Below are 57,096 nucleotides of genomic sequence, written 5' to 3'. Positions count from 1 at the left end.
CGAGGTCGTCGTGCTCGAGGTCCATGTCCTTCTTGAGGCCGTGGGCCACGTCGACGCGGAAGCCGTCCACGCCTCGGTCGGACCAGAAGCGGAGCGTGGTGAGGAAGTCCTCGTGGATCTCGGGGTTGTCCCAGTTGAGGTCCGGCTGCTCCTTGGCGAAGAGGTGGAAGTACCACTGGCCCGGCGTCCCGTCCGGTTCCGTGATGCGCTCCCACGCGCCGCCGCCGAAGATCGAGGTCCAGTTGTTGGGCGGGAGCTCGCCGTCCTCCCCGCGGCCGTCGCGGAAGATGTACCGCTCGCGGGCCGCCGAGCCCTTCGGCGAGGCGAGGGCCTCGAGGAACCACTCGTGCCGGTCCGAGGTGTGGTTCGGGACGATGTCCACGATCACCCGGATGCCCTCGGCGTGCAGGGCCGCGACCATCTCGTCGAAGTCCTCGAGCGTGCCCAGACGCGGATCCACGTTGCGGTAGTCGTCCACGTCGTAGCCGCCGTCGGCGAGCGCGGAGGGGTAGAAGGGGCTCAGCCAGACGGCGTCGATCCCGAGCTTGGCGAGGTACGGGACGCGGGAGGTGATGCCGCGGATGTCGCCGAGGCCGTCGCTGTTCGCGTCCGCGAAGGAGCGCGGGTAGATCTGGTAGACGGCCGCCTGGCGCCACCAGTCGGCGTCGGTGTGGGCGGGGTTGCTGGCGGTGGTGGACACCTGTCCTCCTCAGACGGGGGTGGGGGCTGGCTGGAGGGCCGTAGCCGATGCAGGCCAACTAATTTAGAATCTAAATTTAGTCGTCTGAGCCATTATGTTTTCCGCCGCGCAGGGAGGTCAAGGGGATGCAGGACGCGCCTGCCGCAGGGCCCCATGTGGTCCGCTGGGCCAACGCGAGGGCGGTGCTCGACGTCCTCCGCCGCGCCGAGTCCGCCCTCACCGTCTCTGAGCTCATCGAGCACACCGGGCTCACGCGCGCCACCGTGATCGCCGTGGGCGAGGACCTCGTGCGCCGCGGCTGGGCCGCCGAGCCGCCCCTCCCGCGCGGGGCCGGACCGCAGAAGGGGCGCCCGGCGCGCCGCTTCGCCTTCCGGGCGGACGCCGGGATCGTCCTCGGGATCGACCTCGGTGCCGCGAAGACCACCGTCCTCGTCGCCGACCTCCTCGGCACGCCGCTCGCGAGCGCCTCGAGCCCCATGCCAGGCGCCGTGTCCGCCCGCGGCGACGACCCGGCGTCGGACGCAGTGCCGCCCCCAGCCCCCGCGGAGGACGGTGCGGACGGCGGCGGCACAGCCAACGGCACCGCCGCCGGCGGCACTGCCGGCAGCCACGAGCAGCGCATCGCGACGGTGGCCGAGACGGCGCTGACGGCCCTCGCCCGGGCGGGACGCTCCCCCGCGGACGTGCTCGCCGCCGGCGCCGGCCTCGCCGCGCCCGTGGACCGGGCCGGCCGCGTGGTGGGCGGCCAGGCGTTCTGGCGCCAGTTCGACCTCGGTCTCGCCGAGGCCTTCGCACAGCGCTTCGGGTGGCAGGTGCTCCTCGAGAACGACGCGAACCTCGCCGTCCTCGCCGAGCGGTGGCGCGGGGCGGCGCAGGGCGTGGAGGACGTCGCGGTGCTCCTGGCGGGCGAGCGCGTGGGTGCCGGCGTGCTCGAATCCGGGCGGCTCCTGCGCGGACACGGGGGCGGGTTCGGCGAACTCGCGTTCCTCACGATGGTCGACGGCGTGGGGCGGCCCGCGGGCATCGCCCAGCTCGCGCGCGAGTGGGGCGCCGACGCCGTCGCAGCCGGCCGGCTCGCGCCCTCCGACGGCGCGGGGACCCAGGCCGTCTTCTCGGCCGCTGCCGCCGGCGACCAGACCGCGCAGGAGATCCTCGAGCGGATCGCGGCCGCGATGGCGCGGATCATCGCGATCCTCTCCACGCTGGTCAATCCCGAGCTCGTGGTGGTGGGCGGGGCGGTCGCGTCCGCGGCCAGGCGCCTGCTCCCGTCAATCCGCGCGCACCTAGACGGGCTCACCGTCACGCCAGCGCGCGTCGAGGTCTCGCCGCTCGGCGCGGACGCGGTGACGCTCGGGGCCGTCCGCAGGGCGCTCGACGACGTTGCCGCCCGCGCGCTCGAGATCACCCTTAAGGAACGCGGCGATCCCTTGCCGCAGTGAACAGGGCGTACCACTCGGGACGGGTCATGGCCGCCGCGACGGCCTCGCCCTCGGCGCAAGCGCGGATGCGCTCCGGGGTGGCCGAGCCGATCACCGGGGCGATCCGCGCGGGGTGCCGCATGAGCCACCCGAGGACCACGGCCTCGCGCGTCACGCCCTTCCCGTCCGCGAGGCGGGCCACGAGCTCGGCGGCGGTGGCGCCCGGGGCGACCAGACCGGCGTCGTCCGCGGCCGGCCCCGTTCGGGAGAAGCGCCCGCCAGCGAGCGGCGACCACGCCTGGACCTCCGCGCCGGTGCGGGCGCAGTGCTCGAGGGTGCCGTGCGGGAAGGACGTCCCCACCCCCTCGGGGTGGTTGACGAGGACGCCGCTGTCCACGAAGTCGTGGCGGGCGAGGCTGAGCTCGAGCTGGTTGGCCGCGAGCGGGACGGGAAGGTGGTCCTGGAGCGCGGCCATCTGCGCGGCAGAGAAGTTGGAGACGCCCACGGCGCGGATGGTGCCCTCCTCGAGCAGGCGCACGACGGCGCGCCCCACCTCTGCGGGATCGGCGAGCGGATCGGGGCGGTGCAGGAGGAGCTGGTCGAGGTAGTCGGTGCGCAGGCGCTTGAGGATGCCGCGGACCCGGTCGAGGATGGCGGCCTCGCTGAGGTCGTAGTAGGCGTCGAGGCCCGCCTCGCCGAGGCGGATGCCGACCTTGCTCTGGATCCACAGGGTTTCGCGCAGGCCCTCGCTGCGGGCGAGGACCTCTCCGAAGACCGACTCGCTCGTGCCGCCACGGTAGATGTCGGCGTGGTCGAACCGGTCGATGCCGATCCCCTGCGCCGCCTCGATGGCGGCCGCGGCCCTGTCCAGGTCCTCAGCGCTGTACTCGCTCGAGCCCCACGCCCCGCCCAGGCCCATGCAGCCGTAGATGAGGCGGGACCGCGGCGAAGAGGGCTGCGTGGCGGTCGGGTGCTGCGCGGACGCTGGCATGCGGGAGCCTCCAGGGAGAGTGGCGGGGAAACGACGAAGGGACCCGCCTCCGGCAGGTCCCTTGATCGTAGCGGTGCCGGGACTCGATCCCGGGACCTCACGATTATGAGTCGTGCGCTCTAACCAGCTGAGCTACACCGCCACACACAAGGAAAAAGGCCGTGCCATCCGGCCAACGACCGGTTGACACGGACCCTCCTTGCGAGAGCCCCCCACGGGAATCGATCCCGTGACCTCCATCTTACCAAGATGGCGCTCTACCACTGAGCTAGGGGGGCAACAGACAGATACTCTACCGGACGGTGGGCCGCGGGGACAAATCGGGCACGGGCCCTTCCCCGCCCCGGAGCGCGCCGGGCGGCCGGGTGCGCAGAGGGCCCGGACCGCTGCCGGTCCGGGCCCTCTGTCACGCGTGCCTCACCGCGCCCGGGCGCCCGTCAGAGGCGCCAGGTGCGGCACGGCGTCGTGCGCTGCTCGCGTTCTACCACTTGCGGCCGCGGCCGCCGTCCTTGCCGTGGCGCGGCTTGCGGTCGCCGCCGCCGAACCCGCCGCGGCCACCGCGGTCGCCGCCGAATCCGCCACGGTCGCGGTCGCCATACCCGCCACGGTCGCCACGGTCCCCGCCGAAGCCACCACGGTCACGATCGCCATACCCGCCACGGTCGCCACGGTCCCCGCCGAAGCCACCACGGTCACGATCGCCATACCCGCCACGGTCGCCACGGTCCCCGCCGAAGCCACCACGGTCACGATCGCCGTAGCCACCGCGCCCGCCACGGTCGCCGCCACGGCCGTAGCCACCGCGGTCCCCGCGGTCGCCGCCGCGGCTGTAGCCACCGCGGTCCCCACGGTCGGCGTAGCCGCCGCGGTCGCCGCCGTCACGGTCGCGGCTGGGGCGGCGGCCCGAGTCGAGCTCGAGCTTGATGAGCTCGCCGCCGATCCGGGTCTTGGACAGCGCCTGCCACTGCTCGGGCGAGAGGTCCGCGGGCAGCTCCACGAGGGAGTGGTCGGCGCGGATGTCGATCCCGCCGATCTGGCCCGAGGAGAAGCCGCCCTCGTTCGCGAGAGCGCCCACGATCGACCCCGGCATGACCCGCTGGCGGCGTCCCACCGCGATGCGGTAGGTCGCGTTGCCCTCGGTCACGGAGCGGGACGGGCCGCGCGAGCCGAAGCCGTCCTTGTTCCGGTCCCGCTTCTGGAACTCCGGCGTGGCCGGGAGGTCCTTGACGAAGAACGGCTGCTCGCCCTGGACCATGAGCGCGAGGGCGGCGGCGATCTCCGCGGCCGGCACCTTGTGCTCCTCCTCGTAGGAGGCAATGAGGTCGCGGAACATCGAGACGTCCTCGGACTCGAGGGTCTCGGTGATCTGCTCAGCGAACTTGCTCATGCGCAGCGTGTTGACGGTCTCCGCGGTGGGCAGGTGCATCTGCTCCACCGACTGGCGGGTCGCCTTCTCGATGGCCCGCAGGAGGTACTTCTCGCGCGGGGTCATGAACAGGATCGCGTCGCCGCTGCGGCCGGCGCGGCCCGTGCGGCCGATCCGGTGGACGTAGCTCTCGGTGTCCGTGGGGATGTCGTAGTTGACCACGTGGCTGATCCGCTCGACGTCGAGGCCGCGGGCCGCGACGTCCGTGGCCACGAGGATGTCGATCTTGCCGGCGCGCAGCGCCTCGACCGTGCGCTCGCGCTGGGCCTGGGCGATGTCACCGTTGATGGCAGCCGCCTGGAAGCCGCGCGCCTTGAGCTTGTCCGCGAGGTCCTCGGTGGCCATCTTGGTGCGCACGAAGGCGATGACGCCGTCGAACTCCTCGACCTCGAGGATGCGGGTGAGGGCATCCAGCTTGTGCGGGCCCATGACCTGCACGTACCGCTGGCGGATGTTCGCCGAGGTGGTGGTCTTGGACTTGACCGTCACCTCTTCCGGGTTGTTCAGGTACTGCTTGGACATGCGGCGGATCTGCGAGGGCATCGTCGCGGAGAAGAGGGCCACCTGGCGGCCCTCCGGGGTCTCCTGGAAGATCCGCTCAACGTCCTCGGCGAAGCCCATGCGGAGCATCTCGTCCGCCTCGTCCAGCACGAGGTACTGGAGCTCGGACAGGTCGAGCGAGCCCTTCGTGATGTGGTCGATCACGCGGCCGGGGGTGCCGACGACCACCTGGGCGCCGCGGCGCAGGCCGGCCAGCTGGGGACCGTAGGCCGAACCGCCGTAGACCGGGAGGACCGTGAAGTCCTCGAGGTGCTTGGCATAGGACGTGAACGCCTCCGCGACCTGCAGCGCAAGTTCGCGAGTCGGTGCGAGCACCAGCGCCTGCGTGGCGCGGGAGGGCCCGTTCAGGTCATGCAGTTCGGCCAGGCGGGAGAGCGCGGGGACGGCGAACGCCGCCGTCTTCCCGGTGCCGGTCTGGGCGAGGCCGACGACGTCGCGCCCCTCGAGCAGCAGCGGGATGGTCGCCGCCTGGATCGGCGAGGGCTTCTCGTACCCGACATCGGAGAGGGCCGCGAGCACGCGGGCGTCGATGCCGAGGTCGGTGAAGCGGACGCCCTCCTCGCCGTCGTCGTCGGACGACTTCGGAGCCGGAGCGTCAGCAGGCTCGGCAGCGGCGGGCTCCGCAGGGGCAGCAGCGGCTTCGACGGCGGGCGTCTCGGCAGCGGCAGCCTCGGGGGCGGCGGTCTCGACGGCGGGCGTCTCGGCAGCGGCAGCCTCGGGGGCGGCGGTCTCGACGATCTCGGCCTCGGTGATGCCGGCGTCCGTGGACTCGGCGGGCTGGTGGGTGGATTCAGACATGGGTGTGTCCTCCGGATCGGGGAGCCCTCAGGGCTCGGCGGTAAGGGACGAAGCCCAGCGCTCTCTCAATCCCTGGGCAGGGCTTCCTCGCTGCGTCCGGCACCACATGCACCCGTACAGCGTTTCCTTCAGCCGGGACTCCCCTATGAAATTGCCCGCTCCGCGGGCCCCAACACGCACCAGTCCTGCCTCAATCATTGGGCAGGAAAAGGGAATTCCGGAAAGTGGGGGATGCATCCAGTCTACGGCATCACGCCCACGGGCCCCGAATCGCGGGCCGTGAGATCCCGCACAGGCCTCATCTGACGGATCGGCCGGGCGGCTCAGGCGAGCGGGTCGGCCCGTCTCGCCGCGGCCTCGACGTAGGCGCGCAGCGCCGGTGCGATCCGGATCCCGCCCTCCGCGTCCGCGTCCAGCAGCGCCTCGGCCCGCTCCCGCGTCGGCCCGCGGAACCACTCCCCCACGGTCACCCCGTGCGCGGGGGTGTGCACGACGGCGATCCCGTCCCCCGCGGCGACCTCGCCGGTGTCCACCACGCGCAGGTACGCGCCCGGACGGCCCTCCTGCGTGAAGCGGCGCGCCCAGCGCTCCTCGCCGAGCCACCGCCCGAACGTCGCGCACGGGATGCGGGGCATGGTCACTTCGAGCACCACCCCGCCGCTCGTGCGCCAGCGCTCGCCGATCACCGCTTCGCCCGTCTCGAGCCCGGCGATCCGCAGGTTCTCCCCGAAGCAGCCCGGCGGGAGCGGGCGGCCGAGCTCCTCGGCCCACCACTCGGCGTCGGACGCCGAGTACGCGTACACCGCCTTGTCCTCGCCGCCGTGGTTGGCGCGGTCCGCCTGCACATCCCCGTGCAGGCCGAGCCGGCGCACGCGCACGGAGCCCTCCACGGGGCGCTTGTCGATCGCCGTCACGCCCACCGTGCCGGCGTCGGGGACGAGCTGGTGGACGCGGCACACGGCCTGGATCACGGCGGGCTTCATGGACTCAGGCTAGCCGAGCGGCCGGGTGCCCGGGCGGCCGGCAGCCCGCTGCGGCCGGGCCGTCACGGGTCGAAGCGGTAGCCCATGCCCGCCTCGGTGTGCAGGTGGCGCGGATGCGCGGGGTCCTCCTCGAGCTTGCGCCGCAGCTGGGCCAGGTACACGCGCAGGTACTGCGTCTCCTTCGCGTAGGCGGGCCCCCACACCTGCGTGAGGACCTCCCGCTGGGTCACGAGCTCGCCCTGGCGGCGCACGAGGAGGGCGAGGATGCTCCACTCGGTCGGGGTCAGGCGGACCTCCTGGCCGCTCCGCGTCACCCGCCGCGCGGCGAGGTCCACGCTCAGCTCGCCGGTCTCGACCCGCGGCGCCTCCTCGGTGCGCGGCACGCGGCGCGCCGCCGCGCGCAGCCGGGCGAGGAGTTCCTCGAGGCCGAACGGCTTGGTCACGTAGTCGTCGGCGCCGGCATCCAGGGCCTCGACCTTGTCCTCGGAGCCGTGCCGGGCGGACAGGACGATGATGGGCACGTCCGTCCACTCGCGCAGGCGCCGGATCACGTCCACCCCGTCCATGCCGGGCAGGCCCAGGTCCAGGATAACGATGTCCATGCGCCGCTCCGCCGCGACCGCGAGCGCAGCCTCCCCGCTCGGCGCGGTCACCGCCTCGTACCCGTGCACGCGCAGGTTGATCTGGAGGGCGCGGGCGATCTGCGGCTCGTCCTCGACCACGAGCACCGCCGCCGCCGCGGGGCGCTCACCCGGCCGGCTCACGCCTGATTCCCTTCCGAGAGCGGCAGCGAGACGAGCATGGTGAGCCCGCCGCCAGGCGTCTCCTCCGCCTCGATCCGCCCGCCCATCGCCTCGATGAAACCCTTGGCCACCGCAAGGCCGAGGCCGATCCCGCCGTGGGCCGGGGCGTCGTCGAGCCGCTGGAACGGGCGGAACATCGCGAGGATGTCCTCCGGCGGGACGCCCGCGCCGTGGTCCACGACGAGCAGCTGCCCCGTCGGCGTCCCGTCCGGGCCGGGCACCCCGCTGCGGGCGGTCAGCTCCACGAGCTCGCCGGGGGCATAGCGGAGGGCGTTCTCGACGAGGTTCGCCACGACCCGCTCGAGCAGCACGGGGTCCGCGCGCACGGGCGGCGCGTTGGCCGGGATGAGGTCCACGAGGCGGTCCGGCGCGGTCACGGCGGCGGGGATCACGTCCCGCCACGCCACCGGCCGCAGGAGGGGGCGCACCGTGTCCGCCGTGATGCGGGACATGTCCAGGAGGTTGTCCACGAGGAGGGCGAGGCGGTCCGTGTAGTCCTCGATCGTGGCGAGCAGCTCGGTCTCCTCCTCCGGCGCGAACGCGATCCCCGGCTGGCGCAGGCTGCTGACACTGAGCTTGATGCCCGCCAGCGGGGTCCGCAGGTCGTGCGATACGGCGCGCAGGATCGAGGTGCGGATACGGTTGCCCTCCTCGAGCCGGCGGTTGTCCTCGCGGCTGAGGGCGAGCTGGCCGCGCTGGCGCATCGCCACGAGGTACGCGCCGAACGCCTGCATCATGCGCCGCTCCCCCGCGTCCAGCCGACGGCCCGCCGCGAGGAGGGTGTACCAGCCGTCCGGGGCGACGGCGTCGTCCGCCGCAGCGTGCGTCACCGGCGGGGCATCGCCCGCGGTCGCGAGCACCGTCCATCCCGAAGCCTCCCGGCCACGGCGCGCCGGTGGGCCAGCGGACGACGGCGTGTGCCCGGCGTCGTCCGCCGCCCTCGCCAGGAGCGAGACGGCGCGCAGGCCGAGGGTGGTGCGGACCCGCTCGAGGAACTCCTCCGTGTCCGCGGTGGAGCCGAGGATGCCGAGGGCGAGCTCGCTCATCGCGTCCGCCTCCGCCGCGGCGCGGATCGCCTGCTCGTAGCGGCGCACCGACGCGCCCACGGCGAGCCCCACCGCGACCGAGATGGCGAGGAACACGGCGAGTTCGGCGACCGCCTGCGGGTCGGCGATCGAGAAGCTGCCCACCGGATGGGTGGAGAACCAGTTGAGCGCGAGCGTGGCCGTCACCGCTGCCGCGACGGCCGGCCACAGTCCGCCCACGAGCGCCACGACCACGGCGCCCGCGAGCTGGGCGAGCATGACGAGCGAGAAGTTGGCGTGGGCGGTGCGGGTCGCCACGACCTCGATGGCCGCCGGGATCAGGACGGCGAGGACGAAGCCCACGACCGTGCGGCGGCGGTCGAGCACCCCCAGCTCGCCGAGCCGGAGGCGGTGCTCCCGCGCCGGGAAGAAGGGCGTGCGCTCGCTCACGGGCCCATTGTGCCAGCCGCGCCCGTTCGGGACGGGCGCGGCTGGCGGGTGGGCGTGCGCGTGCGAGCGGCGGGCCCTTCGGGCCGAGTGCCGGGTGGTGCTACGGGCGGGCTTCGAAGACGTACAGCTCGGTGCCGGCCGGCTCCTCGCCGTCGTCCGGGGCTGCGAACATGCGCAGCACGTCTCCGTCCGCCTCGAGGGCCACGGGGTTGCGCGTGATCGAGTGGCCCGCCGTGGAGAACAGCTGCGTGGGGACCTCGTGGACGATCTCGTTCGTGGACAGGTCCGTGAGGGCGATCCCGCCGAGCTCGAAGTTCGTGCCCTGGGCGGTCTTGAGCCCGGTCACGCCCGTGCAGAGCTGGTGGCCGGCGCCCGCGTACTCGCAGTCCTGGTAGTCCAGGAGGTGGCTCGGGTTCTGCTCCGTGCCGAGCAGGCGGCCCTGGCCGTTCCACGTGAAGAGCCTGCGCGAGCCCCAGCTCACGCCGTTCACGCGCTGGGCCTTGCGGTCGAACACGACGCCGCCCACGTGGTCCTTCTCGCGGAAGCGCTCGGTCACCTCGAAGGTCTCCGGGTCGATCGTGTAGACGATGGAGGCGCTGTTCGGGCGGTACTCGGCGACCGGGACCCAGACGTCCTCGCCGTCGAAGTCGATGCCGCCGGGGTGGTAGATGCTTCCCTCGCCGACAACGATGTCCTTGATGAGCTCGCCCTCGCGGGTCAGGACGAACACGTGCCCGCGGCCCTTGCCGGTGGAGCGGTCGTAGCCGTTCTCATCCGGCTGTGCGTAGCGGACGGTGGGCTCGATGATCTCGACGCTCGAGAGGAAGATCCTGTCCCCCACGAGCGACATGCCCTGTGGGTGGAACGTCTCGAAGTCCAGCTTGAGCTTCTGCACCTCGGTCCAGGCGGTGCTGCGGGTGACGCGCTCGAACGCCTGCGCCTCCGCGGTGAGGCCGTTCGGGCCGGACTGCTGGGCGACGGCGGCGGTGCCGCCGCCGAGGGTCAGTGCGGCGATGGCCGCGATGGTCAGGACACGCTTGAGTTCCATGCACCGCAGGCTAGGGGGCCTGGGTTTCCCCCGCGCGAACTGGACCCTACCGGCGGGTTAACCGGCTCTGGATCTCCTAGTTCCGGGTCACGGTGCCCATGAGCGAGGCGACCGGGCGGAGGAACAGCGGGCGGGCGAGGAACCACAGGCCCACGATGACGAGCACCGCGGCGGCGAACAGGCCGAACCCGAGCCAGTCGTCGCCGTCGTGCGCGGCGAACATGTGGTTGAGGTTCCGCAGCGCGCCCGTGGTGAGCACGAGCGTGACGTGCACGATCACGAACACGACGAAGAACGCCATGACCGGGAAGTGCACGGCGCGGGCCCACTCCATGGGGTAGGCCTTGTTGAGTCTGGGGGCCTTCGCGTTGGTGGGCCACGCGTTGGACATGCGCAGGCCCGTGACGATCGCGAGGGGTGCGGCGAGGAAGACGACCGCGAAGTAGGTCAGCTGCTGGAGGGCGTTGTAGTTCACCCAGCCGTTCTCGAGCGGCCAGTCCAGGGACGCGTACTGGATGGCCGTGGAGAGCGCGTGCGGGAACACCTCCCACGTGGTCGGCACGAGCCGGACCCAGTGGCCCGTGGCGAAGACCAGCACCACGAAGATGAGCCCGTTGAGGACCCAGAGCGCGTCAAGGCACAGGTGGAACCACAGGTTCAGGGTGATCTTCTTGGGCTGGCCCTTGGTCTTGACCAGGCCCTTGTTGTTCCGCTTCCAGAAGCCCTCCGGCCGGGTGCCGTACCTCACCTGCAGGCCCGTGCGCACGATGAGGACCAGGAAGAGCATGTTGAGGAAGTGCTGCCAGTTCAGCCATGCCGGAAGGCCCACAGGCGCGCCCTCGGGCAGCGGCGCGTGCCCCGGGTACGTGGCGATGAAGTCCGCGACCGGGCCCGTGCTGCGCAGCCACTTCGCCACGAGCACGAGCAGCGCCAGCGCCACGAGGGCGCCGGCGGCCACGGCCACCGGCTTGAACCAGGGCGCCTTGGTGAACGCGGGCGCGGATGAGGGGGTCGGCATCGCTGAGGGTCCTCCCAGAGTCGTGGAACTAGACCGAGTGACGGGCTAGAGCCGGCTGATCGCCTGATCGAGGTCCGCGATGAGATCGTCCGCGTCCTCGATCCCCACGGACAGGCGCACCAGGTTCTCCGGCACCGCCAGTTCAGTCCCCTTCACGGAGGCGTGGGTCATCTCCGAGGGGTAGTTCATGAGCGACTCGATCCCGCCGAGGGACTCCGCGAGCGTGAACAGCTCCGTGGACTCCGCGACCTTCCGGGCCGCAGCCTCGCCGCCCGTGAACTGGACCGAGATCATGCCGCCGAAGCGGCGCATCTGCTTCGCCGCGACCTCGTGGCCCGGGTGCTCGGGCAGGCCCGGGTAGAGGACCTTCTCCACGCCCGGGCGGCCCACGAGCCACTCCGCGATCCGCTGGGCGTTGTCCGAGTGGCGCTCCATGCGCACCCCGAGGGTCTTGAGGCCGCGCGTGGTGAGGAAGGCATCCATAGGCCCGGAGACCGCGCCGACGGCGAACTGGACGAACCCGACCTTGTCGGCGAGCTCGGCGTCGTCGAGCACCACCGCTCCGCCCACAACGTCGGAGTGCCCGCCGATGTACTTCGTGGTGGAGTGGACGACGACGTCCGCGCCCAGGGCGAGCGGGTTCTGCAGGTACGGGGACGCGAAGGTGTTGTCGACGACGAGGAGGGCCCCGGCGTCGTGCGCGATCTCCGCGAGCGCCGCGATGTCCGTGACCTTCATCATCGGGTTGGACGGCGTCTCGACCCACACGAGGCGGGCACCGGCGGAGACCGTGGCCCGCACCCCGTCGAGGTCCGCCATGTCCACGGGCGCGTTCTGGATGCCCCACGGGCCCAGCACGCGGGAGATGAGGCGGTAGGTGCCGCCGTAGGCGTCGTTGCCGAGCACGATCCGGTCCCCGGGCGAGCACAGGGCGCGGATGAGCCCGTCCTCGGCCGCGAGGCCGGAGCCGAACGAGAACGCGTGGCTGCCGCCCTCGAGCGCGGCGAGCTGCTCCTGGAGCGCATCGCGCGTCGGGTTGCCGCCGCGGCCGTACTCGTAGCCCTCGCGGAGGCCGCCGATCCCGTCTTGGGCGTACGTCGAGGAGAAGTGCAGCGGGGGCACGACCGCGCCTGTGCGGGGCTCGAAGGCCTGGCCCGCGTGGACGGCGCGCGTGTTGAAGCCGGTGGTGCGCTGGGACTCGGTCATGGCTGCGTCCTTCACTTGTTGAGGCTGGCGAGGAGGTCGTGGCGGGTTAGGATCCCGACGGGGGCGCCGACGAACGTGACCATGACGGCGTCCTCCTCGCTCAGGAGGGACTGGAGGGCGCCCTGGCCCTCGAGCGATCCGATGACGGGGAGGCGCTCCCCCATGTGCTCGGCGATCGTGTCGGTGAGCTTCGCCTCGCCGCGGAAGAGCTTGGCGGACAGGCTGCGCTCGTCCACCGCGCCGAGGACCTCGCCCATGACGACGGGCGGCTCGGCGGAGAGGACGGGCAGGTGGCTCACGCCGTACTCGTTCATGATGTCGATGACCTCGCGCACCGTCTCCGTGGGGTGCGTGTGGACGAGGTCGGGAATGCCGCCCTCCTTGCCCTCGAGGAGCTCGCCCACCGTCTTCTCGCCCTCGCCGGGGAGGAAGCCGTAGGAGCGCATCCACTCGTCGTTGAAGATCTTCGCGAGGTAGCCGCGGCCGGAGTCGGGGAGCATGACGACGACGACCGCGTCCTCGGGCAGGTCCTTCGCCGCGCGCAGGGCCGCGACGACGGCCATGCCGCTCGACCCGCCCACGAGGAGGCCCTCCTCGCGCGCGAGGCGGCGCGTCATCGCGAACGACTCGGCGTCCGAGACCGCCAGGACCTCGTCCGGCACGGCCTTGTCGTAGTTGTCCGGCCACATGTCCTCGCCGACGCCCTCGACGAAGTACGGCCGGCCCGTGCCGCCGGAGTAGACCGAGCCCTCGGGGTCCGCGCCGATGACCTTGACGCGGCCGCCCTCGGCCTCGGGGCGGTCCTCCGAGACCTCCTTGAGGTATCGGCCGGTGCCCGTGATGGTCCCGCCGGTGCCGGCGCCGATGACGACGTGGGTGACCTTCCCGTCCGTGTCCGCCCAGATCTCGGGGCCGGTGGTCTCGTAGTGGCTCCCGGGGGCGCCGGGGTTGGAGAACTGGTCCGGCTTGTACGCTCCGGGGATCTCCTTAACGAGACGGTCCGAGACGCCGTAGTAGGACTGCGGCGAGTCGGGGGCCACCGCGGTGGGGGTCACGACGACCTCCGCACCGTAGGCCTGGAGCACGGCGCGCTTCTCCTCGCCGACCTTGTCCGGGACCACGAAGATGCACTTGTAGCCCTTCTGCTGCCCGACGAGGGCGAGGCCCACGCCGGTGTTCCCGCTCGTGGGCTCCACGATCGTCCCGCCCGGGAGGAGCTTCCCCTCCTCTTCCGCCCGCTCGATCATCTTCAGCGCGATCCGGTCCTTGATGGACCCTCCCGGGTTGAGGTATTCGAGCTTGACGAGCACTGTGGCACGGATCCCCTCGGTGACCTTGTTCAGCTTGACGAGGGGCGTGTGGCCGATGAGCTCGACGACGGAATTGGCGTACTTCACGCGCACCACTCTAACTGCTGGCACGGACACTCCTCGGGGCCCGGCCGCCGGGTTGACTTAATCGAACACACTTTCGAATATGGAGGTATGTCCCTCCCAGCACTCGCAGCCCATCCGGCGTCCCCAGCGGCGCAGGATGCCGCGCGTGCGCACCGGGCCCCGCTCGGGGTGGTGGGCGAGCTCCAGGAGAGGATCCACGCCCTCCAGGGCACGCGCGGGCAGGGCGCCTCCTGGCCCGTGCTGCCCGCGCTGCGGCCGCTCCTCCCCCGCGGGCTGCGGGCAGGGGCCGTGTACTCCCTGGACGCGCCGCTCTCCGTGGCGATGGCGCTGCTCGCGGGGCCGTCCGCGGACGGCCAGTGGTGCGCCGTGGCGGGCCTTCCGGCCTTCGGCACCGAGGCCGCGGCCGCCCTGGGCGTGGGGCTCGAGAGGCTCGTCCTCGTCCCGGACCTCGGCGAGCACTGGTTCCCGGCCGTCGCCGCGCTCGTGGACGTCATCCCCCTCGTGCTCGCTCCCGCGCCCCCGCGGCTGGCCCCAAGCGAGGCGGCCCGGCTCGGCTCCCGGCTCCGCGAGCGCAGCGCCACGCTGCTCGTCCTCGGCCCCTGGCCGCAGTGCGAGGCGAGGCTCCAGGCGCGGGGTGCCCGGTGGGACGGGCTCGGCGCGGGCCATGGGCACCTGCGCCGCCACAGGATCGAGCTCGAGCTCCTCCAGCACGGCCGAGTCCGCACTTCCGCACTCGAACTCGGCGCGCAGGCTCCAGCGCTCGGGAGGCCAGCGTGAACGGCGCCTCGGCGGCGGCGCCCCGCACCCTCGTCGTCTGGATCCCCGACTGGCCGCTCCTCGCGGCCCAGCTGGCCGGCGAGGTGCCCGAGGGCCTCCCGGCGGCGCTCCTGGCGAAGGGCCGGATCACGGCGTGCTCCGCCGAGGCGAGGGCCGCCGGAGTGGTGCGAGGCCTCAGGCTCCGGGACGCCCAGGCCCGCTGCCCGGGCCTCGCCGCGCTGCCCGCGGACCCCGAGCGGGATGCCCGCGAGTTCGAGCCCGTGGTGGCCGCGCTCGAGGAGGCCTTCCCCGGGGTGCACGTCCTGCGCCCGGGGCTCGTGGCGGTCCGCGCCCGCGGTGCGGTGCGGTTCTACGGGAGCGAGCCGGAGGCCGGCGGTGCCGCGCTCGAGGCCGCCTCGCGGCTAGGGCTCGAGGTGCGGGCGGGCATCGCGGACTCGGTCTTCGCCGCGGAGCAGGCGGCACGGACGACGACGGAGCTCGCCCCGGTGCGCATCGTCGCCTCGGGCACAGCGCGTGCGTTCCTCGCGCCGCTGCCCGTCGCCGTGCTCGGGGACCCCCAGCTCGCGTCCCTCCTGTCCCGGCTCGGGCTGGGCACGCTCGGCGCGTTCGCGGCGCTGCCGGCCCCGGAGGTGCGCTCGCGATTCGGCGCCGGCGGGCTCGAGGCGCATGCCCGGGCCCGCGGCGAGGACCCGCGTACCGCCGCGCCCCGTGTCCCTCCCGTGGCCCACGAGCAGAGCGCGGAGTTCGAGCCCGGGCTGGCGCGCGTGGACCAGATCGCCTTCGCGGTGCGGCCCACCGCCGAGGCCTTCGTGGAGGCGCTGCGCCGCGACGGCCTCGCGTGCACCGAGCTGCGGGTCCAGATCACGGACGAGTCGGGCTCGCGCTCCGAGCGCTGTTGGGGCCACCCCCACCACTTCGGCGCGGGCGAGGTGGTGGACCGGGTGCGCTGGCAGCTCCAGGCCGGGGCGCCCTCGGCGCAGCAGAAGGAGCAGGCCAGGCAGGACGGCCGAACCCGGCAGGATGACCAGACCCCGCACGACGCCCAGCGCCCGGATGACAGCCAACACCCGGATGACAGTCAGCGCACGCCGTGGCGGCCGGCGGGCTCCCAGCTCGAGGCTCCGGTGGTGCGGGTGCGGCTCTCGCCGGAGCGCACCGACCGGATCGGGCGGCGCGGGCAGTCGCTGTTCGGCGGGATGGACGAGAGGCTCGACCACGGGCTGCGCCGGCTCCAGACGATGCTCGGCCACGGGTCCGTGGTCCAGCCGCGGCCCCGGGGCGGCCGGCTCCTGGCGGAGCGGAACCTCCTCGTCCCCTGGGGCGAGGCCGTCCCCGAAGGGACCGCGGCCCGCGCCGGGCAGCCGTGGCCGGGCAGCGTGCCCGAGCCGGCCCCGGCCACCGTGTTCACCGAGCCCGTCCCCGTCCGGCTGCTCACCGCCGAGGGGCAGGAGCTCACGGCTGACGCGCGCGGCCGGCTCGCCGGGGCGCCCGCCTGGTTCTGCCCCACGCCGGCGGCGGCCAGGCGCAGCGTGCTCCACTGGGCGGGCCCCTGGCCGCTGCGCGAACGCTGGTGGGACGCCGCGAAGGCCCGCCGCGCGGAGCGCCTCCAGATCGTCGACTCCGAGGGCGAGGCCTGGCTCCTGCTCGGCGAATCCGGCTCGTGGCGGGCCGAGGCGAGGTACGACTGATGGACTGGCACGGCTGATGGGCTGGGACGACTGATGGGCTGGAACAATCCCGCCATCCCCTGGCAGGAGCTCCACGACCTCCTCGAGGGCAAGGGGGTGAGTGCGGAGAGGCTGCAGAATCCGAAAGGCTCCCGTGGCGCCGGCGCACCCAAGACCGATGCGCCCCCCGCAGGCCTCGCCCTGCCCGGCCCACGGCCCGCCGGGCCCGTGCCGGGCAGGGCGCCGATCGAGCATGACGGCGGCGACAGCCCGGCGTGGTCCCGCAAGCGCGGGCCCTACCTCCCGGTGCCCGGGCTGCAGTCGGCGTCAGCACGGGGCGAGGACGCTGCACACGGCGAGGGAACAGCGGGAGGCGAGTCCCCGGCGTCGTGCGGCGAAGGCCCCGCACACACCCAGGCGAGCCTGGGAAGCCCGGCGGTCCCGTATGCCGAGCTGCACGTCCACTCCCACTACAGCTTCCTCGACGGCGCCTCCTCGCCGGAGGAGCTCGTGGAGGAGGCCGTGCGGCTGGGCCTGAGCGCCCTCGCGGTCACCGACCATGACGGCTTCTACGGGGCCGTGCGGCTCGCGGAGGCCGCCGAGGCGTACGGCCTGGCCACCGTCTTCGGGGCCGAGCTCTCCCTCGGGCTGTCCGGGCCGCAGAACGGGGCGCCGGATCCGGAGGGCGAGCACCTGCTCGTGCTCGCACGCGGCGAAGAGGGCTACCACCGGCTCGCCGGCGCCATCACGGCAGCCCAGCTCGCCGAGGGCGCAGAGAAGGGGCGGCCCGTGTACCGGCTCGAGGAGCTGGCCCAGCGGCTGCGCGGGCACTGCATGGTGCTCACCGGGTGCCGCAAAGGCGCCGTGCGGCGTGCCCTCGCCGCGCACGGGGAGGCCGGGGCGGAGCGGGCCATCGCCGGGCTCGTGGACCTCTTCGGCGCGGGCGGCGTGGCCGTGGAGCTGTTCGACCACGGCAGCCCCCGCGACTCCGCGGACAACGACGCGCTCGCGGCCCTCGCCGCGCGCGCCGGCCTGCCCTGCGTTGCCACGAACGCCGTCCACCACGCCCAGCCCGAGGGCCACCGGCTCGCCTCCGCCATGGCCGCCGTCCGGGCGCGGCGCAGCCTCGACGAGCTGGACGGGTGGCTACCCGCGAGCGACGGCGCCCACCTGCGCAGCGGCGCCGAGATGGCGGAGAGGTTCGGGCGGTACCCGGGGGCGGTCGAGAACACGGTGCGGATCGCGCAGTCCCTCGCGTTCCGGCTCCGCTCGGCCCGCCCGCGCCTGCCCACCCTCGACGTTCCCGCCGGGCACACCACCATGACGTGGCTGCGGGAGCTCGTGGAGCAGGGCCTGGTGGAGAGGTACGGGACGCCCGGCCCCGCATGGCACGGCCCCGTCCCGCCCGAGGAGGTGCGGGCCAGGATCGAGCAGGAGCTGGCCGTGATCGAGGCCAAGGACTTCCCCGGCTACTTCCTCATAGTCCACGGGATCGTCCAGTTCGCCCGTGGGCGCGGCATCCTGTGCCAGGGCCGGGGCTCGGCGGCGAACTCCGCCGTGTGCTACTTCCTCGGCATCACCGCCGTGGACAGCATCTACTACCGGCTGCCGTTCGAGCGGTTCCTCTCGAGCCTGCGCGAGGAGGAGCCGGACATCGACGTGGACTTCGACTCCGACCGGCGCGAGGAGGTCATCCAGCACGTCTACGCCACGTACGGGCGCGCGAACGCCGCACAGGTGGCCAACGTCATCAGCTACCGGCCCAAGAACGCCGTGCGGGACGCGGCCAAGGCCCTCGGCTACAGCCAGGGGCAGCAGGACGCGTGGTCCAAGCGGATCGAGCGGTGGGACGCGCTGAGCGCGGCGGCCGGCCAGGAGGGCACGGAGGCGGGCGACGCCGGGATCCCGGCGCACGTCGTCGAGCTCGCCGAGGCGCTGCTCGGCGCCCCGCGGCACCTCGGCATCCACTCCGGCGGCATGGTCCTCACCCAGCGCCCCGTGGGCGAGGTGGTGCCGATCGAGCACGCCCGCATGGAGGGGCGCACGGTGCTGCAGTGGGACAAGGACGACTGCGAGTGGATGGGACTGGTCAAGTTCGACCTCCTCGGGCTCGGCATGCTCGCCGCCCTCCAGTACTGCTTCGACCTCATCCGGGACCACCTCGGCGAGGAGTGGGAGATCGCCACCCTCCCCCGCGAGGAGCCGGCCGTGTACGACATGCTGTGCCGGGCCGACTCCGTGGGCGTGTTCCAGGTGGAGTCCCGGGCCCAGATGAGCACCCTGCCCCGGCTGCAGCCCCGGAGGTACTACGACCTCGTCGTGGAGATCGCCCTCATCCGGCCCGGCCCCATCCAGGGCGGCGCCGTGCACCCCTACATCCGCCGGCGCGCGGGCGAGGAGCCGGTCACCTACCCGCACCCGCTGCTCGAGCCGGTCCTCGAGCGCACCCTGGGCGTGCCGCTGTTCCAGGAGCAGCTCATGCAGATGGCCATGGCGGTGGGCGGCTGCACGGCAGAGGACGCGGACCTCCTGCGGCGGGCCATGGGGTCCAAGCGCGGGGTCGAGCGGATCGGGAGCCTCAGGGAGAAGCTCTTCGAGGGCATGGCCGCCAACGGGCTCTCGCCCGAGGAGTCCCGGGCCATCTACGCCCAGATCGCCGCGTTCGCGGACTTCGGGTTCGCCGAGTCCCACTCGCTGAGCTTCGCCGTGCTCGTGTACGCGAGCTCGTGGCTCAAGCTCCACTACCCGGCGGCGTTCCTCGCCGCGCTCCTGAGAGCCCAGCCCATGGGGTTCTACTCGCCCCAGTCCCTCGTCGCGGACGCGCGCCGGCACGGCGTCACGGTGCGGCGGCCGTGCATCCTGCGCTCGCGGGCCGAGCCGACCCTCGAGCCGCTGGACGGGGACGCCGCCGGGCAGGCGTCGCCGGGCGGGACGCCAGTTCCTCCGGGGAACGGGCCCGATCCGCAGAGATCCGGCCCGCGGGCCACGGGCATGGACTCGTGCCTCGAGAGCCGGCACCTGGCCGAGGGAGAGGAGCCCGAGCGGTTCGACCCGGACGCACCGGACGAGAGCGACGCGCACCGCCGCGACGCCGGCCATGCGGTGCGGCTCGGACTCGCTGCCGTCGCGGGGATCGGTGCTGAAGCGGCCGAGCGGGTCGTGGCCGAGCGGGAGGCGAACGGCCCCTACACGACCCTGTCCGGGCTGGCCCGGCGCACCGGGCTCACAGCAGCCCAGCTCGAGGCCCTCGCCACGGCCGGCGCGTTCGAGTCGCTCGGCCTGTCCCGGCGCGAGGCGCTGTGGCAGGCAGGGGCCGCCGCGCTCGAGCGGCCCGGCCAGCTCCCCGGGACCCAGCCATGGGTGCAGCCTCCGCTACTGCCCGAGCTCGGGGCCGAGGAGGCGCTCGCCGGGGAACTCTGGGCCACCGGCGTGGCCACCGAGGACCACCCCCTGCGCCACGCCCGCAGGGTCCTCGAGGCACGCGGCGTGCTCGCGATCGACTGCCTCGGGGCTCCCGAGTCCGGGACCCGGGTGGAGGCGGCCGGGCTCGTGACCCACCGGCAGCGGCCCTCGACCGCCCAGGGCGTCACGTTCCTGAGCCTCGAGGATGAGACCGGCCTGCTCAACGTGGTGTGCAGCGTGGGAGTGTGGGCGCGGTACCGGCGGGTGGCCCAGTCCGCGAACGCCATGGTGGTGCGGGGCATCCTCGAGCGCACCAAGGAGGGGGTGGTGAACCTGGTCGCGGACCGGCTCGAGGTCCTTCCCCTCAGGGCGAAGACCGCGAGCCGGGACTTCCGGTGAGGAGGGGCCAGATGCCAGCGGCCGGCCTCCATCTGCCAGGGCCGCTCACAGGAGTGTCGGCGGACCGTGGCACCATGGACCGGTGACACTCGCCGCCCCCTCGCCCTCCCCCACGGCACCCGCCGCCGGGATCGCGGGCACACAGGCCGCGGCGGCGCAGGCTGCGATGGCACCGGCTGCGGCAGGACGGACAGTGCCCGACGCCGAGGGCGAGTGGCCGGCCCCTGCGCACTACTCCCTGGCCCGCACGTGGTTCCCGCTCCAGCGCGGCGACGGGGACCCCTGCTTCGCCCAGCACCCCGGCGGGATGTGGGCCGCGTTCGGCACGCCCGACGGCGCGGCGTCGCTCCTCGTCACCCACGAGCCGGCCCGCGCGGTGCTGCGCGCGCGGTCGTGGGGCGAGGGCGCTGCGTCGGCCGTCGCCTCCGCGCCCGCGATGCTGGGCCTCGACGACGACTGGTCCGCGTTCGACGACGAGGCGTTCCTCGGAACCCTCCCCCGCCTCGTGCGCGAGACGCGCCGGCGCAACCCCGCGCTGCGGCTTCCGGCGACCGGCCGCGTGGTCGAGGCGCTCGTGCCGTCCATCCTCGAGCAGAAGGTCACCGTCCTCGAGGCGCGCCGCGCCTACCGGTACCTCGTGCGCCGCCACGGCACCCCCGCGCCGGGCGCGGGCCGGGTTGCGCCAGCCGGTCTCATGGTCGCCCCGGACGCCGCGGCATGGCTGCGCGTGCCCTCGTGGGAGTGGCACCGTGCCGGCGTGGGACCACAGCGCTCGGCGACGGTCATGCGCGCGCTGCGGTCGGCATCGGGCCTCGAGCGCCTCGCCGCCCACACCGCCCCCGAGGCCGCTGCCGCGCTCCAGTGCATCCCCGGGATCGGGGTGTGGACCGCCGCCGAGGTCACGCAGCGCACCCACGCGGACCCGGACTCGATCTCGGTGGGCGACTACCACCTCGCCAAGTTCGTGGGGTACGCCCTCACCGGCGAGCGCACCGACGACGCCGGGATGCTGCGGCTGCTCGAACCCTGGCGCGGGCACCGGCAGCGCGTGGTCCGCCTCCTGGGCCTCTCGGGCGTGCGGGCTCCGCGCTACGGCGCGAAGATGACTGTCCAGGACCACCGCGGCCACTGAGCCGGACCACTGGGCCGGATCACTGGGCCAAGCCGACATTGCCCCGGGGCCAGCCGCGGCAGTCCGGCGACCCCGGGTCCGCCCTCAGAGCCCCAGCCGCTCCACGGCCTCCTGCCGCATCTCGACCTTGCGGACCTTGCCGGAGACCGTCATGGGGAACGACTCGCGGATGTCCACGTACTTGGGGACCTTGTAGTGCGCGAGCCTGCCGCGGCAGTACTCGGCCACGCCGGCAGCGTCCAGCGGCTCGGCGCCGGGGGCGAGGATGATGCACGCCATGAGCTCCTCGCCGTACTTCGCATCCGGCACCCCGATCACCTGGACGTCCTGCACGGACGGGTGCCGGTACAGGAACTCCTCGATCTCGCGCGGGTAGATGTTCTCCCCGCCCCGGATCACCATGTCCTTGATCCGCCCCTCGATCACCACGTACCCGTCCTCGTCCATGCGCGCGAGGTCGCCGGTGTGCATCCAGCCCTCGGCGTCGATGGCCTCGGCCGTCTTCTCCGGCTGGTCCCAGTAGCCGGCCATGACCGCGTAGCCGCGCGTGCACAGCTCGCCGATCCGCCCGCGCTCCACGGTCTCCCCGGTCGCGGGGTCCGCGATCTTGGACTCGAGGTGGGGCATGGTGCGCCCCACGGTCCCGGTGCGCTGCTCGAGGGAGTCGCCGGCGCGGGTCATGGTGGACACGGGCGAGGTCTCGGTCATGCCGTAGCAGATCGCGACATCCCGCATGTGCATGTCAGCAATGACGCGGCGCATCACCTCTATGGGGCACAGCGATCCGGCCATGACGCCCGTGCGCAGGGTGGAGAGGCGATAGTCGGCGAAGTCCGGCAGCGCGAGCTCGGCGATGAACATGGTGGGCACGCCGTAGAGGGACGTCCCGCCGAAGTCCTCCACGGCCTGGAGGGTGGCGGCCGGGCTGAACCCGCGCCCCGGCAGGATCGTGGCACACCCGTGCGAGAACGCGGCCAGGTTCCCGATCACCATGCCGAAGCAGTGGTAGAAGGGCACCGGGATCACCACGCGGTCCTCCTCGGTGTAGCCGAGCAGCTCCCCGATGGAGAAGCCGTTGTTGAGGATGTTGCGGTGCGTGAGGGTCGCGCCCTTGGGGAAGCCCGTGGTCCCGGAGGTGTACTGGATGTTGACGGGGTCGTCCGGCGCGAGCGTCGCCGCGCGCTCGGCGACGGCCGACGCCGGGACCTCGCCCGCGCGCGCGATGAGGCCGTCCCATGTGGTCTCCTCGGGCGAGGACGGCGCGCCCGCCTCGAAGGAGGCGCCCTCGGCCGGCGCGTGCGGGGCCGGGAGGAAGACGAGCTCGCGCAGGTCGGGGCATTCGGCGAGCGCGGCGCGCGCCATGCCCACGTAGTCGCTCGTCCGGTCGCTGGGCGCCACGACGAGCATCCGCATGCCGTTCTGCTTCACGACGAACTGCAGCTCGTGGCTGCGGTAGGCGGGGTTGACGTTGACGAGGACCGCGCCGATGGCCGCGGTCGCGTATTGGAGGATCGTCCACTCAGCACAGTTGGGGCTCCAGATGCCCACCCTCTCGCCGGGGACGACTCCCGCGGCGAGGAGCCCACGGGCGGCGGCGTCGACGTCGTGCGCGAGCTGGGCGTACGTCCAGCGGCGCGCCGCCCCGGCCCCGCCGGACCCTGCCGCCTCGATGAGCGCGTCCCGCTCTGCGAACCGCGCGGCGGCGCGCGCGAAGTTCTCCCCGATGGTCTCGTTCAGCAGGGGGAGGTCCGTCTCCCCTGCGGTGCTGGACAGCATGCTCGCTCCTGACGATCGACGTTGACCGCTGCGGTCCCGGGATCTCCGGGCCGCCACGGCAGCACGCTACCAACTGGCTAAGCTGATGCCCATGAGCGAACCCGTGCGCCTGACGGCCACCTTCATCCCCAACGACGGCGAGTACTTCCGCGTGAAGCTGGCCCTGGACATCGCGGTCGAGGAGGTCCAGCGCGAGCCCGGCTGCCTCCAGTACGAGATCACCGAGGAGTCCGAGGAGCGGATCGTGCTGTCCGAGCTGTGGGCCTCCGAGGAGGATCTGGACCGGCACTCGAAGGGCATCGCCGTGCAGGACCTCAACGAGTCCCTCAGCGCCCTGCTCGCCGAGCCGGTGAAGGTCGAGCGCGTCTAGGGTCACCGCTGCCCCGCGCACGCTGCCCGGACGCACGCCGGCCGGACGCACGACGGCGCCGCTCCCCACTGCGGGGAGCGGCGCCGTCACGCGTCACGGCCGTCCGGAACGCTCAGGCCCGGCCGGGCCTCACCTCTGCGGGCAGGCTCAGTTCTGCGGGCCCTTGGCCTGCGCCTCGGCGACCTTCTGGTGGACATCCTCCATGTCCAGGTCCTTCACCGCGGTGATGACCTGCTCGAGGGCTGCCGGCGGGAGGGCGCCGGGCTGGGAGAAGACGAGGACCTTCTCGCGGAACGCCATGAGCGTGGGGATCGAGGTGATGTTGGCCTGGGCGGCGAGGAGCTGCTCGGCCTCGGTGTCCACCTTTGCGAAGACCACGTCCGGGTGCTTCTCGGAGGCGGCCTCGTACGTGGGGGCGAACTGGCGGCAGGGGCCGCACCAGGACGCCCAGAAGTCGACGAGGACGATGTCGTTGTTCTCGATGGTCTCGGCGAAATCTGCGCCGGTGATGTTCTTGGTTGTCATGCCGCGCTCCTCACTGTCTGTGCGGTCCAACCCTCTCAACGATACCCATGGGGGTTTTATTCCGGGGTCCGATCCCCCCTCTCTTTCCCAAGCGGGGCCGACCCAAACAGGCCCGTGGCCCACACAGACGGCCGCAGGGACCGCCTCACCCCGCGAGCGCGGCCCGTTCGCGCAGCGCCGCGGCGGCCAGGTTGCGGTCACGGGACCTACACGGCAGGCCCGCGGCTGCACAGCAGGCCCTGAGCCACACAACAGGCCCGCGCGCGCAGCGGTCATGCCGCTCAGGGCCCTGCCGTGCGGGGCAGGACCTGCCGTGCGGCCCGGCCCACCCCCCGGGACAGACAAGAACACCCCCGGTCTCAGACCGAGGGTGTTCTCTCGTTTTGTGGCAGATGAGGGATTCGAACCCCCGTAGGCAATGCCAGCTGATTTACAGTCAGCCCCCTTTGGCCGCTCGGGTAATCTGCCAGAGCGAAGCCCCGCCGGCGCGGATCCTCAGATCCCCGTCCTGCGGTGCGAGCAGAGACAACCTTACAGAACATTCGCGCACCAGTCGAATCGGCTGCCCGGCCGCTCCAACCCGCGAGATGACGGGGCGGTTCAGGCCTCGGAGCCGCCCTCCTCGAGGATGGCCCGCGCGATCTGCGCCTCGAGGAACGCCGCCTGCTCGTCCGTGATCTGGTTCAGGGCGACCGCCCGCTGGAGGTCGGCCTGCACGCCCCCAAGGCGGACGGTCGGCGCCGGCGTCGGCGACATGGCGACTCCGGTCGCGAGGGTCGCGGCCGCGACCATCCCGCCGACCTTGCCGCCTGCAGCCGCCACCGCTCTGCCGATCTGCCCCTGAGCCACGTCGCCCTCCCGTTCCGTTCCTGGTCTCGTGATCCGGCCGCACCGACATTGCCTGTGCCGCCCATTGCGGGCCCGTCCCTCGGACCGGCCCGGCAGAGATGATCCCCCGGTTCCGGCCCAGCCAAACCCACTGGTTCAACGGTCTCGCAGCGCGATGGGCTCCCGCTGGGCTTCGGCTGAGAGTGAACTGTGCCCTCCGGGCCCCGGCGCGCCGGTCCCCGGCGCGTGCCAGCGGCTAGTCTGGTGGGCAGCATTGGCAAGAACTTCCAAGAACACTGACCCGGAGGCACGCATGGCAGATTCGACGTTCGACGTTGTCAGCAAGGTGGACAAGCAGGAGGTCGCGAACGCCCTCAACCAGGCGCAGAAGGAGATCGCGCAGCGCTACGACTTCAAGGGCGTCGGCGCCGAGATCGACTTCAGCGGCGAGAAGGTCCTCATGAAGGCCAACTCGGAGGAGCGGGTCAAGGCCGTCCTGGACGTCTTCGAGTCCAAGCTCATCAAGCGCGGCATCTCGCTCAAGTCCCTCAACGCCGGGGAGCCGTTCGCCTCGGGCAAGGAGTACCGCATCGAGGCCTCCATCCAGGAGGGCATCTCGCAGGAGCACGCCAAGAAGATCTCCAAGCTCATCCGGGACGAGGCGCCCAAGAGCGTCAAGGCCCAGATCCAGGGCGACGAGCTGCGCGTCTCCTCGAAGTCCCGCGACGACCTCCAGTCCACGATCGCCCTGCTCAAGGGCTACGAGGACGTGGACCTGCAGTTCGTCAACTTCCGCTGACATGACCGATTCTGCCGCGTGATTGCTGGGGTCACTCCCCCGCAGTCCGCGCAGAGTCCGCAGGATCGCCGAGGACCGCAGCCATCAACCCGGATGCTGCGGTCCTCGTCTTGTCTTCGGCGGACGGCCACGGGTGCGAGTAGACGTTGAGGGTGATGCTCGGAGTGGAATGCCCCAGGGAGCGCTGGACCGTGACAACGTCGCAGCCGGCTGCGATGAGGCCGAGGCGTAGAAGTGCCTGAGGTCGTGCAGCGTGAACTCCTCGAGCCCCGCCGCCTCGCGCACGTTCCGCCACTGGTTGCCGGCCGCCCGAGGACCCGTCCAGCATCCCGGCGCAGCTCGGTACCGGGTCGGCGCTGCATCGCGATTCCCCGGCGGCGTGGGCGGAGCAGCGACGGGCCTTCATGCGCGAGGTCGGCCGAGTTGGGTTGCTCTAGGCTGGCACGAGTCCCGTTGCCTGGATCATCGAGACGAACGACGGCAGGAGCAGGCAGTGGAAGTGATTCGGACCGCTGGAGATCGGCGTGGCTTTCCCGGCCAGCATCTCCAATGAGGGGATCTGGCTGCTAGCATGACGCGACGACGGAAGCAGAAATCAGGGGGCAGGGATGCAGCAGGATACGCAGGAGTCCATCCAGGAGTTGTTCGACAGGCTTCAGCTAACGGCGCACGCGGACCGTGCGATGTTCCAGTGGGCCCAGCCGGAGCCGAAGCAGGTCTTTGAGGTCGTCATCTCGACGACGTCGAATCCATTCGCTGAGTAATGCCTAGCTGGACCAGCATCCGCACCGAGACTTCGGCTGCGGGGAGCACGCATGACGTCATTCGTCGCCAGTACATCAAGCGGCTGGCCGACTACACGGGCCGGAATGTCATCGTCTACTACTCGGGGTGGCTTGAGAAGGCCACGCTGCAAGCTCAGGGTCTGCAGGGGTTCGAGGTTAACGACAGCGACAAGAACGGGTTCATGGCGACCATCCACGAGATGGACCGGGACAAGGGCCTTGACCTCCTCTTGCACACTCCAGGTGGCAACGTCGCGGCGACAGAATCCCTTGTGGACTACCTCAAGGCGATGTTCCAGAACGTGCGAGTGATCGTGCCGCAGCTCGCAATGTCGGCGGGCACCATGATCGCACTCTCGGCGTCGTCGATTGTCATGGGCAAACATTCCAGCCTCGGCCCGATCGACCCGCAGATCGGTGGAGTCGCTGCTCACGGAATCGTCGAGGAGTTCCAGAGGGCTCATCGGGAGGTCCGAGAAGACCCTGGGACCATTCCGATCTGGCAACCGATCATCGCCAAGTACAGCCCCACCCTGATCGGCGAATGCGAGAAGGCAATCAGCTGGGCGAACGAAATGGTCAAGAGGTGGCTGATGGAGGGGATGTTCTCAGGTGAAGACGATCCCGGACAGGCTGCGGACCGCGTGATCAGTGAGCTTGCTAGCCATGCCCTCACCCTGTCCCACGACCGTCACATATCCCTCGCCAATGCCCAGCGGCTGGGGCTGAACGTGGAGGAGCTGGAAGGCGATCCGGAGCTTCAGGACTGCGTGCTGAGCGTGCATCACAGTTGCATCCAGACTCTCGCCGAGACGCCGGCATTCAAGATCATCGAGAATCAGAACGGTATCGCGTCCATCATGGCCGTGAACCTCAGGCCGGCGTAGACCTCGGATCGCGCTCGGGCATACGCTGGGCCTCGCCGGTCCGGGGGAGCATCAGGCACTCCGGGAGGCGCGAGCCGTAGGGGGGCACATGCACTACACCGATTCCGAGCGCCAGCAGTACTCGAGGAGCTGCCCAGAGTGCGGATCGCCGATCCAGGTCCGGTGGGTCCGCGATGACAGGCTGACCTCTCCGACGAAGCACTGGACGCCGACGCGGCCCACATGCACGAACGACCAGTGCAGGTACTCCGCGCCGCTCCTATCGGGCATCCCGGGGCTGGAGCTCTAGATGCCGCGCGGGTTCAAGGTCGTTCCGAAGCGGAACATGGCGGAAGGCGGCATCCATCTGGACCTGCTCGAGGGCGACACCGTGGACACCGTCGCCGAACGCCTGATGGCCGAGCTCCGACGTCTCGGAATCAGGCCCGACCGAACCGCGGGCCGCGATCGGGCCAAGGCGATCCTCGAGGCGAATCAGGCCGCACGGGAGGACAGTTCGAGCTGAGCCCCCTCAGAAGCCCCCCACGACGTCGGGGCGCCCGTCTTTCTTCTTCCCAGCCCCCGGCGGGGCGCAGCGAAGCCCCCCACGACGAGCTCAAGGATAGGGCCCGACCACCCGGCCGGGAGTCAGAAAGGGCGGGGAAGCCTGGAGGCGGATACGCCCACTACCCCGTATCGAGCCCAGTCCGCACAGAGTCCGCAAGAGGTCCGGCTAAGGCCCATTCAGGCCATCGGCGGCCAACGCCGGCAACCCCGGAATCATGCGGTTGTCAATGATTCCCAGCAATGCCCAGCCCCGAGCGAGAAGAACGTCAACTTCCGCTGACACGAGCCCGGGCGCTCCTCGCCCCGCTACGGCACGGGACGCCGGGCGTCGTAGCGGGCGAAGCCGGGCTGCGCGGCATGGAGGACGCCGACGAGCGCGATGCAGAGCGTGCCGCCGAGAACGATCGCCCAGCCCTCGCCCAGCCACCCCGCTGCGGTGCCGGCGAAGACGTCCCCGATCCTGGGTCCGCCGCCCACCACCACGGTGAAGACGCCCTGGAGCCGACCCCGCATCGCGTCCGGTGTCGCGGCCTGGAGGATGGTCGACCGCAGGGCCGCGCTCACGGCGTCGGCCGCACCGGCAGCCACCATGCACGCGAACGCGGGGACCACCCACCACGTCGCCGCCCCGGGCGAGCCGCGGCCGGCGGCGAGGACCACGAGGCCGAACGCGAGGATGCACGCACCCCACGCCACGACCGAGGCCTCCACGCCGCGGCCCTGCCAGCGGATGCGTGCCACCGGCCCGGAGAAGAGGCCGCCGAGGAACGTGCCCACCGCGATCCCGGCGAGGAGCGCGCCCGCGGTCGCGGCGCCGCCGCCCAGCGCGAGGGCGGCCACGGCGGGCAGCACCGCCCGCGGCATGGCGAACACCATCGCGGCGAGGTCCACGAGGAAGGTCATGCGGATGTTCGGCCGCGTCGAGAGGAACGTGAAGCCCTCGGCGACGGAGCGCAGGCCTACGCGGCGCACCTGGCCTTCGGGCGGGATGGGCGGGAGCCGGAAGAGCGCCCACATGGCCACGGTGAAGGTGACGACGTCGATCGTGTACGTCCATCCGTAGCCCACCGTCGCGACGAGCGCGCCCGCGAGCAGCGGGCCGGCCGCGCCGCCGAGCCCGAACGTGATCATGTTCAGCGCGTTCGCGGCGGTGAGCAGCTCGGGGCGGATGATGCGCGGGATGATGCTGCTGCGCGCTGGCATGTTGATGCCCGTGCCGAGGGCCTGGAGTGCCACGAGGACATAGATGAGCAGTACGCTGTCCAGCCGCAGCCACGCCTGGAGGGCGATGAGGGCGCTCGTGCCCCACAGCAGCGCGGAGGAGGCGATGGCGACCGTCCGCCGGTCGTGCGCGTCCGCGATCGCGCCGCCGTACAGGCCCGCGGCCACGAACGGGACGAGCGCGACGAAGCCCAGCAGGCCGACGTGGAAGCTGGACTGGGTGAGGTCGTAGACCTGGAGGCTCACGGCGGTGACCGTGAGCTGGGAGCCGAGGATGCTCAGGAGCTGGCCGGTCCACAGGCGCCGGAAGTCCCGGCTCTCCGTGAGCGGTGTGGTGTCGGCCAGGAATCGTCGCACCCGCTCAGCCTAGTGTCGCGCGGACACGGCCGGGCTCCGGGCGGCGCCGAGCAGGGAACGGGGCCGGCTCAGCCCAGCTGCCGGCCCGCCATCCGCTCGAGCCGGACGATCCTGTCCGCCATGGGCGGGTGGGTCGCGAAGAGCCTCACGAGCCCCGCCCCGCGGCGGAACGGGTTGGCGATCATGAGGTGGGACGTGTTGACGAGCTTCTGCTCCGCGGGGAGCGGAGCGCGGCCCACGCCGGCCTCGATCTTGCGAAGGGCGGAGGCGAGCGCGAGCGGATCGCCCGTGAGCTGGGATCCGTCCTCGTCCGCGTCGTACTCCCGGGTGCGGGAGATGGCCAGCTGGATGAGGGACGCGGCGAAGGGCGCGAGCAGGCTCAGGGCGAGCAGCGCGATCGGGTTGGCGCCCCGGTCGCGGCCGCCCCCGCCGAAGAACATGGCGAACTGTGCCACGGACGTGATGACGCCGGCCACGGCCGCCGCGATCGAGGACGTGAGGATGTCCCGGTTGTAGACGTGCATGAGCTCGTGCCCGAGCACACCGCGCAGCTCCCGGGGTTCCAGGAGCTGGAGGATTCCCTCGGTGCAGCACACGGCGGCGTTCTGGGGGTTGCGGCCCGTGGCGAACGCGTTGGGCGAGGCGGTGGGCGAGACGTAGATGCGCGGCATGGGCTGGTCGGCGCGCTGCGAGAGCTCGCGGACGATCTGGTACAGCCCCGGCGCCTCCGCCTCGGCCACGGGGTACGCCTGCATGGAGCGGAGCGCGATCTTGTCGCTGTTCCAGTAGCTGTAGAACGTCATGGCCACGCCAAGGCCGGCGAAGATCCAGATGGGCGTGCCGCTGCGCGACCACGCCCCGACCAGGCCGCCGATCCCGAGCAGCACGGCCCACAGCACCCCGAACAGCGCCGCGGTCTTGAGTCCGTTGTGATGTCTGTGCACGTGCTTCCTCCTGCTGTCCCGACGCACTCTCAACGAATCAGCCCCGGGCTGCGTTTCCGCTCCCAGTCTCCCCCTCCGGCGCCCCCAGCGGGGGGAACCGATGGGTGTCGAGGACCTCGGCGAGCCGGGCGAGGAACAGCGGGTGGCCGAGGATCCGGAAGTGCCCCACCACGGGCACGGTCAGGTTGCGCGCCCCCGCGAGGCGCATGCCGCGCATCGCGACCGGGTCCACCTCGGCGCTGACCGTCACGATCCGCGCGTTGACCTCGAGCTCCGCCGCGAGCGAGAGGATCACCGGATGGCGGGTGTGGAAGCCGCGCAGGGCCTCGGTGGGTCCGAGGCGGGAGAAGCGGTGCCCCTCGAAGGGGGTGTTGACTGCGATCATCCCGGCGGCCAGCCCGGGCGGCCCCGAGACCATGAGCTGTTTGCCGATCAGTCCGCCCTTGGAGTGCGCGAGCAGCACGGCGCCGCGGATCCCGAGCTCCTCGAGCCGCTGCACGACCAGCTCCGCGGAGGCCGGCACGGTGTGCAGGTTCCAGCCCAGCGCCGGGACCTCCACCACGCGGTGCCCCCGCTCGTGGAGCCACTCGCGCAGCGGCGAGAGGAACGCGGCGGGCTCGTAGATGCCGGGGACCAGCACGATGGCGGGAAGCCCTCCGCCGGGGGTGCCCGGCGTCGTGCGCACGACGGCGAGGTCCCCGCTGCGGGGGCCCGTGGGCGGGGCGGGGGACGGGGCTGAGTCGCGGCGTCCGCCGGCGGAGGCGCCCGGCGGCGGAGCGTGCGCGCCCGGATCGGGGGCGAGGGCCGGGCGTGCGGCCAGGGCCGAGATCTGGGCGCGGCCGGCGTAGAGCCAGTCGAGCGCGCTGCCCGCCGCGATCCACGCCGCGCGCCTCACGAGCCGCGCGGCCTCCCTGCCTGCCCCGGCCCAGCTCATCGCCCGCCCGCCGGGCTCATGGCGTCCCCGCTCCCGAGGGCGCCTCGGCGAGGAGCTCCGCGGCCACGGACCGGGCACCGCGGTACATCATGACGTGCGCCTCGCGGGGCACGATCACGAGGCGGGCCCTGCTGGACAGCGAGGCGAGGCGGCGCAGCCACGGGATCGGGCAGATGGGGTCCCGCCGGCCGCCCACGATCAGCACGCTGGCCTCCACGAGCGGGAGGCGCTCCTCGATCCGGTGGCGCATCATCTCGCGCAGGGTCGCGACCCACCACGAGACCCCGCAGCGTGCGTAGTCCCAGAGGACGATCGGCTTGACGCCGGGCGGCTCGAGCGCCGCGTCCTGCGCGAGGCGCAGGGCCTGGAGCGGAACCGTGCGCTCTGCTGCGTTCACGGTGGGCGCGAGCAGGGCGATGGACCGAGTCCCGGGCCTCTGGATGGCCATCTCCACCACCACCTGGGCGCCCATCGAGTGGCCGATGAGGAGGGGCTCCCGGACCCCGAGCGCGTCCAGGGCGGACCAGGCCGCCTCGGCGAACTCCTCCATGGTGAGGGGCCGTCTCGGCTCACGGGCCTTGCCGAACCCGGGGAGCTCGACGAGGTGGACGCGGCCGTGGACCGCGAGCGCCCCGGCCAGCCGGCGGTAGTAGACAGCGGACACGCCGATGCCGTGGACGAGCGCGAACTCGCGGGGTCCGTCCCCTCCCGAGTACACCCACAGCTCCGTGGCCCCTTCGGCTACCCGGCGTTCGCCGAACCGGCGCGGCATGGTCCCTCCTCCTGCACGGCAGGGCACCAGCCTAGCCGCAAGGTAAGGCAGTCCTTATTGTGAGCTTCTCAAAATAAGTGCTTCAATGGGTGCATGGAACCGAGCACGGAGCACGCACACTGGGCCGAGTCCCTGCGCGCCCACGGGCGCCGGGTGACCAAGCAGCGGATCGCAGTGCTCGACGCCGTGGAGCGCCACCCGCATTCGTCCGCGGACTCGATCCTGGCCACCACGCGCGAGGCGCTGCCGGACATGACCGCGCAGTCCGTGTACGTGGTGCTGGGCGACCTGACCGAGCTCGGCCTCCTGCGCCGGTTCGAGCCCCCGCACTCCCCTGCCCTCTACGAGACGCGGGTGGGGGACAACCACCACCATGCGGTCTGCTCCCAGTGCGGCCGGGTCGAGGACGTGGACTGCGCCGTGGGCCACGCGCCCTGCCTGACCCCGAGCGACAACCACGGGATGACGATCATGATCGCGGACGTCACCTACGTGGGCGTCTGCACTGAATGCGCCGCCCGCGCGTCCTGAAGCGCGCCCCCAGATCCATTCCAGCCAGACCCATTCCAGCCAGACCCACCCAGAACCAGCGCGCCGGCGCGCGGAAAGAAGGAGAGACATGACGGTCCACCACTCGACCACCCAGTCAGGGGCACCGGTCACCTCGGATGCCCACTCGCAGTCCGTCGGCGCTGACGGTGCGATCATCCTGACCGACCACTACCTGGTGGAGAAGCTCGCCCAGTTCAACCGCGAGCGGGTCCCGGAGCGGGTGGTGCACGCCAAGGGCGGCGGCGCCTTCGGCACCTTCGTGGCCACGGGGGACGTCTCGGCGTACACCAAGGCCGCGTTCCTGCAGCCGGGTGTGGAGACCGAGATGCTCATCCGCTTCTCCTCCGTGGCCGGCGAGAACGGCTCCCCGGACACGTGGCGCGACCCGCGCGGGTTCGCCGTGAAGTTCTACACCTCCGAGGGCAACTACGACCTCGTGGGCAACAACACCCCGGTGTTCTTCATCCGCGACGGCATCAAGTTCCCGGACTTCATCCACTCGCAGAAGCGCCTCCCGGGCAGCCACCTGCGCGACGCGGACATGCAGTGGGACTTCTGGACCCTCTCCCCCGAGTCGGCCCACCAGGTCACGTGGCTCATGGGCGACCGCGGCCTTCCGAAGACGTGGCGGCACATGCAGGGCTACGGCTCGCACACCTACCAGTGGATCAACGCGGCGGGCGAGCGCTTCTGGGTCAAGTACCACTTCCACACCCGCCAGGGCGTGGAGAACCTCACCTCCGAGGAAGCCGAGCGGATTGCCGGCGAGAACGCGGACTACTACATCCAGGACCTCTACGAGAGCATCGCCGAGGGCAGCTTCCCGAGCTGGGACCTCTTCGTCCAGGTCATGCCCTACGAGGAGGCCAAGACCTACCGCTACAACCCGTTCGACCTGACGAAGGTGTGGTCGAAGAAGGACTACCCGCTGATCCCGGTGGGCACCATGACCCTCAACCGCAACCCGGAGAACTACTTCGCGCAGATCGAGCAGGCCGCGTTCGCGCCGTCGAACTTCGTCCCGGGCATCGCGGCCTCGCCGGACAAGATGCTCCAGGCGCGCATCTTCTCCTACGCAGACGCGCACCGCTACCGCGTGGGCACCAACCACGCGCAGCTGCCGGTCAATGCCCCGAAGTCCGAGGTGCGCAACTACAGCCAGGACGGCGCGTCCCGCTTCCACTTCAACTCCCCGCAGACCCCGGTCTACGCGCCGAACTCGGTGGGCGGCCCCGCCGCGGTCGAGCCGCAGATCCCGGGCGGCCGCTGGGAGAACGACGGCGAGCTCACCCTCGCCGCGCACTCCCTCCACCCGGAGGACGGCGACTTCGTCCAGGCCGGCATCCTCTACCGCGAGGTGTTCGACGACGCCGCCCGCGGGCGCTTCCTGCAGACGGTCGCGGGTGCGGTGAGCGGCGTGAAGCGCGCCGACATCAAGGAGCGTGCGATCCAGTACTGGACGAACGTGGACGCCGGGCTCGGCGCCAAGCTCCGCGCGGAGCTCGGCCACCAGAGCCAGTCCCAGGCCGAGGCCGCCAACAAGATCGGCTGACGCCTCACGGTGGGGCTCCCGGAGGCGGGACCCCCGGACACGCATGAGGGGCCCGGTGCAGTGCACCGGGCCCCTCATGCGTCCCCTGCGGCGGCGGGAAGGGACCGTCAGCCGGCCGAGCCAGCCGGTCTGGCGCCGGCGTCGGCCTCCGCGGAGGCTGCCTGCTCGAGCTGGGCCGGGAGCGTTGCCATCACCACGTCATAGGAGGCGAGGGCAGCGTCCCTGTCCCCGGTGAGGACGTAGTCGTAGAGGACGCCCATGATGGCGTTCACGTAGGTCCGTCCGAGCACGGCGGCTCGGTCCTCGGGGACCCCCTGCCTCGCGAGCCACTCGGCGGCGAGGCGGTGCCACTTCTGGTACGCCTCGAGGCCCAGGCGCCGCGGCTCCTCGGCGACCACGTCCTGCACCGCGGCCTCGAACTCGAGGCGCTGCAGGTGGCGGCCGCGGTGGTCGAGGGCGAGCGCGAACGCGGCCCTCGCCCACTGGATCAGGGCTGCCGTGCCGGTCTTGGGGGCGTCGTTTCCCGGCGCGTCGAAGAAGAGGCCGTCGAACCGCGCCACGATGCCCCGGATGATCTCCCCGACCAGTTGCTCGCGGTTGCCGAAGTGGTACACGAGCACGTAGCTGCTGATGCCGAGCCCATCGGCCAGGCTGCGGAATGTCAGGTCCGCGAGGGTCGAGTCGAGCAGGTAGTCGAGGATCTGCTCGAGCAGTTCCGTCTTGCGCTCTGGACGTGGGGGCCTGGCCATGACCCCCATGCTAGTCCCTGCCCCCGGCGGGGACGGGAATGCGGCCGGGGACCGGACTCCGGGCCGGGGCAAGCAGCGCGGGCCGGAGGCGGGCAGCACGGGCCGGGGCAGGAACCGCCCCGGCCCGGCCGGATCAGCGCTGCTCGGCCTCCACGGACTCGCGGGCCTCGGCGAAGCGCTCATTGAGGAGCGAGTGCCGGCGGCCGTAGAGGAAGTAGATCGCCGCGCCGAGGGCGAGCCACACGGCGAAGTAGATCCACGTCTCCACCGCGAGGTTGAGCATGAGGTAGAAGCACGCGAGCGCGGACAGGATCGGCACAGCCTTGCCCCCGGGCACGCGGAACGCGGGCTTGAGGTCCGGGCGCTTCTTCCGGAGCACGAGGATGCCGAGGCTCACCACGACGAACGCCGAGAGGGTCCCGATGTTGATCATCTCCTCGAGGACGTCCACGTTGGTCAGGCCGGCCACGAGGGCCACAGCGATGCCGCAGATGACCTGCAGTCGGGCTGGGGTGGCTCGCTTCTCGCTCGTCACGGACAGAGAACGCGGCAGGAGGCCGTCGCGGCTCATGGCGAGGATGACGCGGGCCAGGCCCATGAGCAGCACCATGATCACGGTGGTGAGGCCCACGAGGGAGCCGAACGCGATGACCTTCGCGGCGTCGGTGTTGCCGACAGCCTCGAATGCAGTGGTGAGCGTGGGCGACTCGGCCTCGGCGAGGGCCGTGTAGGGCACCATGCCGGTGAGGGCGAGCGAGACGAGGATGTAGAGCAGTGTCACGAGGGCCAGCCCGCCGAAGATGCCGCGCGGGAGGGTCTTCTGCGGGTCCTTGACCTCCTCCGCGGAGGTCGCGACCACGTCGAAGCCGATGAACGCGAAGAACACCAGCGCCGCGCCGGCGAACACACCGAAGAGGCCGTACTGCGCCGGGGCGGAGCCCGTGAGGAAGGAGAAGAAGGACTGCTTGAGCACCTCGGTGCTGCCGGAGCCCTCAGACGGCACGGCCGCCGGGACGAACGGCGCGTAGTTCTCGGCCTTGACGTAGAAGAAGCCGACCACGATCACGAAGAGGACCACGGCGATCTTGATGAGCGTGAAGATGTTGCCCACGCGGGCACTCAGCTTGGTGCCGAGCACGAGGAGCACCGTGAAGACGCTCACCACGAGGAACGGGCCCCACACGAGCTCGACCGGCCCGAGGGAGATGCTCGCGGGGATCTCGACGCCCACGAGGGAGAAGACCTTGCTGAGGTAGATGCCCCAGTACTTCGCGACGACGGCACCGGCGGTGAAGAGCTCGAGGATCAGGTTCCAGCCGATGATCCACGCGAGCAGCTCGCCCATGGTGGCGTACGTGAAGACGTACGCGGACCCGGCAACGGGGATGGCGGTGGCGAACTCGGCGTAGCACATGATGGCGAGCGCGCAGGTGATGGCGGCGATCGCGAACGAGAGGGTGACGGCGGGGCCGGCGAAGTTGGCGGCGGCCTTGGCGCCGACCGAGAAGATGCCCGCGCCGACGGCAACGGCGACGCCGAGGATCATGAGGTCCCACGTGCTCAGCGAGCGCTTGAGTCGGCGCCCGGGCTCGTGGGAAGCAGCGATCGTGGATTCGATCGGCTTGGTCCGGAGGATCTGCATTCCAGTCTCCTGGTAGGGGGATGGGGGTCAAACAAACCTGTCAACTATAAGGCGTCCGTGGGATGAGACGGACAAAACGTCTCATATGGCGAGACGCAGGCCGCCCCTCCCCCGCCCCCCGGGGGCGTCCCCTCAGGCGTTCTTGCGGGAGATGCGCACCATCTCCTCGCGCGGGACCACCTTGATGCGCTCGCGCACCGGGCCCTCGGCGCCGTCCTCGGGCGCCCACGCATCGCCGAGCGCCTTCTCATGGGCGTCCAGCTCGTTCCAGCCGGCCCACGTGGTGTACTCGATGCCCCGCTCCTCGAGGAGCGCGATGATGGCGTGCTCGTCGGGGTTCTCGGCCGGCGGCAGCGAGTCGCGGTCCTCGAGGAGGCAGCCGATGGTCTCGAGGGCGTCGCCCTTCGTGTGGCCGATGAGCCCCACGGGGCCGCGCTTGATCCACCCCGTCGTGTAGACCCCAGCCACGGGCGTGCCGTCAGCGTCCAGCACGCGGCCCGCGTCGTTCGGGATGACGCCGCGCCGCTCGTCGAAGCGGAGCTCGGCGAGCTCGGAGCCGTGGTATCCGATCGCGCGGTACACGGCCTGGACCGGGTAGTCCTCGAACTCCCCGGTGCCCCGCACGTTCCCGGTGCCGTCCAGCTCCATGCGCTCGAACCGGATGCCCGCGACCCTGCCCGGCGTCTCCGGGGAGTCGTAGATCTCCACGGGGCTCTGCAGGAAGTGCAGGTGCAGGCGGCGGGAGGCGCCCGTGTCCTGGTCCTCGGCGATCCAGTTCGCGAGGGTGTTGACCATGGTCTTGACCTGGTTGTTCGTCTTGATCGCCTCGTCCGAGGCGTCGTCGAACTCGAAGTCCTCCGGGTACAGCACGATGTCCACGTCATTGCTGTGGGAGAGCTCGCGCAGCTCGAGCGGCGTGAACTTCACCTGGGCCGGGCCGCGGCGCCCGAACACGTGCACGTCAGTGACCGGGGACTCCTTGAGGCCGCGGTAGACGTTGTCCGGGATCTCGGTCACGAGCAGGTCGTCGGCGTGCTTCGAGAGCATGCGCGCCACGTCCAGGGCCACGTTGCCGTTGCCGATGACGGCCACCTCCTTCGCCGTGAGCGGCCACTCCCGCGCCACGTCCGGGTGGCCGTCATACCACGAGACGAAGTCCGCCGCGCCGAAGGAGCCCTCGAGCTCGACGCCGGGGATTTCGAGGTCCGCGTCGCGGATGGCACCGGTCGCGAAGATCACCGCGTCGTAGAAGCCGCGGAAGTCGCTGAGGGTGAGGTCCCGGCCGTACGTGACGTTGCCGATGAAGCGGATGTCACCGCGGTCGAGGACCTTGTGCAGGGCGTTGACGATGCCCTTGATGCGCGGGTGGTCGGGAGCGACGCCGTAGCGGATGAGGCCGTACGGGGCCGGGTACTGGTCGAAGAGGTCGATGCTGACCTCCACCTCGCCGCCCTTGACTTCGTTGGACTTGGTGAGGATGTCTGCCGCGTACACGCCAGCGGGGCCCGCCCCGATGATCGCAACCCGCAGGGGACGGTGCGCGGAATCGCGCTGCGGAGAGCTGGCTGCGGGGACTTCAGGCACGGACTGTTCCTTCCGGGGGCGCTCGTCGGCGGCGGCTGGCCGCGCACACAACCCCCAAGTCTAACGCTCGGCGCGATCCGTTCACCTGCCCGTCACGGACAGCCACTACGGTCGGCCTCGACCGGCCGGGACTGACCGCAGCCGGGGCCGCCGGCACTGCCGGCATCTGCGTCCACATCCGCCGTCCACCTCTGCCTTCCAGGAGTGACCATGCCATCCACGAGCCCCACCCGGGCCACCCGCAGGACCACCCGGCTGACCGCCGCGGTGACCACGGCGGCCGCCGCACTCGCCGCGGCCGTGCCGCTCGCCGTCGTGCCCCTCGCCGTCCCCGCCGCCTCCGCCGCCCCGGCCACGGCGAGCCAGCCCGAGGATGTGCGGTTCATGACCTACAACGCCTCGCTCAACCGCTCCGCCGCGGGCGAGCTGCTCGAGGACCTGGGCTCCGGCGACGACGCCCAGGCGCAGGCCGTGGCCGAGGTCATCCAGCGAAACCGGCCGGACGTGCTGCTCGTCAACGAGTTCGACTACTACCCCGGCAACGAGGCCGTGGACCTCTTCAGCGAGAACTACCTCGAGGTCCCGCAGAACGGGCAGGAGCCCATCGACTACCCCTACGTGTACACGGCGCCGGTCAACACGGGCGTCCCCTCGGGGCTGGACCTGGACAACAGCGGCACGGTGGGCGGCGGGAACGACGCGTTCGGGTTCGGGCTCTTCCCGGGGCAGTACGGCATGGCCGTCTACTCCAAGCACCCGATCGACGCCGCCGCCGTGCGCACGTTCCAGCAGTTCCTCTGGAAGGACATGCCCGGGGCGCTCCTCCCGGACGACCCCGCCACGCCCGAGCCCGCCGACTGGTACTCCGAGGAGGAGCTCGCCGCGTTCCGGCTCTCCTCCAAGAGCCACTGGGACATCCCCGTGGAGATCGGCGGGACCACGGTGCACGTCCTGGCCGCCCACCCCACGCCGCCCACCTTCGACGGCGCCGAGGACCGCAACGGCACGCGCAACCATGACGAGACGCGCCTGTGGGCGGACTACGTGACGCCCGGCGCCGCGGACTACCTCTACGATGACGCCGGCCGGCACGGCGGCCTCAAGCCGGGGGCCCGGTTCGTGGTCATGGGCGACTACAACGCCGACCCGAACGACGGCGACTCCCGCGACGCCTCGATCCTGCAGCTGCTCGGGCACCACAGGATCCAGGATCCGGCCCCGGCCTCGGCGGGAGGTGCCGAGGCCGCGCAGGTCCAGGGCGGCGCCAACGCTGCGCACGAGGGCGACCCTGCCCTGGACACGGCCGACTTCTCGGACAGGGCGCCCGGGAACCTCCGGGTGGACTACGTGCTGCCCTCGAAGAACCTGCGCGTGCTGGACTCGTACGTGTACTGGCCCGCTGCCGGCGAGCCCGGCTCCGAGCTCACCGGCACCTACCCCTTCCCCACGAGCGACCACCGCCCCGTGGTCCTCGACGTGCGCGTCTAGCGGCGGCAAGTGCGCAGCCGGCGCGGGGGCGCAATGGGCGTGCTGCGGCGGGTGTGGCGGGTGGGAATAGAGTGCACGGTGGATCGCGTTCTGTCCCCGTGACTGAGACGCAGAACGCCGCCGCATCCGCTACCGCAGCCTCTGCGTCCCCTCCCGCTTCCCCGGCCGGCACCTCCGCCAGGAGCGCCTCCGCCGGGAGGGCCCCCGCCGGCCTCCTCTTCGGCATCGGGGCGTACGGGCTGTGGGGCCTCCTGCCGCTGTACTTCGTGCTGCTCGCGGCGGCGGGGCCGGTGGAGATCGTCGCGGACCGCGTGCTCTTCGCGCTCATCGTGTGCCTCGTGCTCATCACCGCGACGCGCTCGTGGAGGAACCTCGCGGCGGTGTTCCGGTCCGGGCGGATGTTCGGGGCGCTCGCCTTGGCCGCGGCGCTCATCGGCGTCAACTGGCTCACGTACACCTACGGGGTGCTCACGGGCCAGGCGATCGAGGCCTCGCTGGGATACTTCATCAACCCGATCGTGAGCGTGCTGCTCGGCGTGCTCGTCCTCAAGGAACGCCTCCGCCCGCTGCAGTGGGCGGCCGTGGGCGTGGGCGGGATCGCCGTGGCGGTGCTGTCCGTGGCGCACGGGCAGCTGCCGTGGATCGCGCTCGTGCTGGCCCTCAGCTTCGGGTTCTACGGCCTCGTCAAGAACCGGATCGGCGGGGCGGTGGACGCCGTCACGAGCCTCTCTGCGGAGACGGCCATCCTCGCGCCCGTGGCGCTGGGCGCCGTCGTGTGGCTCGCCGCCACAGGCTCGCTCACGCTCCTCACCGAGGGGCCCACCCACTTCTGGCTCCTCGCGGCGAGCGGCATCATCACTGCCGTGCCGCTGCTGTTCTTCGGGGCCGCAGCGCGACGGCTGCCGATGACCACGGTGGGACTGCTCCAGTACATCGCCCCCATGACCCAGTTCACGCTCGCGGTCACGGTCCTCGGTGAGCACATGCCGCCGGAGCGGTGGGTGGGGTTCGGGATCGTCTGGCTGGCCCTCGCCATCCTCACCGTGGACATGCTCCTCAGCGCGAGGCGCCGCCGGACCTCCGCACGTGCGGCCAAGGCGCTGGCCGCACGCTGACCGCCGGGCCGAGCCGCCCGCCGTCGGCAGACCGCTAGCCCAGGGGGTGGGATTCGGCGCGCTCGTAGTCGCGCGGGACCACGACCATGGGCACGGGCAGCGCGCGCAGGACCTTGTTCGCGGTGGACCCGAGGAAGAGCTGGTTCTTCTGCGCGAGGCGGCTCGAGCCGACGATGACGATCTCGCCGTCGAGCCAGTCGAGGCTGTCCACGGCCTCCTCGAGGGTCCGCCCGTGGGCGACCTCGACCGTGGCCTCGTGCCCCTCCGGCAGGCGCTTGGCGGCCTCGGCCAGCACCGTGTTCGCGTGGCGGTGGGCGGCATTGATGTTTTCCCCGCCGTCGCCGCGCTCGTCCAGCTCGACGAGGGAGACGAAGCGCAGCGGCACGTTGCGCCGTCCCGCCGCGATGAGGGCCACCTCGACGGCGGCGTCGGCCCCTTCCCTGCGGCCGATGAAGGCCGTGAGCCGTTCGATCGGGTCCGTGCGCTGGAAGCCGCGCGGCGCGAGGGCCACGGGAATGGGCGAGGCGTGCAGGAGCGCGTTGGCCACGGAGCCGACCGTGTACCGCTTGAAGAGCCCGTTGCTCGCGGCGCCGATCACAATGAGCGCCGACTCGAATTCCACCGCGGCCTCGATGAGGGTCGCCGCGAACGAGTGCCCGTGGCGGACGTGGAAACGTGCCGTCACGTCCGGGGGGATGAGGTTGAAGGCCTCGCGCTGCGCGGTGAGGGTCTGCTGCTCCTCGGCGTGGACGCGCTTCCCGTCCGGATTGACGGCCACGTACGGGGCGTCTTCCCCGAGCACGAGCATGAGGTCCAGCTCCGCGCCCTGGGCCCGGGCGATGGCGACGGCGAGCGCCACCGCATCCGCCCCGCGCGCATCCGGCTGGTATCCGACGACGTAACGCATGGCAACCCTCTCTCGGCGCGCGCGGCACCGGCCTGTCAGGGCAGACGGCGAGGGCACCCGGGGTTGCCGGGCGCCCTCGCCCGGTCTGCGTATCCGATACCGCAGACTCTAGGCGTTCGCCCCGCGCCCGCAAGGGAGGCGCGGAGCGAGCCGCCTCACGCGACGGAGCGGATCGCCGCCTCGAGGACGTCCAGGCCGTCGCCGAGGAGCTCGTCGCCGATCACGAGCGGCGGGAGCAGGCGGATCACGTTGCCGTAGGTGCCGCACGTGAGGATGATGACGCCCTCCGCGAGGCAATAGGCGGCGATCCTCTTCGTGGCCTCGGCGTCCGGCTCCTTGCTCGTGGCCGCGCTGCCGGGCTTGACGAACTCGATCGCGAGCATGGCGCCGCGGCCGCGGATGTCGCCGATGATGCTCTTCTCGCCGAGCTCGGCCTGCAGGCGCGCGAAGCGCTCCTTCACAATGGCCTCGATGTGCCGGGCACGGCCGCGCAGGTCCTGGCTGTCCATCGTCTCGATCGCGGCGAGCGCGGCCGCGCACGCGACCGGGTTGCCGCCGTAGGTGCCGCCGAGGCCGCCGGCGTGGACGGCGTCGAGCAGCTCCGCGCGGCCGGTGACGGCCGAGAGCGGCATGCCGCCCGCGATCCCCTTCGCGGTGGTGATGAGGTCCGGGACCACTCCCTCGTGCTGGACCGCGAACCACTCGCCGGTCCGGGCGAAGCCGGACTGGACCTCGTCCGCGATGAAGACGATCCCGTTCTCCTTCGCGAACTCGGCGATCCGCGGGAGGAAGCCCTCGGCCGGGACGATGAAGCCGCCCTCGCCCTGGACCGGCTCGATGATGACCGCGGCGACCTGGTCCGCGCCGATCTGCTTCTGGATCATGAGGAGGGCGCGCTCGGCGGCCTCCTTGCCCGTGATATCCGGGTTCTCCTCGCGGTACGGGTAGCTCATGGGCACGCGGTACACCTCGGGCGCGAACGGGCCGAAGCCGTGCTTGTACGGCATGGCCTTCGCCGTGAGGCCCATGGTGAGGTTGGTGCGGCCGTGGTAGGCGTGGTCGAAGGCGACGACGGCGTTGCGCCCGGTCGCGGCGCGCGCGATCTTGACCGCGTTCTCCACGGCCTCCGCGCCGGAGTTGAACAGGACCGTGCGCTTGGCGTGCTCGCCCGGGGTGAGCTGGTTGAGCTTCTCGGCCACGGCCACGTAGCCCTCGTACGGGGAGACCATGAAGCACGTGTGCGTGAAGTGCTCCACCTGCTCCTTGACGGCGCCCACGACCGCGGGGTCCGTGGCGCCGACGGTGGTCACCGCGATGCCGGAGCCGAAGTCGATGAAGGAGTTGCCGTCCACGTCGTGGATGATCCCGCCGTCGGCGTCGGCCACGTAGACCGGGACGGTGGAGGCGACGCCGGAGGCGACGGCCTGCGCTCGGCGCGCTGCGAGCTCGAGGGACTTGGGCCCGGGGAAGTCGCCGAGGATGCGGCGCTTCTGCTCGAGGCGGTACTGGATGTCCATGGGTGGTCCTTCCTGGGGGTGGCCTGTCCTGAGGCGGCCTGTGGCGCTGCTCTCACGGTAGGCGAGCGGCGCCCGCAGCCAAATAGCCGATCGCACCAGCGAGGCTGGGGGAGGTAGTGCGAACGCCCAGCTCTCCCGCCCTATAGTTGTGGCATGGCCCTGACCCTCGCCCAGCTGCTCGAACGCCCCGGGCTTGACCTCCGCCTCGCCGGCGCAGCGGGGGGCGCAGCCCTCAACTCGGAGATCCAGTGGGTCGCCGTGACGGAGCTCGAGAACCCCGCACCGTTCCTCTCCGGCGGCGAGCTCGTCCTCACCACGGGCGTGCGGCAGCGCTCCGCCGTGGAGCAGCGCCGGTTCGTGCGCGTGCTCCAGCGCGCGGGGGCCCTCGGGATCGGGTTCGGGATCGGGCTGGGCCATGACGAGATCCCCCCGGCGCTCATCGCCGAGGCGAACCGGTGGGGCGTGCCGGTCCTCGAGGTCCCCTACAGGACCCCGTTCATGGCCATCGGCAAGCTCGTGGCGGACTCCCACTCGGCAGACCACTACGCGAGCCTCGAGAAGCTCATCGCGGGGCACCAGGTCCTGGCCCGTTCCCTCCTGGGCGGCGGCGGCCTGCCGGACCTGCTCAAGCACCTCGGCGGCATGCTCGGCACGGATCTGGTCCTGACCCAGTTCACCGCCCAGCTCCACGCGTCGAGTCCCACCGCCGGCGTTCCGTCCATGGACCGCTGGGTGCCGTATCCCATCCCCACCGGGCGCCGCGACGCGTCCACGCTCTGGGCCAAGAAGCCCTTCACGGACACGGGGATCATCTCCTACGCCCAGAACCTCATCAGCCTCGAGCTCAACAACCTCATGAAGCAGCGCCAGGCGCAGCGGGCCCTCGCAGGGCAGGTGATGAACGACGTCGTGCGCGGCACCCTCGAGGCCGACGAGGCCTCCCGCCGCCTCGCGGGGGTCGGGGTCAACTCGACGAAGCGCAATGTGGTCCTGCTCGCCGAGTCGGGCGCGCACCACAAGAGCCTGCGCGGCACCACGCTGCCCGCCGAGCTCGACAGCGCGGTGTCGGCGACGCTCGACGACGACCTCGTGGTGGTGGTGGAGGACGACGGCGCGCGCGCACCGCGGCTGGGGCGCCTCCTCGCCGACCACCTCACCGAGGCTGGAATCCACGCGACGATCGGGATCGGCGGGTCCTACACGAAGCCCAACGGCCTGCGCTGGAGCTACTTCGAGGCCAAGGAGGCCGCGTCCAGGGGGCTCGACGTGAACGAGCCCGAGCGGCTGTCCCTGACCTCGCTCCTGCTCGCGAGCGAGGACGTCCCGCTCGCGGACATGGCGGGAGAGGCCGTGGGGCCGCTCCTGCGGTTCGACGCGCAGCACGGCGCCGAGCTCGTGCACACGCTCGAGACCTACCTGAACCTCAACGGCTCGGTGGCGCAGGTGGCCGATCAGCTCGGGCTGCACCGCAACACCGTGCGCTACCGGCTCGGGCAGATCGCGGAGCTCACCGGCTACGACCCGGCCGTGACGGCGGACAGGGTGCAGCTGTACCTCGCCCTCGCGGTGAAGAAGGTGGCCAAGGCGTAGGGGCCCAGGCCCCCATCTCGGCGGCCCAGTCCCCCACCTCGGCGGCCCAGGCCCCCACCTCGGCGGTCCAGGCCCCCGCCTCGGCGGGTCAGCCGGGGATCGGGGCGCCCTTCGAGATCGCGACCATCTCCTCGCGGGCAACGACCTTGACGCGCTCGCGAGCAACCTCGCCCTTGTGCGTCACGGCGGGCTCGGCGGCGGCGCCGAGGGCCTTCTCGTGGGCGTCGAGGGCGATCCAGCCCTCCCACGTCGTGTAGTCCACGCCGCGGGCGGCGAGCAGCTCGGTCACGGCGGACTCGGCGGGCTCGGCGGCGAAGGGCAGGTCCTCGCGCGCGTCGAGCAGGTGGTTGATGGTCTCGAGGGCGTCGCCCTTCGTGTGGCCGATGAGGCCCACCGGGCCGCGCTTGATCCACCCCGTCGCGTAGAGGCCCGGCACGAAGGCGCCGTCGGCGTCGAGGACGCGGCCGCCGTCGTTCGGGATGACGCCGCGGCGGTGGTCGAACTCGACGTCCGGCAGGGCCGAGCCGAAGTAGCCGATCGCGCGGTAGACGGCCTGGACGGGGTAGTCGGTGAACTCGCCCGTGCCGCGGACGTTGCCCGTGCCGTCGAGCTCCTGGCGCTCGAACCGGATGCCGGCCACCTTCCCCGGAGTCTCCGGCGAGTCGGTGATCTCGACCGGGCTCTGCAGGAAGTGCAGGTGCAGGCGGCGGGACGCGGTCAGCTCGGAGACGTCGTCGGGCTGCTCTGCGATCCAGTTCGTCAGGGTGCCGACCATGGTCTTGACCTGGTTGTTGGTCTGGATCTCGCGGTCGGAGGCCTCGTCGAACTCGAAGTCCTCGGGGTAGAGGACGATGTCGACGTCGTGGGAGTGCGAGAGCTCGCGCAGCTCGAGCGGGGTGAACTTCACCTGCGCGGGGCCGCGGCGGCCGAACACGTGCACGTCGGTGACCGGGGACTCCTTGAGGATCCGGTACACGTTGTCCGGGATCTCGGTCACGAGCAGCTCGTCGGCGTGCTTCGAGAGGACGCGCGCGACGTCGAGGGCCACGTTGCCGTTGCCGATCACCGCGATCTCCTTGGCCTCGAGCGGCCACTCCCGCGGCACGTCCGGGTGGCCGTCGTACCAGGACACGAAGTCGGCCGCGCCGAAGGAGCCCTCGAGCTCGACACCGGGGATGTTCAGGTCCGCGTCCTTGATGGCGCCGGTGGCGAAGATGACGGCGTCGTAGTGCTTCCGCAGGTCCTCGATGCCCAGGTCCGTGCCGTAGTCGACGTTGCCGAAGAAGCGGATGTCGCCGCGGTCCAGGACCTTGTGCAGGGCGTTGACGATGCCCTTGATGCGCGGGTGGTCCGGCGCGACGCCGTAGCGGATGAGGCCGTACGGGGCCGGGTAGCGGTCGAAGAGGTCGATGCTCAGGGTGAGTTCGCCCGAGGCGACGGGGGCGCTCTTGGTCAGGAGGTCCGCGGCGTACACGCCGGCGGGGCCGGAGCCGACGACGGCGACCCGCAGCGGGCGCTGCTGGAGCGGCTGGGCGAGAGGGGTGTTCGACACGGCTGTGTTCCTTCTGTTGGTTCGCGGGAGTCCGGGGGCGCCGGGCTGTCAGGGGGCGGTGCGCGAGGCCAGGGGCTCCGGGAAGAGCGCGCGGGCGTAGGGGCTCACGCGCACCACGTCGCCGATCACGATGACGGCGGGGTTCGCGACGCCGACCGCGCGCGCACAGTCAACGATGGTACCGAGGGTCGCGATCGTGACGCGCTGCTCGGGGGTCCATCCGCGCTCGACGACGGCCACGGGCGTCTCGGCATCCAGCCCCCGCGAGCGCAGCGCGGCGACGGAGTCGGCGAGCCGGCGCACGCCCATGAGCAGCACGATGGTGTGGTCGCGGCGGGCGGGCAGCTCCATGAGCTCGTCGTGTCCGGTCGCGACGCTGAACCCGGTCGCGAGGCCGCGGTGCGTGACCGGGATCCCCGCGGCGGCGGGAACGGAGACGGCGCTCGTGACGCCGGGGACGACCTCGACGTCGACGCCGTGTTCACGGCAGAACTCGGCCTCCTCGCCGCCGCGGCCCAGCACGTAGGGGTCGCCGCCCTTGAGGCGCACGACGACGTTGCCAGCCTTCGCCTCCTGGACGAGGATCGCGTTGATCTCGTCCTGGGTGGCCTGGTGGGCGCCGGGTGCCTTGCCGACCTCGATGACGCGGACGCTCTCCCCGAGCTCCGCGAGCAGATCCCGAGGGCCGAGGCGGTCGGCGACGACGACGTCGGCCTCCGCGAGGAGCTGGCGTCCGCGGACCGTGATGAGGCCGGTGTCGCCGGGGCCTCCGCCCACGAGTGCGACCCGGCCGGGGCGCCGTTCAGCGTCCTTGCGGTGGCGGCGCAGCGGGAGCCTGCCGGTGCGCAGGGCGAGCGCGATGGCGTCCTTGAGGGCCTTGGCCCGGCGGGGGTCTCCCCCGGCGTTGACGGCCACCGTGACGTCGTCCACCCGGACGGTCGCAGGCGTCCAGGCAGCGGAGGCCTCGTGGTCAGCGGCGTTGACGCACCAGATGCGCCGCTCCTCGGCCTCGGCGGCCACGCGCATGTCCACGGCAGGGACGCCCGTGGCGGTCTGGACGAACCACACGCCCTCGAGGTCCGCCGTCTCGTAGCCGCGGGGGACGAGCGTGAGGAGGCCTGCGCTCGCAAGGCGCGCGACGTCGTCGTGCGCCTGCGGGGCCACGACCGTGACGACCGCGCCGGCGTCGAGCAGGCCCTGCGCGCGGCGCGCGGCCACGGCCCCGCCGCCGACCACGAGGGCGGGGCGGCCCAGCAGGCGCAGCGCCGTGGGATAGAGGTCCTGGAGTGCCATGGATCAACGGTAGGGCCGCGTCACAATCGCCCCCAAAGGTCCGGCAATACCCGTTCACGCAAGGTAATGGGGCGTCATGTCACGGCGGTGGGCCCGTGTCCGGCGGCCGCCCGCCTGCCGGCGCAGAAATGTCGGTGGCCGTTCCTACAATGACTCCGATCGGAATCTCCGATCGTCTCAGAGCAGTCTCAACATGGGGGAAGGGGACTCATTGTCTCTGCACGAAAGCGTCCGTCTGCGGACGCGCCCTGGCCTTCTGGCCGGGATCATCGCCACAGCCGGGAGCACGGCGTTGCTCGCCGGACTCCTGGTGGCTCCGGCAGCACAGGCGCTGCCGATGGAAGCAGGCAGTATCGCGGAGGTGGCGCCCACCGCTCCGGAGAATGCCACCCTTCCGGTGGAAGGTGACGCCGTCGTCGGTGCCGTCTTCACCGGGATCGTCTGGAGCACCGCGGTGTCCGGGCGGCCCGCTGTCGGCGAAGACCTCTCGGTCAGCAGCCCGCAGTGGGCAGAGTCTGCCACGCAGGGAACCGTGGACTACCAGTGGTTCCGCGGGACCGCGGCCATCGCCTCCGCCACGGTGCCGGACTACACGGTCACGCCGGCCGACGTCGGGCAGAAGCTGTGGGCCATGGTGACCCTCTCCGCGCCGGGCTTCACCACGGTGGAGCTCAGCTCCGTCCAGATCACGGGTGTGGCCGGGACGTTTGCGGCCGCGCCGGTGCCGACCGTCACCGGCACGGCCCGTGTGGGCCAGGTCCAGACGGCGAACGCCGGCACATGGGTTCCCGGCGGCGCGGCGCTGACCTACCAGTGGTACCGCGGGACTGCCGCCATCACCGGCGCTGTCGGCCGCACGTACACGGCCTCCGCGGCCGACTTCGGGAAGGCGCTCAAGGTCCGGGTCCGGGCCACCAAGGCTGGCTTCCTCCCGGTCAACCGGTTCTCGGCCGCCCGCACCATCGCGGCCGGGACCATCGTTGCCACCAGGCCCCTGACCGTTGCCGGGACCCACCGGTACGGCCAGACCGTGCGGGTGTCCCAGGGCTGGCCCGCGGGTACGGCCGTCAGGTACCAGTGGTACCGCAACGGTGTCGCGGTCAAGGGCGCCACGGGCTCGGCGCTGTTCCTCAACCCCGCCTACATCGGCCGACGGGTGAACGTGAAGGTCACCGTTTCCAAGCCCGGCTACGCTACGCGGTCTGTCACCACCAGGGCGGCCACGGTCGGCAGGGCGCTCATCACGCTCAAGACGGCCCCGAGGATCACCGGCGGAACCTCGCGGGGCTCTGTCCTCACCGCCAGCGTGGGCACGTACTCCCCCGCGCCGTCGGCCTACGCCTACCAGTGGTACCGCAACGGCGCCGCGATCTCGGGCGCCCGGTACCGCACGTACAAGGTCACGGCGGCGGACAACGGGAAGTCCCTCACCGTCCGCGTCTGGGCCAGCCGGAGCTGCTCGGAGACGCGCGTCTCCCTGAGTCCGGCGTTCAGGCTGCCGGTCTGGGCGGTGACGGTCCTCCGGGGCGACGGCACCTACCGGGTCGGAACGCACATCAAGCCGGGGCTGTACAAGTCCGCTGGAGGGTCCTTCTGCTACTGGGCACGGCTCAGCGGGTTCTCGGGGAGGTTCAGCGACATCCGGGCGAACGAAATCGCCTCCGGAGTGACCTATGTGCAGATCCTTCCCGGCGATGTCGGCTTCGAGACCGACGGCTGCGGGGCGTGGACCACTGTCCCGTCCACTGGGGCAAGGGCCACCCGCATCACCAAGGACGGGACCTACAGGGTGGGGATCGACATCCTGCCGGGAACGTACTACGGATACGCGTCGGGCTACTCCTGCTACTGGGCCACCCTGACTGGGTTCACGGGAAGCCTCAACAACATCTATGCCAATGACCTCCCCTCCGGGTGGTTCGCGGTGACCATCCCGCCGACGGCCAAGGGCTTCGAGGTCCACGGCTGCGGGACGCTGACCCGCGGCTGACCCTTCGGTGGCCAGGAAGCCCGACGGCGATCATCGCCGTCGGGCTTCCTTTCCTTGCGGCGGTGGACGTCTCTGCGTACTGGGACGCGCGGGAGGACGGCGCCGCTGCTACCCCGCGGGAGGAGGCGCAGGAGCCGGGCCCGGCGCGTAGAGCGGGGTGCTCAGGTAGCGCAGGCCCGAATCGCAGATGACAGTGACCACCGTCGCGTCGGGCCCCAGCTGCTCGGCGAGCCGCAGGGCGGCCACGACGTTCCCGCCGGAGGAGGTGCCGGCGAAGATGCCCTCCTCGCGGGCGAGGCGGCGGGCCATGGCCATGGCCTCCTGCGAGGGAACGGCCTCGAACCCGTCCACTTGGTCCGGTTCCCACAGAGGCGGGATGAAGCCGATGCCGATGCCCTCGATGTGGTGCGAGCCGGTGACTCCCCCGGAGAGGACGGCGGATTCCGCCGGCTCGACAGCGATGATGCGCACGTCCGGCCGGTGGGCCCGGAGCGCCCGGCCCACGCCGTGGATCGAGTGCGCCGTGCCGACCGAGTGGACGAAGGCGTCCACGCGCCCTCCGGCCTGCTCCCAGATCTCCTCGCCGAGCGGGAGGTAGCCGGTGACGGCGTCGCGGTTGTTGAGCTGGTCGCAGGCCCAGTGCCCGGGCTGGGCGCCGACCTCGCCGGCCCTCGCGATCATGGCCTTGATGAGCTTCTCGGTGATGTTCCCCTGGTCGCTGGGCACGTCCTCCACGATCGCCCCGAAAGCCTCCATGGTGCGCCGCTTCTCCTCGCTGAACGCGTCGGAGAAGACGACGTGGAGGCCGTACCCGCGCGCCGCGCAGACGAAGGCCAAGGAGATGCCGGTGGTCCCGGCCGTGTACTCGACGACGGTGCTGCCGGGACGCAGGTCGCCGCGCGCCTCCGCTCCGAGGATCGCGGCGGCCGCCATGCGGTCCTTCATGCTTCCCGTGGGATTGGCGAACTCGAGCTTGACCAGGATACGGGCCGATGCCGGTGGCACGACCCGCATGAGCTGGACGAGCGGCGTCCCGCCGATGCCAGCGAGGATGCCCTCGCCTGTCCGCCCCTGCAGCTGCCCGTCCATGGCCGCCTCCTCGTGCCGCCCGGCTCCAGCCGGCCCTGGTCGGCCAGCCGGATTTCACGGTACTGCGGCGGGCACGGCGGGGCCAGAGCCCGAGGGCCGCCCTAGCGCGTGCTGCCCGCGAGGAGCCCGCGGCGGGCAAGGAGGCGCCGCTCGACCGGCCCGAAGACGGCGAGCTCGATGAGGATCCCGACGCCGAGGATGATGAGGATCGCGCTCATGACGATGCCCATGTCGCTGAGCGTGCGGCCCTGGTCAAGGAGCGAGCCGAGGCCGAACCCCATGGTCCCGCCCACGGCGATGATCTCCGCGGCCATGAGCGAGCGCCACGAGAACGCCCAGCCCTGCTTGAGCCCTGCGACGTACCCGGGCAGCGATGCCGGCAGGATCACCTGCAGCGCGAGCTCGGTCCGGGAGGCCCCGAGGACCTTCGCCACGGAGCGGTACTGCGGCGGCACCTGGTCGATCCCGGAGACGAGGCCGTTGACGATCGACGGGATGGCTCCCATCAGCACGACGAAGTAGACGGTCGCGTCCGTGAGGCCGAACCAGATGATGGCCGCAGGGACCCACGCGACGGACGGGAGGACCTGGAGGCCCGAGATGAGCGGGCCGAAGGCGCGGCGCAGGGTCTTGACCTGGCCGAGGAGGAGACCGAGCGGGGTCGCGACGACGACGCTCACCGCGAAGCCGAGCAGGCCCCGCTGGAGCGAGGTCCACACCGATTCCTGGACCCGGCCCTCCTCCCACAGCTGCGCAAGGGAGGCGAGCACGTCGAACGGGCCCGGGACGAGGTCCCGCCGCTTGAGACCGAGGCTCACGTAGAGCTGCCACGCCAGGACGAGCACGACGACGGCGGCGAGCGGCAGGAGCGCGCGCGTCCAGTCGCGCCGGCGCCGGGTCGTGTCCGACTGGAGCTGGTCGAGTCCCGCCTCGAGGGCCCGCAGCTCCGCGTCGGACGACTGTGGCTGGGCGTTGCCTGGCGCCTGGGTGCTCATCGTGTCCCTCTCGAGCGTGGGATTACCGGGCATGGCGTGCGATCTCCTCGCGGAGGCGGGCGGTGACGTCCCCCGTGAGGGCGGCGGCAGCAGCGGCGTCGTTCTTCGTCTCCTCCGGCACCGCCCACTCGGCGACGACCCGGCCGGGGCGCGACGAGAGGAGCAGGACCCGCTGCCCGAGGCGCACGGCCTCGCGGACGTTGTGGGTGACGAAGACGATGGTCCGGCCCGTCTCCCGCCAGATCCGGGTGAGCTCCTCGTGGAGGAGGTCCCGCGTGATCGCGTCGAGGGCGGCGAAGGGCTCGTCCATGAGCAGGACCTGCCGGTCCTGGGACAGGGCACGGGCCAGGGCCACGCGCTGGCGCATGCCGCCCGAGAGCTCATGCGGCCGCTTGTCGCCGGCCTCGGCGAGGTGGACGAGGTCGAGGAGCTCGGTCGTGCGCGACCGGCGCTCGGCCTTGGGCACGCCGCGGAGCCTGAGGGCCAGCTCGATGTTGCCGCGTGCCGTGAGCCACGGGTACAGCGCGGCGTCCTGGAACATGAAGGCGGCGCCGTCGGCCGGGACCTCGAGGGCCCCCGAGGTGGGGCGCTCGAGGCCCGCGATGATGTTGAGCAGGGTCGACTTGCCGCAGCCCGAAGCGCCGAGGAGGGCGACGAACTCGCCCTGGGCGATGCTCGCGTTGACGCCGTCGAGGACGGGTGCCCCGTCGCCGAAGCGCTTGCCGAGGTTCTCGAGCAGCACGGTCATCGGGAGGCCTCCTCGAGCCGGTGCAGGTCCTCGAGCCAGCGCAGGTCGAACAGGCCGGTGAGGTCCGCTTCCTTCGTGACGCCGGCGGCGACGCCGTCGGCGAGGAGCTGGGGGAAGGCGCCGGGGAGCGGGTCGGTCGTGAACGTGATGTTCCCCAGGGCCCGCTTGATGACGCCGGCAGGCAGTTCAGCGCCCGATGACGCCTTGAGTGCGGCATTGATGGCGTTCGCCTTCTCCGGCTCGCTGGCCTGGTTGAGCCACGCGACCGATCCGGCGTGGCCCTTCACGAGCGCCTCGACCGTCTGCGGATGGTCCGCCGCGAACGTCCTGCTGACCACGAGGACGGTGGTGGGGAACTGCCCCGGCTTGCCCGTGAGCCTGCCGTCCCAGAGGTCCTTCTCGTCGACGAGGACCTTCGCCCCGGCCTGCAGCACGAGACGCGAGGCCCACGGCTCGGGCAGCCACGCGCCGTCGAGCTTGCCGTCCTGGAAGAGCTTGAAGGTCTGGGCGTTCTCGGTGGGGTTGATCGTCACGTCCCCGCCGCCCCCCGGTTCCGTGGCGAGCCCATGCCGGCCGAGGTAGGCCCGCAGGGCGACGTCCTGGGTGCCGCCGAGCTGCGGGGTCGCGAGGACCGTGCCCCTGAGCTGCTCCGGCGAGGCGATCCCGGGCCGGACGACGAGCTGTGCGCCGCCCGCGGCCGCGCCGGCGACGACGGCGAGCGACTCGCCGCCGCTCTTGACGAACGAGTTGATGGCGGGGTTCGGGCCCAGATAGGCCGCGTCGATCGCGCCGGCATTGAGGGCCTCGATGGCGGCCGGGCCGGCATTGAACACCTGCGTGCTGAGCGTCTCGGTGCCCGCGTCCCTGAGCGCGTCGGCGATGAGGCCGTTCTGGACCCCGACCAGGGCCGGCGCGTGGGTCACGTTGCCGAAGTAGCCGAGCCGCAGCTCGGGTGCGGGTCCCGCGGCGGCGGCGGTCGCCGTCGTGCGCTGCCCCTCCGCGAGCACTGCGGCGAGCGCAGCGCCTGCCCCGAGCAGGAGCGCGACGACGACGGCGATCCCGGTCTTCAGGGCGCGGCCCCGGCGTGGGGTCTCGTCCGCGGTGATGCGGATGGTCTGCGGGGTCATGCGCTCAAGCATGGTCCGGGCGCCGGGGCGGGTCCAAGGGTCCGGTCACGGGCGGTCACGCTGCGTCATGCGGGGTCACAGACGCACGCGCCTCCCACCCTCCGTCTCGGGTACACATAAATCGCCCCACGAGCGTCTCGGGTACACATGAACCGCCCCACGAGCGTTTCGGGTACACATGAATCGCCCCACAAGCGTCTCGGGTACAAGGAAGCCGCGGACCGGACCTGTCCGCGGCTTCCGTGAGTGGGACGGGACGCTACCGCAGGTCGAAGCGGTCCGCCTCCATGACCTTGGTCCAGGCCGCGACGAAGTCGTGGACGAACTTCTCCCGGCCGTCCTCGCTCGCGTAGACCTCGGAGAGGGCGCGGAGCTGCGAGTTGGAGCCGAAGACGAGGTCCACCGCGGTGGCCGTCCAGGACACCTCGCCCGTGGAGACGTCGCTGATCTCGTAGACGTTCTCCTCCGTCTCCGATGCCTTCCACTTGGCGCCCGGGGAGAGCAGGTTGACGAAGAAGTCATTGGTCAGGACGCCGCGGCGGTCGGTCAGGATCCCGTGCGCGGACCCGCCGGCGTTGGCGCCGAGCGCGCGCATGCCGCCCACGAGGGCCGTCATCTCGGGTGCAGAGAGCCCGAGCATGTAGGCCTTGTCCACGAGCAGCGTCTCCGGCGCGAGCTTCTCCCCCGCGCGCAGGTAGTTGCGGAACCCGTCCGCGCGCGGCTGGAGGTACCCGAAGGACTCGACGTCGGTCTGCTCCTGCGTCGCGTCGGTGCGGCCCGGGCGGAACGGCACGGTGACCTCGAAGCCCGCGTCGCGCGCGGCCTTCTCGACCGCCGCGCAGCCGCCGAGGACGATCAGGTCCGCGAGGGAGACCTTCTTCCCGCCGGCCTGGGCCGCGTTGAACTCCTGCTGGATGCCCTCGATCGTGCCCAGGACGGCGCCGAGCGCCTCGGGCCCGTTGGCCTCCCAGCTGCGCTGCGGCTCGAGGCGGATGCGGGCGCCGTTGGCACCGCCGCGGCGGTCCGTCTTCCGGAAGGTCGAGGCCGAGGCCCAGGCCGTCCCGGCGAGCTGGTCGACGGTGAGGCCCGAGTCGAGGAGCCGCGCCTTGAGGTCCGCGATGTCGGACTCGTCGACGAGCTCGTGGTCCACGGCCGGGACCGGGTCCTGCCACAGCTGGGCCTCGGGGACCCAGGGGCCGAGCATGTGCGGGCCCACGGGACCCATGTCGCGGTGCAGGAGCTTGTACCAGGCCTTCGCGAACGCGAGGGCGAACTCGTCCGGGTTCTCGAGGAAGCGGCGGGAGATCTTCTCGTACGCCGGGTCCACGCGCAGGGACAGGTCCGTGGTGAGCATAGTGGGGCGGTGCTTCTTCCCCGGGACGTGGGCGTCCGGGATGATCGCCTCGGCGTCCTTCGCGACCCACTGGTGGGCGCCCGCCGGGCTCTTGACCAGCTCCCACTCGTAGCCGAAGAGGATCTCGAAGAAGCGGTTGCTCCACTCGGTGGGCCGGTCGGTCCACGTGACCTCGAGGCCGGAGGTGATGGCGTCCGCGCCCTTGCCGCTGCCGTAGGTGCTGATCCAGCCGAGGCCCTGCGCCTCGAGGTTCGCGGCCTCGGGCTCGGGGCCCACGTGCGCGTCGGCGGGGGCGGCGCCGTGCGTCTTGCCGAACGTGTGGCCGCCGGCGATGAGCGCCACGGTCTCCTCGTCGTTCATCGCCATGCGCTTGAACGTCTCGCGGATGAACGCCGCGGCCAGAGCCGGGTCCGGGTTGCCCGCGGGGCCCTCGGGGTTGACGTAGATGAGGCCCATCTCGGTGGCGCCCACCTCGTCCGCCATTGTGCCCTCGCCGGTGTAGCGCTCGTCGCCGAGCCACGCGTCCTCGGGACCCCAGAAGATCTCCTCGGGCTCCCACACGTCCTCGCGGCCGAAGGCGAAGCCGAACGTCCTGAAGCCCATGTCCTCGAGGGCCACGTTGCCCGCGAGCACCAGGAGGTCCGCCCAGGAGACTTTCTGGCCGTACTTCTGCTTGACCGGCCACAGGAGTCGGCGCGCCTTGTCCAGGTTCGCGTTGTCCGGCCAGCTGTTCAGCGGGGCGAACCGCTGGCCGCCGTCGCCGGCGCCGCCGCGGCCGTCGTGGACCCGGTACGTGCCGGCCGCGTGCCAGCTGAGGCGGATCATGAGCCCGCCGTAGTGGCCGAAGTCCGCCGGCCACCAGTCCTGGGAGGTCCTGAGCACTTGGGCGATATCCGCCTTGAGCGCCTCGACGTCGAGCTGCTCGAAGGCGCCCCGGTAGCTGAAGTCCGCGCCGAGCGGGTTGCCGGTCACGTTGTGGTTGTGGAGCACCGAGAGGTCGAGCTGGTTGGGCCACCAGTCGGCATTGGTCCGCGGGCGGCTGGCCTTGGGCTGCGGCGCGTCGATCGCCGGGTTCTCGCTCTCGCTCCCGTGCGAGGTCACGCCGTCGTGCATGACGGGGCACTTGCCCTGCTGGTTGTCGGTCATCTGCTTCCTTCCCCCCGAGGCACGCCTCGGTCACTGGCAACCGGTTGGGTCCACCCCAGACGCTAGCAGCGGTGACGCGCTCGACGCCTGTCAGGTGTCCATCCATCGGACGGCACGGGAGAGGGCGGCGATGTCGGCCGGGGTCGTGCGGCAGCAGCCGCCCATCAGGCGCGCCCCCTGCGCAGCCCAGCCGGCCGCGCGCGAGGCGAGCAGGCCGGCGTCGTGCGCGGCCCCCGTCCAGGCCTTCCGGCCGGCGTCGTACCCCTCCCCGGCGTTCGGGTAGACGACGAGGGGCATCCGGCGAGAGGCATCGAGCGCGGCGAGCACTCCGAGCGCCTCGTCCGCGAGGCCGGGCGGGACACAGTTCACGCCGAGCGCGAGGACGCCGGGGCGGCCGGCGAGCTCGACGGCGAGCTCCCGCAGGGGCGTGCCGTCGCTCAAGTGCGCGCGGTCGCGGAGGGTGACGCTGATCCACGCCTGGGCGCCGAGCTCGGCGATCAGGTCGGCGAGCGCGCGGGCCTCATCGCCGTTCGGGATGGTCTCGCACGCGAGGACGTCCGCGCCGGCCTCGAGCAGCGCCGCGGCACGCGGGCGGTGGAAGTCGAGGTACTCGTCGCGGCTGAGCGCGTAGTTGCCGCGGTACTCCGATCCGTCGGCGAGGAACGCGCCGTACGGGCCCACCGAGCCGGCGACGAACAGCGGGGGCGCGTCCGGGTGCTCCGCCCGGTGCCCGCGGCGCGCCCGGTCGGCGAGCCGGACGCTCCCGCGCACGACGCCGAGCGCCTCCTCCTCGCCGAGCCCTCGCCGTGCGAGGCCGGGCAGCGAGGCCTGGTAGCTCGCTGTCGTCGCGACGCGCGCCCCGGCGCGGAAGTAGTCGCGGTGGACGGCGGCGATCGCCGCGGGCGCCTCGAGGAGGACCCTCGCGGACCACAGCGGGTCGGCCAGGTCGAACCCGCGGCCCTCGAGCTCGCTCGCCAGCCCGCCGTCGAGCACGAGCTTCTCTCCCGCGGCGAGGGCGGCGGCGAACTGCGGAGCTGCGCGTTCCATGCTCCGAGGCTACGCCCCGGGAGAGCGGCGCGGGGGGCGGGGGCCCCCCCCCGGGGGGGGGGGGGGGGGGGGGGGGGGGGGGCCCCCCGCGGGGGCGGGGGTCTGGACGCACCC

46 protein-coding genes and 3 tRNA genes (1 of these 49 cut by a window edge) are annotated in these 57,096 nt (G+C 72.0%); 15 read left to right on the top strand and 34 right to left on the bottom strand.

Annotated features, from left to right (window positions below; genetic code table 11):
* Positions 1-700 carry the beginning of a glycoside hydrolase family 13 protein gene (locus ABCQ75_RS06205; RefSeq protein WP_345883957.1) on the bottom strand. It extends 992 nt beyond the left edge of the window, so the window shows 700 of its 1,692 coding nt (coding positions 1-700); the start codon lies at positions 698-700; its stop codon lies beyond the left edge, outside the window.
* A 125-nt stretch (positions 701-825) separates the two neighbouring features.
* Between ABCQ75_RS06205 and ABCQ75_RS06200 the strand changes: the two genes are divergently transcribed.
* Entirely contained in the window at positions 826-2,139 is a 1,314-nt protein-coding gene (locus tag ABCQ75_RS06200; protein WP_345883955.1) for an ROK family transcriptional regulator, read from the top strand.
* Here ABCQ75_RS06200 and ABCQ75_RS06195 read toward each other — a convergent pair.
* The 11 genes from ABCQ75_RS06195 to ABCQ75_RS06145 form a co-directional block, all read right to left on the bottom strand.
* Entirely contained in the window at positions 2,108-3,109 is a 1,002-nt protein-coding gene (locus tag ABCQ75_RS06195) for an aldo/keto reductase (protein WP_345883954.1), read from the bottom strand. The two genes, ABCQ75_RS06200 and ABCQ75_RS06195, sit on opposite strands and share 32 nt — an antisense overlap.
* Positions 3,110-3,177: 68 nt before the next feature.
* Positions 3,178-3,251: transfer RNA gene (locus tag ABCQ75_RS06190), tRNA-Met, on the bottom strand.
* Between the two features lie 64 nt (positions 3,252-3,315).
* Positions 3,316-3,387 (bottom strand) — tRNA-Thr (locus ABCQ75_RS06185).
* A gap of 203 nt (positions 3,388-3,590) precedes the next feature.
* A complete protein-coding gene (locus ABCQ75_RS06180) occupies positions 3,591-5,894 on the bottom strand; it encodes a DEAD/DEAH box helicase (RefSeq protein WP_345883953.1) in 2,304 nt (767 codons plus the stop codon).
* Positions 5,895-6,217: 323 nt separating this feature from the next.
* Positions 6,218-6,877: an MOSC domain-containing protein gene (locus ABCQ75_RS06175; RefSeq protein WP_345883951.1), complete on the bottom strand. Its 660-nt coding sequence runs from the start codon at positions 6,875-6,877 to the stop codon at positions 6,218-6,220.
* 62 nt (positions 6,878-6,939) lie between these two features.
* A complete protein-coding gene (locus tag ABCQ75_RS06170; RefSeq protein ID WP_345883949.1) occupies positions 6,940-7,641 on the bottom strand; it encodes a response regulator in 702 nt (233 codons plus the stop codon).
* Positions 7,638-9,155: a sensor histidine kinase gene (locus ABCQ75_RS06165; protein ID WP_345883947.1), complete on the bottom strand. Its 1,518-nt coding sequence runs from the start codon at positions 9,153-9,155 to the stop codon at positions 7,638-7,640. Before ABCQ75_RS06165 ends, ABCQ75_RS06170 begins: the two co-directional genes overlap by 4 nt.
* 100 nt (positions 9,156-9,255) lie before the next feature.
* Positions 9,256-10,203: a DUF6454 family protein gene (locus tag ABCQ75_RS06160; RefSeq protein WP_345883945.1), complete on the bottom strand. Its 948-nt coding sequence runs from the start codon at positions 10,201-10,203 to the stop codon at positions 9,256-9,258.
* 76 nt (positions 10,204-10,279) lie between these two features.
* A complete protein-coding gene (locus tag ABCQ75_RS06155; RefSeq protein ID WP_345883943.1) occupies positions 10,280-11,221 on the bottom strand; it encodes a cytochrome b/b6 domain-containing protein in 942 nt (313 codons plus the stop codon).
* Positions 11,222-11,266: 45 nt separating this feature from the next.
* On the bottom strand, positions 11,267-12,427 hold the full coding sequence (locus tag ABCQ75_RS06150; protein WP_345883941.1) for a cystathionine gamma-synthase: 1,161 nt from the start codon (positions 12,425-12,427) through the stop codon (positions 11,267-11,269).
* A gap of 11 nt (positions 12,428-12,438) precedes the next feature.
* Positions 12,439-13,824 (bottom strand): cystathionine beta-synthase, encoded by a 1,386-nt coding sequence (locus ABCQ75_RS06145; protein ID WP_345883940.1) that lies wholly within the window; start codon positions 13,822-13,824, stop codon positions 12,439-12,441.
* Between the two features lie 87 nt (positions 13,825-13,911).
* Here ABCQ75_RS06145 and ABCQ75_RS06140 point away from each other — a divergent pair, with 87 nt between their 5' ends.
* The 4 genes from ABCQ75_RS06140 (at position 13,912) to ABCQ75_RS06125 (ending at position 21,201) form a co-directional block, all read left to right on the top strand.
* The gene (locus ABCQ75_RS06140) at positions 13,912-14,601 is read left to right on the top strand and encodes a hypothetical protein (RefSeq protein WP_345883938.1); all 690 of its coding nucleotides are present in this window, start codon (positions 13,912-13,914) and stop codon (positions 14,599-14,601) included.
* A complete protein-coding gene (locus tag ABCQ75_RS06135; RefSeq protein WP_345883936.1) occupies positions 14,598-16,289 on the top strand; it encodes a DNA polymerase Y family protein in 1,692 nt (563 codons plus the stop codon). The genes ABCQ75_RS06140 and ABCQ75_RS06135 overlap by 4 nt, the downstream gene beginning before the upstream one ends.
* 33 nt (positions 16,290-16,322) lie before the next feature.
* Positions 16,323-20,069 carry an error-prone DNA polymerase gene (locus ABCQ75_RS06130; RefSeq protein ID WP_345883934.1) on the top strand — a complete coding sequence of 1,249 codons (3,747 nt, stop codon included), beginning with the start codon at positions 16,323-16,325 and terminating at the stop codon, positions 20,067-20,069.
* Positions 20,070-20,235: 166 nt separating this feature from the next.
* Positions 20,236-21,201 carry a DNA-3-methyladenine glycosylase family protein gene (locus tag ABCQ75_RS06125; RefSeq protein WP_427916062.1) on the top strand — a complete coding sequence of 322 codons (966 nt, stop codon included), beginning with the start codon at positions 20,236-20,238 and terminating at the stop codon, positions 21,199-21,201.
* 84 nt (positions 21,202-21,285) lie between these two features.
* On the opposite strand, the gene ABCQ75_RS06120 is transcribed toward ABCQ75_RS06125, so the two are convergent.
* Positions 21,286-22,977 (bottom strand): AMP-binding protein, encoded by a 1,692-nt coding sequence (locus ABCQ75_RS06120; RefSeq protein WP_345883931.1) that lies wholly within the window; start codon positions 22,975-22,977, stop codon positions 21,286-21,288.
* Positions 22,978-23,068: 91 nt separating this feature from the next.
* Between ABCQ75_RS06120 and ABCQ75_RS06115 the strand changes: the two genes are divergently transcribed.
* Complete coding sequence (locus ABCQ75_RS06115) at positions 23,069-23,347, top strand: putative quinol monooxygenase (protein WP_345883930.1); 279 nt, start codon at positions 23,069-23,071, stop codon at positions 23,345-23,347.
* Positions 23,348-23,494: 147 nt separating this feature from the next.
* Here ABCQ75_RS06115 and trxA read toward each other — a convergent pair whose 3' ends face one another.
* The 3 genes from trxA to ABCQ75_RS06100 form a co-directional block, all read right to left on the bottom strand.
* Positions 23,495-23,872, bottom strand: a complete 378-nt coding sequence (gene trxA / locus ABCQ75_RS06110; RefSeq protein ID WP_345883928.1) for a thioredoxin — start codon at positions 23,870-23,872, stop codon at positions 23,495-23,497.
* A 386-nt stretch (positions 23,873-24,258) separates the two neighbouring features.
* Positions 24,259-24,340: transfer RNA gene (locus ABCQ75_RS06105), tRNA-Tyr, on the bottom strand.
* A gap of 132 nt (positions 24,341-24,472) precedes the next feature.
* Complete coding sequence (locus ABCQ75_RS06100) at positions 24,473-24,721, bottom strand: hypothetical protein (RefSeq protein WP_345883927.1); 249 nt, start codon at positions 24,719-24,721, stop codon at positions 24,473-24,475.
* Positions 24,722-25,013: 292 nt separating this feature from the next.
* Here ABCQ75_RS06100 and ABCQ75_RS06095 point away from each other — a divergent pair, with 292 nt between their 5' ends.
* A complete protein-coding gene (locus tag ABCQ75_RS06095; protein WP_345883925.1) occupies positions 25,014-25,499 on the top strand; it encodes a YajQ family cyclic di-GMP-binding protein in 486 nt (161 codons plus the stop codon).
* 763 nt (positions 25,500-26,262) lie between these two features.
* The gene (locus ABCQ75_RS06090; RefSeq protein ID WP_345883923.1) at positions 26,263-27,171 is read left to right on the top strand and encodes an SDH family Clp fold serine proteinase; all 909 of its coding nucleotides are present in this window, start codon (positions 26,263-26,265) and stop codon (positions 27,169-27,171) included.
* A 93-nt stretch (positions 27,172-27,264) separates the two neighbouring features.
* Here the strand turns inward: ABCQ75_RS06090 and ABCQ75_RS06085 are convergent, their stop codons facing one another.
* Positions 27,265-27,441, bottom strand: a complete 177-nt coding sequence (locus ABCQ75_RS06085) for a hypothetical protein (RefSeq protein ID WP_345883921.1) — start codon at positions 27,439-27,441, stop codon at positions 27,265-27,267.
* 19 nt (positions 27,442-27,460) lie between these two features.
* Here ABCQ75_RS06085 and ABCQ75_RS06080 point away from each other — a divergent pair, with 19 nt between their 5' ends.
* The gene (locus ABCQ75_RS06080) at positions 27,461-27,676 is read left to right on the top strand and encodes a molybdopterin-binding domain-containing protein (protein ID WP_345883919.1); all 216 of its coding nucleotides are present in this window, start codon (positions 27,461-27,463) and stop codon (positions 27,674-27,676) included.
* A gap of 347 nt (positions 27,677-28,023) precedes the next feature.
* Here ABCQ75_RS06080 and ABCQ75_RS06075 read toward each other — a convergent pair whose 3' ends face one another.
* The 4 genes from ABCQ75_RS06075 to ABCQ75_RS06060 all read right to left on the bottom strand — a co-directional run bounded on the left by ABCQ75_RS06075 (position 28,024) and on the right by ABCQ75_RS06060 (position 31,945).
* A complete protein-coding gene (locus ABCQ75_RS06075; protein ID WP_345883917.1) occupies positions 28,024-29,295 on the bottom strand; it encodes an MFS transporter in 1,272 nt (423 codons plus the stop codon).
* 68 nt (positions 29,296-29,363) lie between these two features.
* On the bottom strand, positions 29,364-30,239 hold the full coding sequence (gene htpX / locus ABCQ75_RS06070; protein ID WP_345883915.1) for a zinc metalloprotease HtpX: 876 nt from the start codon (positions 30,237-30,239) through the stop codon (positions 29,364-29,366).
* A 37-nt stretch (positions 30,240-30,276) separates the two neighbouring features.
* Positions 30,277-31,173 carry an esterase/lipase family protein gene (locus ABCQ75_RS06065; RefSeq protein ID WP_345883913.1) on the bottom strand — a complete coding sequence of 299 codons (897 nt, stop codon included), beginning with the start codon at positions 31,171-31,173 and terminating at the stop codon, positions 30,277-30,279.
* Between the two features lie 16 nt (positions 31,174-31,189).
* On the bottom strand, positions 31,190-31,945 hold the full coding sequence (locus ABCQ75_RS06060; RefSeq protein ID WP_345883912.1) for an alpha/beta fold hydrolase: 756 nt from the start codon (positions 31,943-31,945) through the stop codon (positions 31,190-31,192).
* Between the two features lie 93 nt (positions 31,946-32,038).
* On the opposite strand from ABCQ75_RS06060, the gene ABCQ75_RS06055 reads away from it, so the two are divergent.
* Together ABCQ75_RS06055 and ABCQ75_RS06050 are read left to right on the top strand one after the other, a co-directional pair.
* Positions 32,039-32,476 (top strand): Fur family transcriptional regulator, encoded by a 438-nt coding sequence (locus tag ABCQ75_RS06055; protein ID WP_345883910.1) that lies wholly within the window; start codon positions 32,039-32,041, stop codon positions 32,474-32,476.
* An 88-nt stretch (positions 32,477-32,564) separates the two neighbouring features.
* Positions 32,565-34,049 (top strand): catalase, encoded by a 1,485-nt coding sequence (locus ABCQ75_RS06050; protein WP_345883908.1) that lies wholly within the window; start codon positions 32,565-32,567, stop codon positions 34,047-34,049.
* Positions 34,050-34,156: 107 nt separating this feature from the next.
* On the opposite strand, the gene ABCQ75_RS06045 is transcribed toward ABCQ75_RS06050, so the two are convergent.
* The 3 genes from ABCQ75_RS06045 to ABCQ75_RS06035 form a co-directional block, all read right to left on the bottom strand.
* Complete coding sequence (locus ABCQ75_RS06045; RefSeq protein ID WP_345883905.1) at positions 34,157-34,798, bottom strand: TetR/AcrR family transcriptional regulator; 642 nt, start codon at positions 34,796-34,798, stop codon at positions 34,157-34,159.
* Between the two features lie 133 nt (positions 34,799-34,931).
* Positions 34,932-36,440 (bottom strand): amino acid permease, encoded by a 1,509-nt coding sequence (locus ABCQ75_RS06040; RefSeq protein WP_345883904.1) that lies wholly within the window; start codon positions 36,438-36,440, stop codon positions 34,932-34,934.
* 132 nt (positions 36,441-36,572) lie between these two features.
* Complete coding sequence (locus tag ABCQ75_RS06035) at positions 36,573-38,024, bottom strand: FAD-dependent oxidoreductase (protein ID WP_345883902.1); 1,452 nt, start codon at positions 38,022-38,024, stop codon at positions 36,573-36,575.
* A 210-nt stretch (positions 38,025-38,234) separates the two neighbouring features.
* On the opposite strand from ABCQ75_RS06035, the gene ABCQ75_RS06030 reads away from it, so the two are divergent.
* The gene (locus tag ABCQ75_RS06030) at positions 38,235-39,512 is read left to right on the top strand and encodes an endonuclease/exonuclease/phosphatase family protein (protein WP_345883900.1); all 1,278 of its coding nucleotides are present in this window, start codon (positions 38,235-38,237) and stop codon (positions 39,510-39,512) included.
* A 98-nt stretch (positions 39,513-39,610) separates the two neighbouring features.
* Positions 39,611-40,627, top strand: coding sequence for an EamA family transporter RarD (rarD, locus tag ABCQ75_RS06025; protein WP_345883898.1), 1,017 nt, complete (start codon positions 39,611-39,613; stop codon positions 40,625-40,627).
* Between the two features lie 34 nt (positions 40,628-40,661).
* Here rarD and ABCQ75_RS06020 read toward each other — a convergent pair whose 3' ends face one another.
* Positions 40,662-41,534, bottom strand: coding sequence for a universal stress protein (locus ABCQ75_RS06020; protein ID WP_345883897.1), 873 nt, complete (start codon positions 41,532-41,534; stop codon positions 40,662-40,664).
* Between the two features lie 155 nt (positions 41,535-41,689).
* Complete coding sequence (gabT, locus tag ABCQ75_RS06015) at positions 41,690-43,051, bottom strand: 4-aminobutyrate--2-oxoglutarate transaminase (RefSeq protein ID WP_345883895.1); 1,362 nt, start codon at positions 43,049-43,051, stop codon at positions 41,690-41,692.
* Positions 43,052-43,204: 153 nt separating this feature from the next.
* Here gabT and ABCQ75_RS06010 point away from each other — a divergent pair, with 153 nt between their 5' ends.
* Complete coding sequence (locus ABCQ75_RS06010) at positions 43,205-44,641, top strand: PucR family transcriptional regulator (protein WP_345883894.1); 1,437 nt, start codon at positions 43,205-43,207, stop codon at positions 44,639-44,641.
* 88 nt (positions 44,642-44,729) lie between these two features.
* Here ABCQ75_RS06010 and ABCQ75_RS06005 read toward each other — a convergent pair whose 3' ends face one another.
* A complete protein-coding gene (locus tag ABCQ75_RS06005; RefSeq protein WP_345883892.1) occupies positions 44,730-46,193 on the bottom strand; it encodes an FAD-dependent oxidoreductase in 1,464 nt (487 codons plus the stop codon).
* Positions 46,194-46,241: 48 nt separating this feature from the next.
* Positions 46,242-47,486 (bottom strand): uroporphyrinogen-III C-methyltransferase, encoded by a 1,245-nt coding sequence (gene cobA / locus ABCQ75_RS06000; RefSeq protein ID WP_345883890.1) that lies wholly within the window; start codon positions 47,484-47,486, stop codon positions 46,242-46,244.
* Between the two features lie 337 nt (positions 47,487-47,823).
* Between cobA and ABCQ75_RS05995 the strand changes: the two genes are divergently transcribed.
* On the top strand, positions 47,824-49,476 hold the full coding sequence (locus ABCQ75_RS05995) for a hypothetical protein (protein ID WP_345883888.1): 1,653 nt from the start codon (positions 47,824-47,826) through the stop codon (positions 49,474-49,476).
* Between the two features lie 108 nt (positions 49,477-49,584).
* Here the strand turns inward: ABCQ75_RS05995 and ABCQ75_RS05990 are convergent, their stop codons facing one another.
* From ABCQ75_RS05990 to mmuM, 6 genes are all read right to left on the bottom strand, one after another.
* Entirely contained in the window at positions 49,585-50,565 is a 981-nt protein-coding gene (locus ABCQ75_RS05990) for a PLP-dependent cysteine synthase family protein (RefSeq protein ID WP_345883886.1), read from the bottom strand.
* A gap of 101 nt (positions 50,566-50,666) precedes the next feature.
* Complete coding sequence (locus tag ABCQ75_RS05985) at positions 50,667-51,560, bottom strand: ABC transporter permease (protein ID WP_427916061.1); 894 nt, start codon at positions 51,558-51,560, stop codon at positions 50,667-50,669.
* A gap of 22 nt (positions 51,561-51,582) precedes the next feature.
* Positions 51,583-52,308 (bottom strand): ABC transporter ATP-binding protein, encoded by a 726-nt coding sequence (locus ABCQ75_RS05980; protein WP_345883881.1) that lies wholly within the window; start codon positions 52,306-52,308, stop codon positions 51,583-51,585.
* Entirely contained in the window at positions 52,305-53,435 is a 1,131-nt protein-coding gene (locus ABCQ75_RS05975) for an ABC transporter substrate-binding protein (RefSeq protein ID WP_345883879.1), read from the bottom strand. Before ABCQ75_RS05975 ends, ABCQ75_RS05980 begins: the two co-directional genes overlap by 4 nt.
* A gap of 259 nt (positions 53,436-53,694) precedes the next feature.
* Positions 53,695-55,935 (bottom strand): catalase/peroxidase HPI, encoded by a 2,241-nt coding sequence (gene katG / locus ABCQ75_RS05970; protein ID WP_345883877.1) that lies wholly within the window; start codon positions 55,933-55,935, stop codon positions 53,695-53,697.
* Positions 55,936-56,025: 90 nt separating this feature from the next.
* The gene (gene mmuM / locus ABCQ75_RS05965) at positions 56,026-56,982 is read right to left on the bottom strand and encodes a homocysteine S-methyltransferase (protein WP_345883875.1); all 957 of its coding nucleotides are present in this window, start codon (positions 56,980-56,982) and stop codon (positions 56,026-56,028) included.
* Positions 56,983-57,096 lie beyond the last annotated feature (114 nt).

Source organism: Sinomonas halotolerans (genome assembly GCF_039615075.1).
In the GTDB taxonomy this organism is placed as follows: domain Bacteria; phylum Actinomycetota; class Actinomycetes; order Actinomycetales; family Micrococcaceae; genus Sinomonas; species Sinomonas halotolerans.
This window is presented reverse-complemented; position numbering and strand designations above follow the sequence as displayed.

Coding starts and splice junctions, on each gene's coding strand:
- ABCQ75_RS06200 (WP_345883955.1), top strand. CDS start 826: ATGCAGGACGCGCCTGCCGCAGGGCCCCATGTGGTCCGCTGGGCCAAC.
- ABCQ75_RS06195 (WP_345883954.1), bottom strand. CDS start 3,109: ATGCCAGCGTCCGCGCAGCACCCGACCGCCACGCAGCCCTCTTCGCCG.
- ABCQ75_RS06180 (WP_345883953.1), bottom strand. CDS start 5,894: ATGTCTGAATCCACCCACCAGCCCGCCGAGTCCACGGACGCCGGCATC.
- ABCQ75_RS06175 (WP_345883951.1), bottom strand. CDS start 6,877: ATGAAGCCCGCCGTGATCCAGGCCGTGTGCCGCGTCCACCAGCTCGTC.
- ABCQ75_RS06160 (WP_345883945.1), bottom strand. CDS start 10,203: ATGGAACTCAAGCGTGTCCTGACCATCGCGGCCATCGCCGCACTGACC.
- ABCQ75_RS06155 (WP_345883943.1), bottom strand. CDS start 11,221: ATGCCGACCCCCTCATCCGCGCCCGCGTTCACCAAGGCGCCCTGGTTC.
- ABCQ75_RS06150 (WP_345883941.1), bottom strand. CDS start 12,427: ATGACCGAGTCCCAGCGCACCACCGGCTTCAACACGCGCGCCGTCCAC.
- ABCQ75_RS06140 (WP_345883938.1), top strand. CDS start 13,912: ATGTCCCTCCCAGCACTCGCAGCCCATCCGGCGTCCCCAGCGGCGCAG.
- ABCQ75_RS06130 (WP_345883934.1), top strand. CDS start 16,323: ATGGGCTGGAACAATCCCGCCATCCCCTGGCAGGAGCTCCACGACCTC.
- ABCQ75_RS06125 (WP_427916062.1), top strand. CDS start 20,236: ATGGCACCGGCTGCGGCAGGACGGACAGTGCCCGACGCCGAGGGCGAG.
- ABCQ75_RS06120 (WP_345883931.1), bottom strand. CDS start 22,977: ATGCTGTCCAGCACCGCAGGGGAGACGGACCTCCCCCTGCTGAACGAG.
- ABCQ75_RS06115 (WP_345883930.1), top strand. CDS start 23,069: ATGAGCGAACCCGTGCGCCTGACGGCCACCTTCATCCCCAACGACGGC.
- trxA (WP_345883928.1), bottom strand. CDS start 23,872: ATGACAACCAAGAACATCACCGGCGCAGATTTCGCCGAGACCATCGAG.
- ABCQ75_RS06095 (WP_345883925.1), top strand. CDS start 25,014: ATGGCAGATTCGACGTTCGACGTTGTCAGCAAGGTGGACAAGCAGGAG.
- ABCQ75_RS06090 (WP_345883923.1), top strand. CDS start 26,263: ATGCCTAGCTGGACCAGCATCCGCACCGAGACTTCGGCTGCGGGGAGC.
- ABCQ75_RS06085 (WP_345883921.1), bottom strand. CDS start 27,441: ATGCCCGATAGGAGCGGCGCGGAGTACCTGCACTGGTCGTTCGTGCAT.
- ABCQ75_RS06080 (WP_345883919.1), top strand. CDS start 27,461: ATGCCGCGCGGGTTCAAGGTCGTTCCGAAGCGGAACATGGCGGAAGGC.
- ABCQ75_RS06065 (WP_345883913.1), bottom strand. CDS start 31,173: ATGAGCTGGGCCGGGGCAGGCAGGGAGGCCGCGCGGCTCGTGAGGCGC.
- ABCQ75_RS06060 (WP_345883912.1), bottom strand. CDS start 31,945: ATGCCGCGCCGGTTCGGCGAACGCCGGGTAGCCGAAGGGGCCACGGAG.
- ABCQ75_RS06055 (WP_345883910.1), top strand. CDS start 32,039: ATGGAACCGAGCACGGAGCACGCACACTGGGCCGAGTCCCTGCGCGCC.
- ABCQ75_RS06050 (WP_345883908.1), top strand. CDS start 32,565: ATGACGGTCCACCACTCGACCACCCAGTCAGGGGCACCGGTCACCTCG.
- ABCQ75_RS06045 (WP_345883905.1), bottom strand. CDS start 34,798: ATGGCCAGGCCCCCACGTCCAGAGCGCAAGACGGAACTGCTCGAGCAG.
- ABCQ75_RS06040 (WP_345883904.1), bottom strand. CDS start 36,440: ATGCAGATCCTCCGGACCAAGCCGATCGAATCCACGATCGCTGCTTCC.
- ABCQ75_RS06030 (WP_345883900.1), top strand. CDS start 38,235: ATGCCATCCACGAGCCCCACCCGGGCCACCCGCAGGACCACCCGGCTG.
- ABCQ75_RS06020 (WP_345883897.1), bottom strand. CDS start 41,534: ATGCGTTACGTCGTCGGATACCAGCCGGATGCGCGCGGGGCGGATGCG.
- gabT (WP_345883895.1), bottom strand. CDS start 43,051: ATGGACATCCAGTACCGCCTCGAGCAGAAGCGCCGCATCCTCGGCGAC.
- ABCQ75_RS06010 (WP_345883894.1), top strand. CDS start 43,205: ATGGCCCTGACCCTCGCCCAGCTGCTCGAACGCCCCGGGCTTGACCTC.
- cobA (WP_345883890.1), bottom strand. CDS start 47,486: ATGGCACTCCAGGACCTCTATCCCACGGCGCTGCGCCTGCTGGGCCGC.
- ABCQ75_RS05995 (WP_345883888.1), top strand. CDS start 47,824: ATGGAAGCAGGCAGTATCGCGGAGGTGGCGCCCACCGCTCCGGAGAAT.
- ABCQ75_RS05990 (WP_345883886.1), bottom strand. CDS start 50,565: ATGGACGGGCAGCTGCAGGGGCGGACAGGCGAGGGCATCCTCGCTGGC.
- ABCQ75_RS05985 (WP_427916061.1), bottom strand. CDS start 51,560: ATGAGCACCCAGGCGCCAGGCAACGCCCAGCCACAGTCGTCCGACGCG.
- ABCQ75_RS05980 (WP_345883881.1), bottom strand. CDS start 52,308: ATGACCGTGCTGCTCGAGAACCTCGGCAAGCGCTTCGGCGACGGGGCA.
- ABCQ75_RS05975 (WP_345883879.1), bottom strand. CDS start 53,435: ATGACCCCGCAGACCATCCGCATCACCGCGGACGAGACCCCACGCCGG.
- katG (WP_345883877.1), bottom strand. CDS start 55,935: ATGACCGACAACCAGCAGGGCAAGTGCCCCGTCATGCACGACGGCGTG.
- mmuM (WP_345883875.1), bottom strand. CDS start 56,982: ATGGAACGCGCAGCTCCGCAGTTCGCCGCCGCCCTCGCCGCGGGAGAG.